The following is a 56,990-nucleotide window of genomic DNA, read 5'->3' on the forward strand; positions in this document are numbered from 1 at the left end:
GCCGAGGCGACGCCCGTCAGGGCGTCCCATCCCGCCCTCTCCGCCATTCAAGTCCCGGGTTCGAAGCCGAGGCCGCCAGGCCGAGGCGACGCCCGCCAGGGCGTCCCATCCCGCCCTCTCGATCGCCTTTCCGGGCGGCGCCAGCCCGAATGCGCTCCCCCGGTACAACTCCAGTTGCTCTAGAATGCCCGGACGGTCCGGTCCGGCTCGCGTGGATCGGAACTTGTGCTTCAGGTGGAAGTGGGGGATGCCAGAACTCGATTCCCGGCCAACAATCTTGGTCGTCGATGACCCGTCGGCGAGCCCTGAGCTATTGGTCGAGATCCTGGGTCAACATGGCTATCGGGTGGCCCATTGCATGAGCGAGGCGGATGCCCTGGCAGCCGTGGAGCGCAACCCGCCCGACTTCATCATGGTCACTCCCGAGCAGGCTCGCCACATGCTGCGGGACTGGCGGCAGCGGCTCGCGCGCAAGGTCGACCAGCGCACCCGCCAGCTGCTGGAAGCCCAGAATATTGCCGGGCTCGGCGCCTGGCAGATCGATATCGAGCGCGACCGGATCGAGTGGATCGGCGAAACTTACCGGATGTTCGGCTTTGCCAGCGGCGAGCCGCTCAGCTTCCGCGAGTCCCTCAGCCATTTGCGTCCGGAGGACCGCCGGCGCGTGCTCGCGGCGTGGGAGGCGGCGCTCGCCGTGCCCGCCGCCCGCTACGATGTCAGTTACCGGGTCAATGTCGACGGCCGGGAACGCTGGCTCAGGGAACTGGCCCAGATCGAGCGCGCTCCCGACGGTCGGGCGCTGCGGGCGCTCGGGACCGTCCAGGACATCACTGCGAGCAAGTCCTACGAAGCCGCGCTGCAAGACCAGCAGCAGCGCCTCGAGACCGCGCTGGAAGCCGCGAACGCCGGGGCGTGGGAATGGAATATCCGGGAAGGGACGGTGCGCGTCAGCGAGTGGTGGGCCCGGATGCTGGGTTATGCCCCCCGCGAGGTCGCGTGCCTGACCCTGGCGGAGCGGCAGGCGCTGGCGCATGCGGACGAGCGGGAACATGTGGGCGCCATCCTGGAGGACTGCCTGGCCGGGCGACTGCCGGCCTTCGAGGCCGAGTACCGGATCCGTCACCAGGATGGACGCTGGATCTGGGTGCGCAGCCTGGGCCGGGTCATCCGCCGGGATGGCGCGGGCAAGCCACTGGCGATCGCCGGCATCGACGTCGACATTACCCAGCAAAAAACGCAGCAGGAGCAGCTGGCGTACATCGACAGCCACGACGTGCTGACCGGCCTGCCCAACCGGAAGGCCTTCGCGCGGCAGCTGGCCGAGCGCATGGAAAACTGCCGCCAGCGGGGCGAGCGCCTGGCCGTCGCCTATGTCGATGTCGACGGCCTGGCCCGGATCAACGAGGAGCGCGGGCGCGAGTTCGGCGATCGCCTGATCATGGAAATTACCGCGCGGCTGGTACGGACCTGCGGCAGCGACGATGTTGCCCGCACGGGCGGGGACGAGTTTGCCTGTATGTTTCATGGTGATGCCGACGACGACGACTTCAGGGCGGCGCTCGAGCGCCTGATGACCCAGGTCTCGGCGCCCGCGGGTGCAGACGGGTTCATCCCCACGGCCAGCATCGGGGTGGCGACCTACCCGCAACATGCCGCCATCGACGCCGAGCAGCTGCTGCGCCAGGCCGACCAGGCCATGTACCAGTCGAAGCTCTCGGGCAAGAATTGCTACACCTTCTTCGATGCCGAACTGGACGAGAGCACGCGGGAGCACCGGGCCCAGCTGGAAGAGATCCGCCGGGCGATCGCCGACGACCAGCTCCTGCTGTACTACCAGCCGAAAGTGAACATGCGCACCGGCGAAGTGCGCGGTTTCGAGGCCCTGGTGCGGTGGCAGCGGCCCGGCGCAGGCCTGGTGCCGCCGGCCCAGTTTGTGCCCCTGCTGGAAGGCCACCCGCTCGCCATCGAGCTGGGCGACCACGTGATCTCCATGGCGCTGGCGCAGTTGCACGCCTGGAAAGCCGAGGGTTTCGAGACCACGGTCAGCGTGAACGTGACCAGCGACCAGCTGCACGACCCCGAGTTCATTCCGCGCCTGGAGCGCGAGTTCCGGGCTCACCGGGGCGTGCGGCGGGAGCAGCTCAGGATCGAGGTCGTAGAGACCGGGGCGATGCGGGACATGCCGCGGGTCGCCGCGATGGTGGCGCGCCTGGACGAGATGGGCGTCCAGGTCGCGCTGGACGACTTCGGCACCGGCTTCTCCTCACTGACGTTTCTCAAGCAGCTGGCCGCCCGCATTATCAAGATCGACCAGAGTTTCGTGCGCGACCTGCTGGACGACCAGGAGCACGCGGTCATCGTGGACAGTATCTGCCGCCTGGCGGAGAGCTTCAGCCGGCGGGTGATCGCCGAAGGCGTCGAAACCGAGGTGCACGGCCGGCTCCTGTTGGAACTGGGCTGCGACTTCGGGCAGGGCTATGCCGTGGCCCGGCCGATGCCGGCGGGCGCGGTCCGGCAGTGGGCCGAAACCTGGCGGCCCCCTGAGAGCTGGGCGGACAGCGACATGCTGGCTCGCGAGCGCGTGCCCGAGCTGCTGGCCGAGCTGGGGCACCGCGCCTGGCGCAATGCCCTGCGCAAGTTTCTCGTGGGAGAGCGCAAGTCGCCGCCGGAACTCGATTTCTGTTGTTGCAGGCTGGGCCTCTGGCTCGAGGATGCCGGCACGGCGGCCGCGCTCGGCGGCCATCCCGACTTCGCGCCCGCGCTGGAGCTGCACCGCGCCAGCCACACGGCTGCGCGAGAGGCCATCGCCGAGATGGCGGCCGAACCGGGGCGGGACGTGGAGGAGGTCCTGGGTGCTTTCCTCGAGATCAGCAACCAGCTGCTGGACCGCCTCAAGTCCCTGCGCAAGCGCCCCTGAGACCCGCCCAGGCAAGGAAAGACCCGGCTAAGTGACACCGGTCACGGAATCGTCCGCCGCTTCCCACTAGTTTGGCCTGGTCAACAAGTCCAGCCGGAGACACCCATGCCGCAGAGGACCAGGAGAGCCGGGGACGCAAAATCCTCTGATCCTGTCTCGCCCGAGTCGCTCGCGATCGCGCGGCTGGCCGTTCGCGGCAGCGAAGTCGAGGACACACGCAAGACCACCCCCTCGAGGGCTGCCGTCGCCCGCGTGCGGGTCGAGCTCTACCGCCCGGATCTCGACGTCGACGACGACGCCATGCATTACCGTCTCAAGATGGCCCTGCTCAAGGGCCTCCGGCGACGCTTTCGCTACTCCCTCATCGATGTCGACGACAGCGAGACGCGCCTGGCCGGTGAGCAGGGCTTCACGGTAGCGATCGAGCCCGACGACGCGGCGGCCGTCGGGGCCGCCGAGGCCGTGGTGAGCCGGGTGTTGCGGTGGGGCCGCTGGCGCAAGGAGCAGGCGGGCAGGGGTACCGCTTGAACCGACTGTAGGTCGGCCGACAGAATGGCTCCATGCTATCCACCATCGTCCAGCTGAGCGCGCTGCTCTCGGGCGTCGCCCTGCTGCTGCTCGGCAGCGGCCTGCTCGGCACGCTGCTCGGCGTCCGCGGCTCGCTCGAGGGTTTCAGCGACCAGGTGCTGGGCCTGGTGATGTCGGGCTACTTTCTCGGCTTTTTCGTCGGCACTTTCCTCGCCCCGCCCGCGATCCGCCGGATGGGTCATATTCGGTCCTTCTCATTCTTCGGCGCCCTGTTCGCCTGCACCGTCCTGTTGCACGCCATCTGGGTGACGCCATGGGGCTGGGGCCTGCTGCGCATCGGCACGGGCATTGCGGTCGTCGGCCTGTACACCGTGATCGAGAGCTGGCTCAACGCCACGGTGGAAGGCACACAGCGCGGGCGGGTGTTCGCCGTGTACATGGCGATCAACCTGGTGGCGCTGGCGCTCGGCCAGCAGCTGCTCCGGCTCGGCTCGCCCGAGTCCTTCGCCCTGTTCTCGATCGTGGCCATGCTGGTCTGCCTGGCCATGTTGCCCGTCACTGCCACGCGGATGGCCCAGCCCGTCCTGCACGAGGCCGGGCGGCTCGGCCTGGGCCGCATGTTCCGCCTGGCCCCGGCGGCCTCGGTCGGGGCGCTCGTTTCCGGCCTGGCGGCGGGGAGCTTCTGGGGCCTCGGCCCGGTTTATGCCGGCCGGGTGGGTCTCGACATCGAAGGGGTGGCGATGTTCATGACCGTCACGATTCTCGGCGGTGCGCTGCTGCAGTGGCCCATCGGCCGCCTGTCCGACAGTGCCGACCGGCGCCGCACGCTGGCGGCGGCATGCCTGGGTGCAGCGGTAGCGGCAGGGATTGCCGTGGCCCTGCCGGCGGCGGCCACGGCCGGGCTCTACGGTGTCTTCTTCCTCTACGGGGGGCTGGCCTTCGCGGTCTACCCGGTGGTGGTCGCGCACCTGCTGGATCACGTCGATCCCGAGGATGTATTGCCGGCCTGCAGCACCGTGCTGCTGCTGCATGGCCTCGGCGCCGCGATCGGCCCTGCGATGACCGGCGTGGCCATGGCCGAGCTGGGGCCGGCCGCCTTCCCCGGGGTGCTCGCGATCCTGCAGCTGGGTCTCGGTCTCTACGTGCTGGCGCGGATGTTCCTGCGCGAGCGCCCGCCGACGCCGGAGAGTCATTTCCATCCCATGGTACGGACGACGCCGACGGCGATGGAACTGCTGCCCGAGGCCGAGCCGGGACTGGAAGCAGCGAGCGAGGAGGCGGCGGCTGCGGCGGCAGCAGCGGACGAGGCGAGCGCCGGCTACGGCGCGGCGCGCCAGGACAAGTAGAGCCCGAAGTCCGGCGTAGTATCCGTCCGCAGGTTCTGCATCATCGCCAGTTCGAGCCATTGGCGCTCGCCGCAGCGCCAGTCGAAACCGGTGCTCAGCTGCACGCTGCCGTTGCCGAGCACGTCGAGTTCCGAGTCGTAAAAGGCCGAATGCACGTCGAGCTGGGCGCGCACGGCCAGTCGTGAACCCAGCGGCCAACGCAACCCCGCCGAGCCGATGACCACCAGGTCCTCGCGCAGAGCATCCAGCACCTCCGAGTCGCCGAGCCACAGCGTGCCGACCGACCAGGCCAGCGAGGCGCCCCAGCGCTCCAGCGTGCGGTGATCGCTGCCGAGCAGCTGCAGCGCGATGTCGGTGCCGCCGCTGCCGAGCAGGCGGCTGCTTGAGCCCGTCGGCAGCTTGAGCCCTGCCCGCAGTGCCAGGCCGCGCCGCTCCGCCCCGGCCGCGCGCAGCTCCCAGTCCCAGTCGAGGCGCACGTCGCCCAGCCCGCGCTGCCGTTCCTGCAGGCTCAGCAGCTCAATGCCATCCCGGGAGTAGCTGAAGTCCAGGCGGTTGTTCTCGAATGCGTTCCGCCGCCGGTTGGACAGCCCCCACAGGTCGTGCCAGTCGATGATGAAGCTGTCGAGCATCCCGGTGCTGTGCGCCACCAGCGGGATGGTGGCCGACAAGGCCATGGCGGGACGCAGCCCGTAACGCAGCACCAGGTGGCTGCGATAGCTTTCGCCGTCCAGGACGATGCGCTCCCCGGCCGCGCTTTCCTCGGCAATGGCATGGTTGCTCAGGCGCGTGTCCGCCCGCCAGGACCATTGGCCCGGCGCGGGCAAGGATTCGAGCCCGGGATTGGGCAGGCTGTAAACCTGGACCAGCGGGTGCTGGTTGCTGAGGTCGAGCAGCGCCGGCTGCGCCGCGGCGTCGGCTGTGCACAACAGGATCGTCGCCAGCAGGTACAATCGCCGGGTCATACGGGGGGGAGCCTGGATGATGAGGTCGACGTTTTGTAGCGCATCGAGGCGCCGAAAGCCATTTTCGCCTGGTTGCCTGGCGGCGCTGCTGCTCGGGCTCACGCTGCTGTCGCCGTCGCCGTCGCACGCCGCCCAGGAGCCGGCGCTGGCGACGAACGGCGAGGTGCTCAGCGCCGGACCGGATCGCCAGGGGCTGCGCCGCGACTCGGCATTCCTGTTGTCCTACCAGGTGGGAACGGTCGCTTTCCTCTACGTGTTGCCCGAGAGCGTGACGAACTGGACGGACGAGGACAGGTCCGAATACGGGCTCGGCAAATGGTGGGACAACATCCGAAACCCGCAGTGGGACAGCGACGACTTCTACCTGAACTATGTGCTCCATCCGTACTGGGGCGCCGCGTATTACGTGCGGGCCCGGGAACGGGGTTTCGACGAGTATGCTTCCTTCTGGTATTCCTTCGCCATGTCCTCGGCCTTCGAGTTCGGCGTCGAGGCGCTGTTCGAAGAGCCTTCCCTGCAGGACATCGTCGTCACGCCGGTCGGCGGCATCATCCTGGGCGAGTATTTCATGGACCTGCGCGACCGTACCGAAGCACTCTACGATCCCGGCGAGGAAATGGCCTGGCGCCACCGGGCAATGCTGGTGCTCACCGATCCGATCGGCGCCCTCAATCGCCAGGTCCAGTCCTGGGTCGGGATGGAAGAAACGGAAGCCTCGCTCCGGCTGTACACCACCGGGCTCCAGCCAGGCTTCACGCCGCGGTTCGCGGGCGATGCCGGCCTGGATGACCGGGTCTACGGCTTGCGGTTCGACTTCCGCTGGTAGGAGCGCCTCCTAATTTAGCGATCACTCAGCTGCTGCCGCTGGCATCGCGCGCGCATCCGTGAGCATAATCGGGCGATGTTGCAACGCATCCAATTCCCGGAGCCACGATGAGCAAGCCCAGGTACGAAACCCTCCAGGTGCATGCCGGCCAGGCGCCTGCTGCCGGCACCCAGTCCCGCGCGGTGCCGATCCACCAGACCACCTCGTTCACCTTCACGGATGCCGACCACGGCGCGCGCCTGTTCGCGCTGCAGGAGTTCGGCAACATCTACACCCGCATCATGAATCCGACGACCGACGTCTTCGAGCAGCGCGTGGCGGCGCTCGAGGGCGGGGTGGCGGCGCTGGCCACGGCCAGCGGCCAGTCGGCGCAGTTCCTGGCGCTCACGACGCTGGCGGAAGCCGGCGACAATATCGTCTCGGGCAGCAGCCTCTACGGCGGCACCTGGAACCAGTTCAAGGTGCAGTTCCCGCGCATCGGCATCGACGTCCGCTTCGTCGGCACGGACGACTTCGACGCGTGGGAGCGGGCCATCGACGAGCGCACGCGCGCACTCTACGTCGAGAGTATCGGCAACCCCGGCTTCGAGGTGCCGGACTTCCGGCGGCTGGCCGAGATCGCCCGGCGCCATGGCCTGCCGCTGGTAGTGGACAACACCTTCGGCTGCGCCGGCTACCTGGTCCGGCCTATCGACCACGGCGCGGACATCGTGGTGCAGTCGGCGACCAAGTGGATCGGCGGCCACGGCACGTCCATCGGCGGGGTGATCGTGGACGCCGGGCGCTTCGACTGGTTCGGCGAGCGCTTCAAGGCCTTCCACACGCCATCCCCCGGCTACCACGGCCTGAACTTCGCCGAGGTTTTCAGCCCCGACGGGCCCTTCGGCAACATCGCCTTCATCATCCGGGCGCGAGTCGAGGGGCTGAGGGACTGGGGCCCGGCGCTGTCGCCCTTCAACTCCTTCCTGTTCCTGCAGGGACTCGAAACCCTGTCGCTGCGGGTCCAGCGCCATTGCGACAACGCGCTCGAGCTCGCGCACTGGCTCGAGGCGCAGCCGCAGGTGGAGCGGGTGAATTACCTCGGGCTGGAGTCCCATCCCTTCCACCAGCGCGCCCGAGAGTATGTCCAGCACGGATTCGGATCCGTGCTGACCTTCGGCATCAAGGGCGGCCTCGAGGCGGGCAAGCAGTTCATCAACGGGGTGAAGCTGGCCAGCCACCTGGCCAACGTCGGCGACGCCAAGACCCTGGTGATCCACCCGGCGAGCACCACCCACCAGCAGCTCACTGACGCCGAGCAGCGCGCCGCCGGCGTCGCCCCGGACCTCGTCCGGGTGGCGGTCGGCATCGAGCATATCGAGGACATCAAGGCCGACTTCGCCCAGGCCTTCGCCCAGGTCGCCGCCGCGAGCTGATGAGCGCGACGGATCTCGTCACCGCGGCGCCGGTGGGCCGCGATACGCAAGTATGGCGGCCCGGCCGGCCCTTTCGGCTCGAGAGCGGGGCGGAGCTGGCCGAGGTGCAGGTGGCTTACCGCAGCTGGGGCCGGCTCGCGCCCGACCGCAGCAATGCCGTGCTGGTCTGCCACGCGCTGACGGGCTCCGCCGACGCGGATGTGTGGTGGGCCGGGCTGTTCGGTCCCGGCAAGGCGCTCGATCCCGCGCGGGACTTCATCGTCTGCAGCAACGTGCTGGCCGGCTGCTACGGCAGCAGCGGGCCGATCCAGCCGCACCCGGGCGACGGCGAGCCCTGGGGCAGCCGGTTCCCCCTGGTCACCATTCGCGACATGGTGCGCCTGCAGGCGCTTCTCCTGGAGCACCTGGGCGTGGAGCGCCTGGCCCTGGTGCTCGGGCCTTCGCTGGGCGGCATGCAGGTGCTGGAGTGGGCCGCCACTTATCCCGAACGCGTGGCGGCGATTGCGCCCATCGGCGTGTCGGGCCGGCATTCCGCCTGGTGCATTGCCATCGGCGAGGCCCAGCGCCGGGCCATCTACCTCGATCCCGAGTGGCGGGACGGCCGCTATCCTGCCGACCGCCCGCCGCGCCACGGCCTGGCCGTCGCGCGCATGATGGCGATGGTCAGCTACCGCAGCTGGGAGAACTTCGAGCAGCGTTTCGGCCGCAAGCTGCAGGACTGGGACGGCCAGTATGCCGCCGCCTCATACCTGAATTACCAGGGCGAGAAGCTGTACCGGCGCTTCGACGCCAACACCTATGTGCGCCTGACCCAGGCCATGGACAGCCATGACCTGGCGCGCGGGCGGGGCAGCTATGCCGAGGTGCTGGGCGGCATCGGCATCCCGGCGCTGGTGGTGTCGGTCGACTCCGATGTGCTGTACCCGCCCCATGAGCAGCACGAGCTGGCGCAGCTGCTGCCGCAGGCGCACTACGAGGTGCTGCACACCCCGGCCGGACACGACGGCTTCCTGATCGAGACCGACACGCTGAGCGACATGCTCCTGGCCTTCCGGCCGCGCTGATTGGCTCCGCGTTGCGTACGCGGTATCTTTCCGTTCTTGTTGCGTTTCCCTGAGGAGAACCCCATGCGTCTGGTACTCGTCCTCCTGCTGGCGCTAGTCGCCGGCGCTGGCACCCCGGCCCATGCAAGCGAGCTGACGCCGCTCGATGCCGAGACTCTCTGGCAGCTCAAGCGCCTGTCCAGCCCCGCGATCTCGCCCGATGGCGAGCACGTCGTCGTCGCCGTCACCCGCTACGAGATGGAGGATGACAAGGGCATCACCAACCTCTGGCTGGTCGCCACCGACGGCAGCGGCGCCCGCCAGTTGACCACGCACGGCGGCAGCGACTCGAGCCCGGCCTGGAGCCCCGATGGCCGCCACATCGCCTTCATTTCCAAGCGCGGCGACGATGAACAGCCGCAGCTGTACGTGATCCCGACCGGCGGCGGCGAGGCGCGGGCCATCACCTCGGTGCCGACGGGCGTGAGCGCGCCCCGGTGGTTCCCGGACTCGGCCGGGCTGGCATTCGTCAGCCAGGTCTACGAGGACACGGCCGACTGGGCCGAGATGGAGCAGCGGCTCAAGGCGGAGAAAGACAGCAAGGTCTCCGCGCAGGCCTGGGACCGCGCGCCGATTCGCTGGTGGGATCGCTGGCATGGCGAGCGCAAGCCGCACCTGTACCGGATCGCGCTCGACGGGGGCGACCCGGCGCCGATCACGCCTGGCTCCGGCGTGCACCTGCTGATCACCGGCGCCGGCACGGGGACCTGGGACATTTCCCCGGACGGCGAACAGGTCGCGGTGGTGGCCGACTCGGACCTGACGGGCACGGCCTCGAACCCGGACGTGTACGTGCTGCCGGCCGCGGGCGGGGAAGCGGTCAACCTGACCGCCTACAACCCGGCGCCCGACTTTGCCCCCGCCTACAGCCCGGACGGGAAGTGGCTGGCCTTTTCACAGCGCCAGATTCCCGGCTTTTACGCCGACCGCGCGCGGCTGGTGTTGCACAACCGCCGGGATGACAGCCAGCGGGTGCTCACCGAGGACTTCGATCGCACCGTCAGCGGCGTCACCTGGGCGCCGGACAGCCGGAAGGTCTACAGCGCCATCGACGATGCCGCCCACAACCGCGTGTACGTCATCGACGTGCGCAGCGGCGAGCCGACGGCGCTGACCCGGGAGCACAGCTTCGGCAGCCTGGAGCTCTCCGACGACGGGCGCACGCTGGTGGCGCTGCGCCAGAGCTTTGTCGAACCGCCCACGCTGGTGCGCATCGACCCGCGCCGCGGCACGGTGACCAAGCTCTCCGACTTCAATGACGAGGTCCTGGCCGGCGTCGACTTCGGGCGCTACGAGAGCGTTACCTACGCCGGCGCCAACGGCGACCCGGTGCAGATGTGGGTGGTCTATCCGCCGGGCTTCGATCCGGAGCAGAAGTACCCGCTTTACCTGCTGCTGCACGGCGGCCCGCACAACGGCATTACCGACAGCTTCCACTTCCGCTGGAACGCCCAGATCTTTTCGGGCTGGGGCTACGTGACGGGCTGGCACAACTTCCACGGCTCCAGCGGCTTCGGCCAGGACTTCACCGACTCGATCAATCCCTACCAGTCCGAACTGCCGTATATCGACACCATCAAGGCGGCGGAATGGTTTGCCGAGAAGCCCTGGATCGACAGCGAGCGGATGGGGGCGGGCGGCGGCAGCTACGGCGGCTACCTGGCCTCGATCCTGCTGGGACGCGAGCATCCCTTCCAGACCCTGGTGGCGCATGCGGCGGTGTTCAACTGGCTGACGCAGTACGCGGCCGATTACGGCGCCTCGCAGCGGCGCCACGGGGAGTTCTGGGAGAAGCCGGGCCACTACGAGAAGTCGTCGCCGCACATGGGTGCGGCCAACTTCGATACGCCGACCCTGGTGATTCACGGGCAACTCGACTATCGCGTGCCGCTGAACCACGGCATCGAGTTGTTCAACATCCTGCAGAACCGCGGGGTGCGCAGCCGGCTGGTGTATTACCCGGACGAGAACCACTGGATTCTCAAGCCGAACAACTCGCTGCGCTGGTACCAGGAGAAGAAGGACTGGCTGGCGGAGTTCCTGCAGCCCGCCGACTGAACAGGCCTTGTCGACGGGACGTCATCGGCGTGCAATGATCAACGCCGATGGCGTCCCGCCCCCCGATGTCCGCTTTCCGCATGCCGCGCGTCGCGGCCGGCCTCCTCGACGCGTGGCGCGCCGGCTACGGCGCGGGCGAGCTTCGCCGCGATGTCCTGGCCGGGCTGACGGTCGGCATCGTGGCGGTGCCGCTGGCCATGGCGCTGGCCATCGCCACCGGCGTGCCGCCCCAGCATGGGCTCTATACGGCCATCATCGCGGGCATCTGCATCGCCCTGACCGGGGGCTCGAGATTCAATGTGTCGGGGCCCACGGCCGCCTTCGTCGTGGTGCTGCTGCCGGTCGTGCAGCTGTACGGTCTCGGCGGGCTGCTCGTCGCCACCATCATGGCAGGCTGCATCCTCGTGGCCATGGGGCTCGGGCGGATGGGAGCGCTGATCCAGTTCGTCCCGTATCCCGTGGTGCTCGGCTTCACGGCCGGCATCGGCGTGGTGATCGCGACGCTGCAAGTCCCGGATTTCATGGGGCTGCCGATGCCTGCCGGCGGCGCGGGGCGCGACTACCTGGCCAGGCTGGCCGAGATCGCCAGGGCGCTGCCTGGCCTGCAGCTGCCCGAGCTGGCGCTGGGCCTGGCAACGCTGGGCGTGCTGCTCGCCTGGCCGCGCCTGAAGCTGCCCATGCCCGCCCCCCTGGTGGCGTTGATGATTGCCACACTGATAGCTTGGATTTTCAATAACCTGGGCTGGGGTATTGAGACGGTTTCTGATCGTTTCAGCTGGCGTGTCGGTGACCTTGACGGTCGCGGCATTCCGCCGTTCCCGCCGTTGCCGGCCTGGCCGTGGGCATTTCCGGGCGCCGACGGGCGCCCGCTGCAACTCGATTTCGGGCTGGTTCGAGCCTTGCTGGGACCGGCCATCACCATCGCGCTGCTGGCGGCAATCGAGTCGCTATTGTGCGCCGTGATGGCGAACGGGCTGACGCGCACCCGGCATGATCCGAACAGCGAGCTGATCGGGCAGGGCATCGGGAACATCGTGGCGCCGTTTTTCGGCGGCATCACGGCCACCGCCGCCATCGCCCGCACCGCGACCGGCATCCGCAGCGGCGCTTTCTCGCCGATCGCCGCGGTCGTGCACAGCTTGGTCGTCCTGCTGGCGGTCGTTGCGCTGGCCGGGCTTCTCGGCCTGGTCCCGATGGCGGCGCTGGCGGCGCTGTTGTTCGTGGTTGCGTGGAACATGAGCGAGCCCCGCCTGTTCCTGCGCACCCTGCGCTCCGCCCCACGCGGCGACGCGGCGATCCTCCTCGTCTGTTTCCTGCTTACCGTGCTGTTCGACATGGTGCTCGCGGTGGGCGTCGGCGTCGGCCTGGCGGCGATGCTGTTCATCCGCCGCATGGCGGGCCTCACCCACAGCAGCCGCGTCCAGGTTCCGCCCGGCCCGGGCGGCGGTGGCCTGCCGCCAGAGGTGGCGGTCTACGACGTCAACGGGCCGCTATTTTTCGCCGCGGCGGAGAAGGCGGTGACGTCGCTGCAGGTCGTCGACCCGGGCGTGCGCGTGATCGTGCTGGACATGACGGATGTGCCCAGCATGGACGCCACGGCCGTGTTCGCGGTGCATGCCCTGGCGGAGGAGATGCGCCGCCAGGGCGTCGGCATCGTGATGGCCGGGCTGCAACCGCGCATGGTCCTGAAGCTGTTGCGCGCGGGCCTGCGGCGCCGCGCCGGCGAGCTCGCCTTCTGCCGCAGCCTGCCGCAGGGCGTGACGCGCGCGACCCGCTGGGCGGCAGGGACAGGGCCGGGCGAGCCGCCGCCCGGCTAGTTGGCCTGGCGCCGCTCGGAGCGGCTGTTCCCCGCCGGCCGCCCGCGCGAACCCTGGGGCTCCGCACGCGACCGGCTGGGTGCGCGCTGCTCTCGCGTCGGGGCTGACTGGCGGGCTGGCGCCGCCTGGCGCGGAGGCGCAGCCTGGCGGGCGGGTGCGGCCTGGCGCGGAGGCGCAGCCTGGCGGGCCGGTGCGGCCTGGCGCGGAGGTTGGGCCTGCCGTGCCGGCGCTGCCTGGCGCGTGTCGATCCGCGCCGGGGCTGTGAAGCGCTGGCGCGATTCGGTCCGCAGCGAACGCTCGACGCGCTGTGCCTGGTCGGCCGGCTGCCGGGTCTCGACCCGTTCTCGCGGCGCGGCCCGCGCCCCGCGCTCGGCGGGCGCGGATTGGGCAAGGCGCTGGGTGCGGCTTGCGGAGGGCGGCGTCGCGGTCCCCAGCTCGTCGGGCGGCTCGGCGCCGCGGACTCGCTGGGTGCTGCGCACGGTGGCGCTGCCGCGGTCGAACTCGCGGTAGTTCCGCGGCTGGGCGCGGTGCTCGACCCGCTGCTCGCTGCGGCCCGCACCCGGCGACCGGTAGTTGTAGCGCTGGCGCAGCTCGGGGTGGCGGTACTTCACGTGGCGGCGGTGCCAGGGGTCGTGGCGCCAGCGTTCGCCGGGGACGTAGTGATAACGGCCCGGGTAGTAGTAGCGCGGATAGTAGTAGCGCGGGGTGTTCACGACCACGACGCTGCGGTGCGGCCAGTAGAAATCGGTGAGGAAGAAGCCGACCGGCACGTAGACGCCCGTGCTCCAGTAGATGCCCGAGGCGGCGTAGCTGTAGTACGCCGGCCGCGGCCAGTAAATGGGCGGGTAGGCCGGGCGCCACCAGGGTCCGTAGACGACGCGGGTGTCGTAATAAGGCACGTAGACCACGCGCTCCCGGGCCGGCTCGATGATGATGGTGCGCTCCTCCCGCACCACGCGCACCTGTTCCGTGTCCGCCAGGGTGCCGGCTTCCTCGGCCTTGGCCCGCAGGAACTGGATCGAGGCCATCACGTCGCTTTCCTGCAGCAGCATCGCCTCGCCGAGGCGTTGCGTCCACTCGAGGTCCGCGTCCATGCGCGCCAGCAGGTCGGGGAACGCCACCAGGGACTTCACGCTCGGGTCCCAGTCACGGTCGGCGACGGCGGCGACTGCGGCCTCGCCCTCGAGTGTGGGATTCGCGCGCGACCAGCGCGCGGCCGCCACCACCTCCAGCGGGTAGGTCGCGGCGACCAATACCTGGGACAACAGGGCGTCCGGATACAGGGCGATGGGCGCCAGCAGCTGGTCGAGCTCGGCTTCAGTGAACGGCTGCTGGACGGCCGCCGCACCGTCGTCGATCGGCTCGACGATATATTCCTGGGCGCCGGCGGGCGACAGCAGGACGGCCGCGCCGCACAGGGCGGCGAGGGCGAGCATCCGGCGGGCTGTCGTAATCATGGCGGACTCCTGGTTCATCCCATGGCTGCAAACTACCACGCCGAACCTGAACGTGCGGCAACGAGAGCGCCTTTCCGGTTACCATAGGCGCCCCCCGGTACCACGCCGGGAACTCGTCAATGGTGGCCCGCGCCGGTCCCCTCGCGACGGCCAGCCGTGAACCCCGCCAGGCCCGGAAGGGAGCAACGGTAGCGGCGACGCCGGGCGCCGGGGTGTGGCTGGTGCGGGCCGCCACCCTCTCCGGCGGAATCCCGCCGGCGGGATGATAAACTCTCGCCCTTCCTGTATCGGAACGGTGCACCGCCCAGTCCATGAGTTACCAAGCGCTTGCCCGCAAGTGGCGTCCCCGCGTATTCGCCGACCTGGTGGGCCAGGAGCATGTACTGCGCGCGCTGGTGCACGCGCTGGACCACGACCGGCTGCACCACGCCTACCTGTTCACCGGCACCCGGGGCGTGGGCAAGACCACCATCGCGCGGATCCTGGCCAAGGCCCTGAACTGCGAGCAGGGCGTGTCGTCCACTCCCTGCGGGCAGTGTTCCGCGTGCCGCGACATCGACGACGGCCGGTTCGTCGACCTGATCGAGGTCGACGCCGCCTCGCGCACCAAGGTCGAGGATACGCGCGACCTGCTGGACAACGTGCAGTACAGCCCGGCCCGCGGCCGCTACAAGGTGTACCTCATCGACGAGGTCCACATGCTGTCCAAGCACTCCTTCAACGCGCTCTTGAAGACCCTGGAGGAACCCCCGCCGCACGTGAAGTTCCTGCTGGCCACGACGGACCCCCAGAACCTGCCGATGACGGTGCTCTCGCGCTGCCTCCAGTTCAACCTCAAGCGCCTGCCGGTCGCCATGATCCGGGAGCGGCTCAAGCTGGTCGCGGAGAACGAGGGGCTGGAGTTCGAACCGCCGGCGCTGGACCTGCTGGCGCGCGCGGCCGACGGCAGCCTGCGGGACGCGCTCAGCCTGCTCGACCAGGCCGCTTCCCACGGCGGCGGCCGGCTGGCGGAGGCAGACGTGGCCGCGATGCTGGGCACGGTCGATCGCGAATGCGCGGTGCGCGTGCTGGAGGCCGTGGTCGCGGGGGACGCGCCGGGGCTGCTGGCCGAGGTGGCCGGGCTCGACGAACGGGTCCCGGACTACTTCGAGCTGCTGGGGACGCTGGCCGCCTTGCTGCAGCGGGCGGCGGTGCTGCAGGCGGTTCCCGATCTCGAGGACGACGAGGACGGGCTGACGCCGCGGGCCCGGCCCATCGCCAACCAGGCGGCGCCCGAGGACCTGCAGCTGTGGTACCAGATCGCCGTATCCGGCCGCCGCGACCTGCCGCTCGCACCGTCGCCGCGGGCCGGCTGCGAAATGGTACTGCTGCGCATGCTGGCCTTCCGCTATGCCGAAGCGGGTACCGCCCCGCCTGCCCGGGCGGCGCCGGCTGCGCCGGAGCAGGCCGCCCCGCCGCAGCCCGACGGCCCCGCCCGAAAGGCGAGCGCGGACGAATCGTGGGAGGAGACGATCGAGCGCATGGGCCTGGCGGGCGCGACCCGCCAGCTCGCGCGGCACTGCAGCCTGGTGGCGCGCGACGGCGCGCTGGTCCGGCTGGAGATCGACCGCGTCCATGAGATCCTCGCGACGCCCGCGCAGCAGGAACGGCTGCGGGAAGCCATGGCCGGCTATTTCGGCACCGAGCTGCGGCTCCAGCTGGAGTTTTCCCGCCCCGGCGAGGAAACGCCGGCCGACCGTGAGCGGCGCCTGGCGGCCGAGCGCCAGCGCCAGGCTGAGCAGGCGATCGCTACCGATCCGCTGCTGAAGGAACTGGAGCAGGTGTTCGATGCCACGGTGGACGGCGGCAGTATCCGGCCGGCGGATTAAAGCAACGAGACCAGAGGAGCCAGATTGATGAAAGGCCAGATGGGACAGCTGATGCGCCAGGCCCAGCAGATGCAGGACAACCTCAAGAAGGCCCAGGCGGAGCTGGAGGCGCTGGAAGTCACGGGTGAAGCCGGCGGCGGCATGGTGAAGGTCACCATGAGCTGCAAGCACGAGGTGCGCGGGATCAAGATCGATCCGGAACTGCTCAGCGATGACCGGGAGATGCTGGAGGACCTCGTGGCGGCGGCGGTCAACGACGCGCTGCGCAAGGTCGAGCGGACGGTGCAGGAGAAATATTCCGGGATGACGGCCGGGCTGGGGCTCCCGCCGGGCATGAAACTCCCGTTCTGACGCCGCGATGCGGTATCCCCCCCGCCTGGCGGACCTGATCGAGACCCTGCGGCGGCTGCCCGGCGTAGGTCCGCGTTCGGCCCAGCGCATGGCTTTCCACCTGCTGGAGAAGGATCGCGCCGGCGCCACCGCGCTGGCCGGCGCCCTGACAGCCGCGGTGGAGCATATCGGGCGCTGCCGGCGCTGCCGCATGTTCACCGAGACGGAGCTGTGTGAAACCTGTCGGTCTCCGTCGCGCGACGGCGCGCTGCTGTGCGTGGTGGAGACGCCGGCAGACGTGGTAGCGGTGGAGACCGGTTCGGGCTTCGGCGGCCGCTACTTCGTGCTGATGGGACACCTTTCGCCGCTCGACGGCATCGGGCCGGCGGAACTCGGCCTGGACGCCCTGGCAGCGATCCTGGATGAGGGCGGAGTGCAAGAAGTGATCCTGGCGACCAATCCGACGGTGGAGGGCGAGGCGACGGCGCACTACATCGCCGAGCTGTGCGCGCGCCGCGGGATCGGGGCCAGCCGCATCGCTCACGGCGTGCCGATGGGCGGCGAGCTGGAGTACGTGGACAGCGGCACCCTGGCGCATGCCTTCGCGGGGCGCCAGAAGCTCTAGCCGCGCTGCTGCAGGTCCTCGGTCAGCCGCAGCAGCCGCCGGTAGCTCTCGTAGCGCCGCGGCGAAATCCGGCCTGTCTCGACCCCGGCCTTCACGGCGCAGCCAGGCTCCTTCATGTGGCGGCAATTGGCAAAGCGGCACTCCTGGGCTGCCGCCACGATCTCGCGGAAGCCGGCCGCTGCAAGGCGCGGATCGTCCAGGGCCGGCGCGAAATCGCGCACCCCGGGGGAATCGAGCAGTTCGCCGCCGCAGGACAGCCGATGCAGGGTGGTCGCAGTCGTGCGGTGCCGGCCTTCGCCCGTGGCGGCGGAGATGCCGGCCGTCGCCGCCTCGATGCCCGGCACCAGGGCGTTGAGCAGCGACGACTTGCCGACACCCGACTGCCCGGCCAGCAGGCTGCGTTGTTCGCGCAGCAGCAGCGCGAGCGCGTCCAGTCCCGTTCCGGTCGCAGCGCTGACACGCAGCACCGGATAGCCCAGCGACTCGTATTCTTCCAGCAGGCCGGCCGGCAGTGCCGCCGCCAGGTCAGTCTTGTTGGCTACGATGGCCGCGTCCGCGCCCATCACTTCGGCAGCGGCCAGGTAGCGGTCGATGATGAACGGGTCAGGGGCGGGGCTGGGCGCGCAGACCACGACCAGCTGCGTGATGTTGGCGGCGAGCACCTCGCCCCGGCCGCGTGAATCCGGCCGGCGCAGCTCCGAGCTGCGTGGCAGTTGCTCCACCACCGCCCGGTCTGCGGTGTCGCCGGCCAGCCAGCGCACGCGGTCGCCGCAGACCACCCTGAGGCCGCGCCGTGCGATGAAAGCGGGGTACCGGCGACCCTCGTCGTCCTCCACCAGCAGGCGCTGCCCGTAGGCGGCCACGACCTGGCCCTCGATGCTGTCCGCTGCCGGGCCGGCGGCGGCGCCTCTGCTAGAATTCCCCGACTGCAAAGAAGCTCCCTGGCGGAACCATGAAAGACGCCGAAAACCTGGTCTGGATCGACCTGGAGATGACCGGACTGGACCCGGGCCGGGACCACGTGATCGAGATTGCCACCGTGGTTACGGACAAGCAACTCAACGTGCTGGCCGAGGGGCCCGTGATCGCCGTGCACCAGGACGACGCCATCCTGGCGGGCATGGACGAGTGGAATACGCGCCAGCACGGGTCCTCCGGCCTGGTGGAGCGCGTGCGCCGCAGCGGCGCCAGCGAGCGTGACGCCGAGCTCGCGACCCTGGCGTTCCTCGCTCGCTACGCCGAGCCCGGCGCCTCGCCGATGTGCGGCAACAGCATCTGCCAGGACCGGCGCTTCCTGGCCCGCTGGATGCCGGAGCTGGAGCGCTTTTTCCATTACCGCAACCTCGATGTCAGCACCCTGAAAGAACTGGCCCGGCGCTGGGCGCCGGCCGTGGCCGACGGCTTCCGCAAGCAGTCCAGCCACCTCGCGCTGCAGGACATCCGTGACTCCATCGAGGAGTTGCGTTACTACCGTGAACAGCTGTTCCGGCTGCCATGAGGGAGCTGCCGTGCTCGCCGGCCTGCGAGCGCAATCGTGAGCCGATTCTCGATGCCCTGCGGCCCCTGCTGGCGGGGCGGGAGCGCGTGGTGGAGATCGGCAGCGGCACCGGCCAGCATGCCGCCTGGTTCGCGCCCCGCCTGCCGCACCTCAGCTGGGTCGCCACCGATGTGCCGGCGAACCACGGCGCCATCGCGGCCTGGCTGGCGGCCAGCGGCGCCGGCAACGTGGAAGGCCCGGTGGAACTCGACGTGACGGGTGCCTGGCCGGACCTGGGCCCGGTGGACGCCGCCTTCAGCGCGAACACGGCCCACATCATGCCGGAAGCCGCGGTGGCGGCGATGTTCGCGGGGCTCGGCGAGCGGCTGCCCGCCGGCGCGCCGTTCTGCCTCTACGGCCCGTTCCTGGAGCAGGGCCGGCATACCAGCGCCAGCAACGCCGCCTTCGACCAGGGCCTGCGCGCGCGCGGCGGCGGCATGGGCGTGCGCGACCTCGGCTGGCTGCTGCAGGTGGCTGCAGTCGCCGGCTTCGAACTCGAGGCCGTGCTGCCGATGCCGGCCAACAACCGGATCCTGGCATGGCGTCGGAGCTGAGCCAGGTCGACGCCGCCGCGGTGCGGGCGGCGGCGGACCGCATCGCCCCGTTCGTCCACCGCACCCCCGTCCACACCTCGCGCCGCTGGGACGACCATCTCGGGGCCCGGCTGTTCTTCAAGTGCGAGAACTTCCAGGTCGGCGGCGCCTTCAAGGCCCGCGGAGCCTTCAACGCCGTCTGGTCGCTCGGCGAGCAAGAGGCGGCCCGCGGCGTGGCCACGCATTCCTCCGGCAACCATGGCGCGGCCCTGGCGCTCGCGGCGGCCCGTCGGGGCATCCCGGCCTGGGTTGTCGTGCCGCGCGACGCCTCCGGCTTCAAGCGGCGCGCCATCGAGCGCTACGGGGCCCGCGTGGTGGCTTGCGAGCCGGGCATCAGCAACCGGGAGGCGCGCCTGGCGGCGCTGGTCGAGGACTGCGGTGCGACGGTCGTGCATCCCTACGACGACGATCGCGTGATCGCGGGGCAGGGGACCACGGCGCTCGAGCTGCTGGCGCAGGCACCGGGGATCGACCTGCTGCTGGCGCCGGTGGGCGGCGGCGGATTGATCGCCGGCTGCGCGGTCATGGCACGCGACCTGCGGCCGGATATCGCCGTGGTGGCGGCGGAACCGGCGGGGGCGGACGACTGCTGGCAGTCGATGCAGCGCGGCGAGCGGGTGCGCCTGGAGCAGGTCGATACCGTGGCCGACGGCCTGCGGGCCTCCATCGGCAGCCGGAACTGGAGCCTGATCTCGCGGCTGGTCGATGAGGTCGTGCGGGTCGAGGAAGAGGAGATCATCGCCGCGACCCGGCTGGCCTGGGAAGTGCTGAAGGTCGTCATCGAGCCCTCCTCGGCGGTGCCGCTGGCGGCACTGCTCAGCGGCCGGCTCCCGGTCCGGGGCCGGCGGGTCGGAGTCGTCCTGTCCGGCGGCAATGTCGAGGTCGAGGGCCTGGCCGGCCGCCTCTCGACGTGCGGGCTGGAGTTTCGGTTATGATTCGGCTCCGCCCCTCGCCGAGCCGCTCCGCGCCATGATTTCGCGACTTTTCGTCTTCCTGCTGCTGGTGTCCGCCGGCCATCTCGCCCTGGCGGAAACCGCCTACGTTTCCGATCGCCTCGAGGTCACGCTGCGTACCGGGACATCCACCCAGCACTCGATCGTGCGCATGCTGCCCAGCGGCGTGCGCCTCGAAGTGCTCGAGACGGACGCCGCCAGCGGCTACAGCCGGGTCCGGACCGCGGACGGCACCGAGGGCTGGGTGCTCTCGCGCTACCTGATGGAGCGGCCGGCCGCGCGGGACCAGCTCGGGACGGCTACCGAGCGGGCCGCCAACATGGAGCTGCGGGCCACCGACCTCGCCGCCCAGGTGGAGGCACTGACCGGGGAGCGGAACGAGCTGCAGGCCCAGCGGGACGGGCTGGAGGCGGAAGTGGCGGAGTTGCGCGCCGAGCTCGACAACGTGCGCCGGGTTTCGGCGTCGGCGCTCGAACTTGACCAGGCCAACCGGGAGTTGCGCACGCGCGTGGCCGCGACGGACCAGGAGAATGCCCGGCTGCGGGGGGAAATCGTGGAGCTCGAGCGCAACACCCAGCGCAACTGGTTCCTGGCCGGTGCCGGCGTGCTGCTGCTCGGCCTGGTGCTGGGCCTGGTGCTGCCGCGGATTCGCTGGCGGCGGCGCTCGGGCTGGGGCGACCTCTAGGCGCGCGGGCCGGGTCGCTCAGCCGACCTTCTCGCCGGCCAGGAACATCCAGGTCTCGACCACGGTGTCGGGATTGAGCGAGATGCTCTCGATGCCCTCGTCCAGCAGCCACTGGGCGAAATCGGCGTGGTCCGAGGGCCCCTGGCCGCAGATGCCGATGTACTTGCCGCGCTCGCGGCAGGCCGAGATCGCCATGTGCAGCAGGGCCTTCACGGCGCCGTCGCGCTCGTCGAACAGATCCGCGATGATGCTGGAGTCCCGGTCGAGCCCGAGCGTCAGCTGGGTCATGTCGTTGGAGCCGATCGACATGCCGTCGAAATACTCCAGGAACTCGCCGGCCAGCAGGGCGTTGGACGGGATTTCGCACATCATGATGAGTTTCAGGCCGTGCTTGCCGCGCTCCAGGCCGTTGGCGGCGAGCAGTTCGACTACCTTGCGCGCCTCGGCCACGGTGCGCACGAAAGGCACCATGACCTGCACGTTCTCGAGCCCCATCTCTTCGCGCACGCGCCGCAGCGCCCGGCATTCCAGCTCAAAGCACGGCCGGAAGCTCTCGGCCACGTAGCGCGAGGCGCCACGGAAGCCCAGCATCGGGTTTTCCTCGTGGGGCTCGTATTCGCGGCCGCCGATGAGATTGGCGTATTCGTTGGACTTGAAGTCGGACAGCCGCACGATGACCGGGTGCGGCGCGAAGGCCGCGCCGATGGTGCTGATGCCCTCGGCCAGCTTCTCGACGAAGAACTCCACCGGGTCGTCGTAGCCCGCCATCTGCTGCGAGATGGTGTGCTTGAGGTCGTCGGAGAGCGAGTCGAACTCGAGCAGGGCGCGCGGATGCACGCCGATCATGCGGTTGATGATGAACTCGAGGCGCGCCAGGCCGACGCCCCGATGCGGGATGCCGGCAAAGGCGAAGGCCCGGTCGGGATTGCCGACGTTCATCATGATCTTGACCGGGATCTCGGGCATCCGGTCCAGCTCGATGGTCTGCTCTTCGTAGTCGAGCCGGCCGTCGAAGATATAACCCGCGTCGCCCTCGGCGCAGGACACGGTGACGGGCTTGCCGTCCGTGATTCTGTCAGTGGCGTCGCCGCAGCCGACCACCGCCGGAATGCCGAGCTCACGGGCGATGATCGCCGCGTGGCAGGTGCGACCGCCGCGGTTGGTGACGATCGCCGCGGCCCGCTTCATCACCGGCTCCCAGTCCGGATCGGTCATGTCGGCCACCAGCACGTCGCCCGGCTGCACGCGATTCATTTCCTTGACGTTGCTGATGATGCGCGCCGTGCCGGCGCCGATGCGCTGGCCGATGCTGCGGCCCGTGGCGATCACCTCGGAGCGGTCTTTCAGCTTGAAGCGCAGGATGGAGCGGCCCTGGCGGCTCTGCACCGTCTCGGGCCGCGCCTGCAGGATGTAGAGCTTGCCGTCGCTGCCGTCCTTGCCCCACTCGATGTCCATCGGCGCGCCGTAGTGCTGCTCGATGGCGACGGCATGGCGGGCGAGCGTCTGGATGTCCTCGTCATCGAGGCAGAAACGCGTGCGCTCGGCGGCCGGGACGTCGACGATGCGCGTGCCGTGGCCGTCATCGCCGTGGACCATCTTGATGGCCTTGCTGCCCAGCGTCTTGCGCAGCACGGCGCGCTTGCCGGCCCCCAGGGCCGGCTTGTAGACGTAGAACTCGTCGGGGTTGACGGCCCCCTGGACGACCATCTCGCCCAGGCCCCAGGAGGCGGTGATGAATACCACGTCGCGGAAGCCGGACTCGGTGTCGAGGGTGAACATCACGCCGCTGGCGCCGGTGTCGCTGCGGACCATGTGCTGGATACCGGCGGACAGGGCCACCTGGGAATGGTCGAAGCCGTGGTGGACCCGGTAGGCGATGGCACGGTCGTTGAACAGCGAGGCGAAAACGTCGTGGATCCTCTCGATCACCTGGCCGATGCCGCGCACGTTGAGGTAGGTCTCCTGCTGGCCCGCGAAGCTGGCCTCGGGGAGGTCTTCGGCGGTGGCGGAGGAGCGCACGGCGACGGCGATGTCACGCCCGCCCGCCATCTCGTCCCAGGCCTTGCGAATCTCCTCGTTCAGCCGCGGCTGGAGCGGCGTCTCCTTGATCCAGCCGCGTATCGCGGCGCCGGTCTCGACCAGCTTGTCGACGTCGTCCACGTCGAGGTCCTGCAGGACCTCGCGGATCCTGTCGGCGAGGCCTTGCTGGGTCATGAAGTCGCGGTAGGCGGCCGCGGTGGTGGCGAAGCCGTCCGGCACCGTCACGCCCAGGCCTTCGAGATTGGCGAGCATCTCGCCGAGGGAAGCGTTCTTGCCGCCGACACGCTCGACGTCGCCCATGCCGAGCTCGTCGAGCTTGAGAATGTACTGTTCCAACTTCGCCCCCTTGAGTTTCCCGTCGCTGGGAAAGGACAATGCGCGTTGCCCCGCCGAAGGGATCAACTGATGAATCATCGCACCGTTTTCTTCGTCTCGGACCAGACCGGCGTCACATCCGAGACTCTTGGCCACAGCCTGCTGACGCAGTTCGACGGGCTCAAATTTCGCGGCGTGACTGTGCCATTTATCAATACCCCTGACAAGGCGAAGGAATGCGTACGGCGCATCAATCTCACCGCCGAAGTGGAGGGCAGCAAGCCGATCGTCTTCGCCACCATGGTGCAGGATGATCTTCGAGAAATAATAGAAGAAAGTCAGGGGCTTGTGCTTGACTTCTTTGGTGCTTTCATAGGTCCGATGGAGCGGGAGCTGGGCCGCGTTTCGAGTCATGCCACCGGCAAGGCGCACGGTGTTGCGGACCAGCGTTCCTACACCCGCCGGATCGACGCCATGAACTATGCGCTGGAGCATGACGACGGCTCGACGACTCGCGACTACTCCAAGGCCGACATCATCCTGGTCGGCGTGTCCCGCTCGGGCAAGACGCCGACCTGCCTGTACATGGCGCTGCGTTACGGGGTCTATGCGGCGAACTATCCGCTGACCGAGGAGGAGTTCGAGCAGGGCAAGCTGCCGCCGGCACTGGCGCGGTACCAGGACCGCCTGTTCGGGCTCACCATCACCTCCCGGCGGTTGCAGCAGATCCGGCAGGAGCGGCGGCCGGAGAGCCGCTATGCCTCGGCGCGCCAGGTGAGTTTCGAGCTGCGCTCGGCGGAGGCCCTGTTCGCCCGCTACGGCATCCCGTACTTCGACACCACGGAAAGCTCGGTGGAGGAGATCGCCAGCACCGTGCTGGACCGCACCGGTCTCCTGAACCGGCTGCAGGAAGGCGGCGGCTAGATGACGCCGGCCGGCTCGTGCACGCCCGCCAGCTCCCCGATCCTGGCGAGCTCGGCCGCGGCGTGGCCGAGACTGGCCGTCAGGGCCGGGCCGTCGCCGGCGTGGGAGGCGTCCGGCGCGAGGTAGCGCTCGAGGTAGATTCGCAGCGTGGCGCCCTCCGTCCCGGTGCCCGAGAGCCGGTAGACGAGCCGCGCCCCGTCCTCGAGAAAAACCCTGATCCCCTGGCCCGCAGAGGCGCTGCCGTCCACCGGGTCCAGGTAGGTGAAGCTGTCGGCTGTCGTCACGCGCGTGCCGGCGATTTCCTGTCCGGCCAGGGTGGCCAGGCGCTCTTCGAGCCCGGCCATCACCCGCGCGGCCGCCTCGCCGTCCGGGATGAACCAGTCGTGGCGGCAGAAGGCGTGGCGGCCGAAGCGCCGCCAGTGATCCTCGACCAGCCGGGTGACCGGGCGTCCCGTCGCGGCCACGAGGTTCAGCCAGAACAGCACTGCCCAGAGCCCGTCCTTCTCGCGGGCATGGCTCGAGCTCGTGCCGAAGCTTTCCTCGCCGCAGAGGTCGATCAGGCCGGCGTCCAGCAGGTTGCAAAAGTAGCGCCAGCCGGTGGGCGTCTCGTAGCAGGGAATGCCCAGGTCCGCTGCCACCCGGTCGACCGCCCGCGTGGTCGGCATGGAGCGCGCGACGCCGGCCAGCCCGGCGGCATAGCCGGGCACCTTCCCGGCGTGCTCGGCCAGCACCGCGAGACTGTCGCCGGGACTGACGACCATGCCGCGGCCCACGATCATGTTGCGGTCGCCGTCGCCGTCGGAGGCCGCCGCCAGGTCCCCCGCGTCGGGGCCGTTCATCCAGTCGACCAGGTGTGCGGCATCCACCGGGTTGGGGTCCGGGTGCAGGCCGCCGAAATCAGGCAGCGGCACCGCGTTGACGACGCTGCCGGGGGGGGCACCCAGGCGCCGCTCGAGGATCTCCACCGCATAGGGGCCGGTGACCGCATTGAGGGCGTCGAAGCGCAGCCGGAAGCCGGGGCTGGCAAGCAGGCTGCGGATGCGGTCGAAGTCGAACAGGCGCTCCATCAGGGCCGCGTAATCCGCGACCGGGTCCACGATCTCCACCTCCATCGGCCCGGCCTGCTGGACGCCGGGCCGGTCGAGGTCGAGCCGGCCGACCTCCGCCACGCGGTATTCGCGCAGTTCGAGCGTGCGTCGCCAGACGGCGTCCGTCAGCGACTCGGGCGCCTGGCCGCCGTTCGCGGTGTCGAACTTGACGCCGAAGTCGCCGTCCGGGCCGCCCGGGTTGTGGCTGGCCGTCAGCAGGAAACCACCGGCGGCCCCCCGCGTGCGGATCAGGTGCGAGGCAGCCGGCGTCGACAGCATCCCGCCGCGGCCGACGATCATGCGACGCACGCCGTTGCCGGCGGCGACCCGGAACAGCACGGCCAGCGCCTCGGCATTCCAGAACCGCCCGTCGCCGCCGGCCACCAGGACCTGGCCGCGAAAATCGCCGGCCGCGTCGAAGACGGCCTGCAGGAAGTTCTCGAGGTAGTGCGGCTGCCGGAAGCGGCGCACCTTCCGGCGTAACCCGGCGGTGCCGGGACGCTGGTCGTCGAAGGGCTCGGTAGGGATGCGGCGCACGTCCATTTTTCCTGTCCCCGGGGGCTGCAAGGGGCACGAATTCCCTGTGCTATATTGCCGCGCATGATAGCAGACGGCACCATCGCGCTGCCCCGTCTCACGGAGCCCGGAAGCTTCACGGCGCTCATGCATCTGTACGAGAGCAATTACCTCCGGCTGCAATGGCTGCTGCTCGACCGGCTCGAGGCGCTGCCGCCGCGCCAGTGCTCCCGGGCGGCGCGCGACCTGCCGCTGTACCTGGAGGTCCTCGAGCGAAGCCCGTACACGACCACGCTGCGGCTCACCTACTACTTCGCGGAGGACGGCACCCAGGTCGCGGATCCGGACCTCACGATCCGCGTCTATCACGACGCCGGCGTGGCTGAGGCGATGGCCTGCCGGTGGCAGCACCTGCACCATGCCCTGCGGCAGTTCGACACCGCGCCGGGCGACGAGCTGAACCGGCGCTGGGCGCGCAACAACATGCTGAACAAGTGGCTCGAGTATTGCTACGATCACGGCCATCGTTTCAGGGCGGCGCAGGGCCTTGCCGCCGCCTGCTGACATGGCGGCGACCGTCCCGGGGAGGAGCGGGTGAGCGAGGACGGCGAAAGTCTGGCCAAGCGTGCGCTGAAACGCGCGGCTGGCGAGGAGGAGAGCGACGACGAGCGCCTGCTCAACCTGTTCCGCAACCGGGCGGAGCTGAAGAAGGCTTTCGGTGACCTGCAGAAGGCGCTGCGGCTGGCCGAGGAACGGCTGGCCAGCCAGGAAGCGGCCACGCGCCGGGCGGAGGAGCGCTTCCAGGCGATCGAGCAGCTGCTCTCGCGGCCCGACACCGGCTATACGGCCCTGGTCTATTTCCAGCTGCGCGCCCTCTGGCGCGCCTGTCACGAGCGTCTCCAGACGATCTCCGCCGAGCTGCGCGGGCGCCATGAGGAGCGGCAGCGGCGCGAAGAGCTGATGCGCTTCAACCAGCAGAAGCAGCGGCAGCTGGCGAGCCTGGACCAGCAGCTGGCGCAGGCCCAGGACGAGCTCGAGGACCGCCGGCAGCGCCGCAATGCCGCCCGCAAGGAGCTGGCAGAAGCGAGCCAGTTCTGGGCCTATTTCCGGCGGCGGCAGCTGCAGCAGGTCCTGGCGCAACGCGAGGGAGAGCTCGAGGCGGCGCGGCTTCGCCTGGCCGAGCTGCAAGACCGCCGGGCCGCGGTCAACGCCGAGCCGTGGCCTGAATTCCAGGGCCTGAACGTCGCCGGGAAGCGGGAGATCAACCTGCACCTGGTAGCGGCCGCACAGGAACTTTACCTGTATTTCTCCGCCGACGACCTGGCCCGCAAGGCCCGCGACGCCAACGTCAACACCGTGCAGGAAATGCGCTACGGCTCGGAGCAGGACTGCAAGACGCTGATCGCGAAGGTGCGCCACGCCCTGGCCGGCCTCGGCCCGGCGCTGCCCTCGCCGGAAGCGCTGGCGGCGCGCGTGCCGCTGGTTGCGGCGGATGCCGAGTATCGCAGCGAACGGGAGACGGTGCCGATGGCCGCCTCGGTGGCGCGCATCCAGTTACCCGCGCTCAACCCCGGCAGCGGGCAGCGCCGGCGCATGCCGCTAGAGGTGAACGTGCTGGCCGAGGAGTACTGGGGAATCTACGACGCGCTCATTCCCTGAGGGCGGGACTTGCGCGGGGTCCCCGCGGCCCGCCCCAGCTGGCGCAGCCAACGCCCGGCGTCGTCGATCAGGGCATACGTCCAGGGGACCAGGAGCAGCGAAGTCAGGGTCGAGAAGCCCAGCCCGCCGATGATCGCCCGCGCCATCGGGAAGTAGGAGGGCGCGCCGATCTCGTCGCCGCCGACCTTGGTGGCGCTCAGCGCCAGCGGCAGCAGGCCGAGAATCGTGGTGGCGACCGTCATCAGAATCGGCCGCAGGCGGTCACGGCCGGCCTGGACCAGCGCCGCGTCGCGCGCCAGGCCGTCGCGCCGCAGGTTGTTGACATGGTCCACCAGCACGATGCCGTTGTTCACGACCACGCCGACCAGGATCATGATGCCGATCGTCGCCATGAAGGTGAAGGTCGTCCCCGTCAGCAGGAAGAACCAGAACACCCCGATCACCGAGAAGCCGATCGAGGTGATGATCGCCAGGGGATAGGCGGTGGACTCGAACAGCGCGGCCATCACCAGGAAGATCAGGGCGATCGCGAGCAGGATGTTCTGCATCATGATCTGCTGGGTCTGGTCGGCCTGCTGGAAACCGCGGCCGAACTTCCAGCTGTAGCCCGGGGGCAGCTGGTAGGCATCCATCAGGGACTCGATCTGCGGTCGCAGTTCGTCCAGTGACGTGTCCTCGAGATTCGCGGTGATCACGACGGCCGTGACCCGATCGATGCGGCGGATCTGCTCGTAGCCGCGCGCGATATCGAAGTCCGCCACCGTGCCCAGGGCCACCCGCCGCCCGTCGGGCGTGTACAGCGGCAGGTTGGCGAGCTGTTCGATGCTCTGGCGATCGTCCTCGCGGAAGGCGATGCGCACCTTGATCTCGCCATCCCGCCCGCGGAAGTCGCGCAGCTGCTGGCCGCGCAGGGCCACCGCCACGGACGAGGCTACGGTCTGCGGGCTGAGGCCCAGCTGCACCGCCTTCTCACGGTCGACGCGGATCTGTACCTCCCGGTCGCCGCTGCCGAGGTCGGCCCGTACGTCTACGAGTCCCGCCACGCTCTCGAGCAGGCGGACGACGTCGGGGCTCAGGCGCGCCAGCACTTCGGTGGATTCGCCGGCGAGCTGCAGGCTGAAGCTTTCGTCGCCGCCCTGGGCCTCGAACTCGAAGGAGGGGCGACCGATGATGATTTCCGGCAGCTCGGCCATCACGCGCTCGATCACCTCGCCGGTCGCCAGTGTCGCCTCGTCGCCGTCATGCAGCAGCAGCGTGCTCTGGGCCCGGCCCTCGTCGTAGTAGCTGTAGACGGAGCGGATGTCGAAGGCTTCCTGGTTGGCGTAGAGATACTCCTCGATGGTGTCGACCGCGACCTTGACCTGCTCCAGCGGGTACTTGTCCTTGACGTGGTACTGCAGCAGCAGGGTGCGTCCGGCTTCCTGGGGGAACGTGTCGAACTTCACTTTCTGCAGCGGGATGTACACGCTGGCCACCACCAGCACCACGATCAGCGCCGTCCACCAGCGGTGCCGCAGGGTCCACTGCAGGGCGCGGGCGTAGCGCGCGGTCAGGCGCGCCATCCAAGAACTGGTGGCGGGGGCGGGCGGCGGCGGGATGCGCGCCGCGAGCATCGGCACCACTGTCTGGGCCATCAGCAGCGAGGCCACCATCGCCACCACGATACTCACCGCGACATGGGTGAGGAACACCGTGATGTTGGTCTTGACGCCGAACAGGATCGGCACGAAGACGATAATCGAGGTCAGCGTGCCGGCCGTCACCGCCAGCCACACTTCCCTGACGCCCTTGAGCGTCGCCTCCCGGGGCTTGTCGGGTTGCAGCTGGCGCTGGCGGAAAATGCTTTCCGTGACCACTACGGCGTTGTCGACCAGCATGCCGATGGCCAGCATCAGCCCCATCATCGAGAGGATGTTCAGGCTGATGCCCAGGAAGTACATCACCCCGAGCGTGATGAGAATGGAGAAGGGTACGCAGATGATCACGATCAGCGTCGTCGCCGCCTGGCGCAGGAAAAGGTACAGCACGGCGAAGGCGAACAACGCGCCCAGCGCACCCGCGCTCAGCAGGTCCGAGAGCGAGGAGGTCACGCCGTCGGCCTGGTCGCCCAGCGCGAACACCTGGATGCCGCGCATCTGCGGGTTTTCCGCCACCGCCTCGATCTCCGCCTTGACTCGCCGGGAGACGTCCACGAGGTTGGCACCCGGCTGCTTGTACACGTCGAGGCCGATGGAATAGCGCCGGTCGAGGTGGCGTGCGTTGAAGCGCTCGGGGCTGCGCAGCTCGATGTCGGCGATGTCGCCCAGGCGCAGGTTGTCGCGTACCAGGAGATCGCGCAGCTGGGACACCGAGGACAGCTCCCCTACGGGTCGCACGCTGAAGCGCTGGTCGCCGGCGGTCAGCTGCCCGGCGCTGACGGAGAAGTTGGCCCGCTGCAGCAGCCGCTGCAACTCGTTCAGGTCGACCCCGTGGGCCGCGACCCGGTCCGCGTTGAGCAGGATGCGGATTTCGCGCTGGTCGACGCCGTAAAGCGTCACCCGCGAGACGCCCTCGAGCCGCTCGATGCGGCGCTTCAGCTGTCGGTCCAGCATGGTGTAAGCGTCGGAGAGGTCGCGCTCGCTGCTGATGCGCAGGTTCAGGATCGGCTGGTCGCCGAAGGAGCCGGTGTAGATCAGGACGCGCCGCACGTCGTCCGGCAGCTGGTGGCGGATGGCGTCTACCTTGGCGCGCGCCTCGATGCCCTTGGCCGCCATGTCCTGGTCCCAGTCGAACTGGAGGAAAATCTGCGCGCCGTCCTGGCGGGAGGTCGACTGCATCCGTTCCACGCTGCTGAGGGTCGCGAGGGCTTCTTCCACCGGCCGGGTAATCAGGCGCTCGACCTCCTCGGGCGTGGAGCCCTCGTAGGGCACGTTGATGAAGATGCCCGGGAACTCGATGTCCGGGAACTTCTCGAGCGGCAGCAGGCGCGACGAGATCGCGCCGATCAGGGCGAAGGCGACGAAGATCATCACCGTGGTGACCGGGCGGTTGATGGCGGTGCGGGTCAGGATCATGCCGCGCCCTCCGCCGGCGCCGACATGGCCGGTACCTCGACGCGGACGCCGCGGTCGAGCAGGGAATAGACCACCGGGATCACCACCAGCGTCAGCAGCGTCGAGACGATCAGGCCGCCGATGACGGTGATCGCCATGGGCGCGCGCACCTCGGCGCCCTCGCCGAGTCCCAGCGCCATGGGCAGCAGGCCGAGCGCCGTGGTGGAGGTGGTCATCAGGATCGGGCGCAGGCGCGCCTGGCCGGCCTCCAGGATGGCAGCGGTCGCCTCGCGGCCGCTGCGCCGCAACTGGTTGATGAGATCGACCAGCACGATGGCGTTATTGACCACGATGCCTGCCAGCATGATCAGGCCGATGAACGCGACCACGCTCACCGTGGTGCCGGTGAGCCAGAGCGCCCAGACCGCGCCCACCAGGGCCAGGGGGATGGTGAACAGGATGACGAAGGGGTGGACCAGCGATTCGAACTGCGACGCCATGACCAGGTAGACCAGGAACACGGCCATGGCCAGCGTGAACAGCATGGAATTGAAGGATTCCTGCATTTCCGCGCTCTGGCCGGCGACCTGGGCGGCGATGCCCGGCGTGAAATTGATGTTCGCGAGAATCGCCCGGATCTCCTCCGTGGCTGCAGCCAGGTCGCCGTAGGCCGCGTCGGCGGAAACGATCGCCACCCGGGCCTGGTCGGCGCGCCTGATCTCGGCCGGGCCGACGGCCAGCCGGATGTCGGCCACCGCTTCCAGCGGCACTGGCCGCGCGCTGCCGGGGTTGACGATCAGGTTGCGGATCTCCGCCACCGAGGCGTCGCGTGTGTCCACGCTGCGCACCAGCACGTCGATCTTCTTGTCCCGCCAGGTATAGCGCGTCGCCACTTCGCCCCGGACCTTGGCCACCACCGTGTCGGCGATATCGCGCACCACCAGGCCGAGCCTTGCAGCACGCTCCTGGTCGAACACGATCTGGATCTCCGGGTTGCCCTGCTCGACGCTGCTGCGCACGTCGGCGAAGCGCGGGGACTGGTCGAGCGCCCGCTGTAACTGGCCGGCGAAGTCCTGCAGCTGGTCGAGATCGTAGCCTGCCAGCTCGATCTCCAGCGGCGTGCTCAGGGTGAACAGGGCGGGGCGGCCGAACTCGTAGCTGACGCCGGCCGTCCCGGCCAGCGAGCCGCGCAGGGCGGCGATTGCGGCGTTCTCGGACGCGCGCCCGCCGCCGGGCTCGAGCTGGACGCTCAGCCGGCCGGTGTGCTCGCCGGCATCGACGGGGCTGGCGTCGAGCCGGTTGCCCGTGCCGGCGACCGAATAGCTGAGGGCGAGGCCGGGCAATTCCGCGGCCTGCGCATGCAGCCGCTGGATGGCCGCGTCGGTTTCCTGGAGCGGCGCGCCGGCCGGCAAGCGCACGTCCACGAAGAACTCGCCCTGCGACAGCTGGGGCAGCAGCTCGTAGCCGAGCCGCGGCAGCAGGGCCAGGGCGGAAGCAAAGGCACCCGTGGCAATCACCAGGACCAGCCAGCGCCGACGCAGGGAACCGGCCAGCAGGGGCGCATAGAGCCGCGCCATGGCGCGATAGAAGCCCTGGAAGAGCCACACCAGGGGCCGCATGGCCAGGCCGGTCAGCCCGGCCAGGCCGCGGCCCAGCCCGATGGCCAGCCGCAACGGCCAGGCCAGGATGCGGGTGATACGTCCCGGCGGCTCGGTCTCGCCCTCCGGGACGTAGCGCGGCGCGCCGCCGCGCGCCGCCAGCATCGGGATCAGGGTCACTGCGACCAGCAGCGAAAACAGCAGGGCGAAGGTGACGGTCAGGGCCTGGTCCCGGAACAGCTGGCCGGCGATGCCGGTCACGAAGACCATGGGAAAGAACACCGCTACCGTGGTCAACGTGGCGGCGATCACGGCGCCGGCCACCTCGCCGGCCCCGGCGCGCGCCGCGGTGACGATGTCTGCGCCGGCCTCTTTCTTGCGCACGATGTTTTCGAGCACCACGATGCTGTTGTCGACCAGCATGCCGATGGCCAGCGCGATGCCGCCCAGCGACATGATGTTCAGGCTGATGTTGGCGCTGTACATCAGCAGGAAAGTGCCGATCACCGACACCGGGATCGCGGCGCCGATGATGAACGTGGCGCGGGCATCGCGCAGGAAGGCATACAGCACCAGCACTGCCAGCAGCCCGCCGAGCAGTGCTGCGTCGCGCACTTCGTTGATGGCGTCGCTGATGAAATCGGACTGGTCGTAGACCATGCGGAGCTCGGCACCTGCCGGCAGCCGGTCCTCCAGCTCCCCCAGGCGCTGCTGCACGCGGCGCGCCACCTGGACGGTGTTGGCATCGCCTTCCTTGTAGATGGCCAGTTCGACGCTTTCGCGGCCGTCGACGCGGGTGATGGCCTCGCGTTCCTTGTACCCGCGGGTGACGACAGCCACGTCGCGCAGGTAGACCGGCCGGCCGCCCGGCGTGGCGATCACGGCGTCGGCGATCTCCGCCACCGTCGTGAACTCGTTCAGGGTCCGCACCAGGAAGCGCTCCGAGCCCTGTTCCAGGCGCCCGCCCGAAAGGTTGATGTTCTCGGCGCGCAGGCGGTTGGCGACGGCCTGGATGGAGATATCGAGCTGGGCCAGCTTCTGCTGGTCGACCAGCACCTGGATCTCGTCCTCGAGCCCGCCGCTGACCTTCACGGCGGCGACGCCCTCCACCGACTCGAAGTCGTTCTTCAGCTGGTCCTCGGCAAAGCGCCGGAGGGCCTGGAGGCGCAGGGTCTCGTCGCGGCCCGGCGCGGCCTCGCTGGTCAAAAAGGCGATGCGTTGGATCGGCTCGTTGGACGGGTCGAACCGCAGCAGCAGGGGCCGGCTGGCCTCCAGCGGCAGCTCGAGGATGTCCAGCTTTTCGCGCACCTCGACCCCGGCCACGTCCATGTCCGTGCCCCAGAGGAACTCTAGCACCACGTCCGACTGGCCCGGACGGGACACGGAGCGCACCTGGCGGATGTTCTTGATGGTGCCGACCGATTCCTCGATCGGGCGTGTCAGGAGATTTTCCACCTCGAGCGGAGCGCTGCCGTCCAGCTCGGTCCGCACCGTGAGCGTGGGGTAGGAGAGATCAGGCAGCAGGTTGACCGTCAGGCGGGAAAGCGAGACGAAGCCGAACAGCACGATGGCGAGCGTGAACATCGCGATCGTGACCCGCCGCTCGGTGGCGATGTCGATGAGACGCATGGCCCGGGCGCTCCGCGGCGGCTCAGCGGGCGTCGCCGGCGAGCCGCGAGCCCGACCGCCGCACGACCTCGACCGGGCTGCCGTCGCGCAGCCCGGACTGGCCCACGACCACGATGTCTTCGTCGCCTTCGAGGCCCTCCACCACCTCGACCTGCTCGCCGCGGGCATAGCCGGTCAGGATCGGGCGCCGCTCCACCTTGCCGTTGATGATCACGAAGACCGCCTCGGATACGTCGTCGTCGACAATGGCGACGCGGGGCACCAGCAGCACGTCGCGGCGCGAGTCCCAGACGATATTGAACCGGCCGAACATGCCGGGCTTGAGGCGGCCGTCTGGATCCGGCACCTCGAGCGTGACCTTGAAGGTCCCCGTCGCCGGGTCCACCACCGGGCTGATGCGCTGGACCCGGGCCGCGAACTGCTCCGCCGGGATGGCGTCGACCGCGAGCTGGGCCGTCTGGCCGGGCTCGAGCCGGCGAAACTCCCGCTCCGGGATGTGCAGGTAGGCGATGAGCGGGTCGAGCGCCGTGACCCGGAAGGCCGGGGTGTTGGCGGTGATGGTGTTGCCGAGCTTGATTTCGCGCTGTGCCACCACCCCGGCGATCGGCGCCCGGATTCGGGTGTAGTCGTACTCCAGCTGGGCCAGCCGGTACGAGGCGCGCAGGGCGTCGAGCTCGAACTTCACGTCTTCGAAGGCGCCGGAGCTGACCAGGCCCTTCTCGAACAACTGGATGTTGCGCTGGTATTCCTGCTCCAGCTTGCGCAGGTTGGCCTCGGCCCGCTGCATCTCGAAGCGGAGCCGGTCCCCGTCCAGGCGGGCCAGCACCTGGCCCTCCTCGACGCGGTCGCCTTCCTCCACCAGGATTTCCACGACCTCCCCGCCGACCTTGGCCACCACCACGGCGTCGGCATCGGTCTCCAGCGATGCCGTGCCGGTGTAGACCGCCGCTACGTCCCCGCGCTCGAGGCCGCTGACCTCGACCGGGATCGCGGTCGCTTCCTCCTTTTCTTCTGCTGCGGGCGGGGTTTCGCTCTTGAAGCATCCCTGCAGCAGCAGGGCGGCGCCCAGCCCGAGCAGGAGCAGGGCGGGCGGGCGCGGAAACTGCGACGCGGGCCGGTCGGTCATGTGAGGCTCCGGATGATGGTTCACTACAATAGTGTTGTAGTGAAGTATAACACCGTTATTCCGGCGTGCAAGCCTCTTGTCAGCCACCGCTCCCGCTGGCCCGTCCCGCGACCACGGCCGGCGGCAGCTCTGCCAAGTCGAGCACCACGCGCGCTGCCTCGTCCAGCTGCACGTCGGGGGCATCGTCGTCCTCGAGGTCCGCCAGCGCCTCCAGGGGCGCCAGCCCGAGGGCGGCCCGGCGCTGGTTCTCGCGCGCCAGCTCCTCGGCCTCGGCGGTCTCGTTCTCGGCGCGTCGCGCCTCGATGTTGAGCGAGACGGACTTGCGGGCGCGGCGGGCCTCGATCGCCTCGATATCACCCAGCAGGTGCCGGTAATTGGGGTCGCCAGCGCGGCGCTCGGTGTGCTCGCCGGTCACGATTTCGATGGCCGGGCCCAGGTTGCCCTGGCGCGGAAACGGCGTGGGCTTGATCTGGTCCCAGGGGAGGGCCGTGTCACGCGTGCTCTCGCCGACCATGTGGGTGTCGATGGCCGACGGAATCACGATGTCTGGGATGACGCCGCGGTGCTGCGTGCTCTCGCCCGTGACCCGGTAGTACTTGCCCACCGTGAGCGTCAGCTGGCCGAAGCGCGGCTCGGCACCCGGCGCATAGCGATCGAGCGGGTAGAGGTTCTGCACCGTGCCCTTGCCGTAGGTCTGCTGGCCGATAACGATACCGCGCCCGTAGTCCTGGATGGCCCCGGCAAAGATCTCCGAGGCGGAGGCGCTGAACCGGTTCACGAGCACCGCCAGCGGGCCGTCGTATACGGGCCCCGCTGAGCGCTCCTCGAGGACTTCGACCCGGCCGCTGGTGTCGCGCAGCTGGACGATTGGCCCGGACGGCACGAACAGCCCGGTCATCGCAGTGGCCTCCGACAGGTGGCCGCCGCCGTTGTTCCGCAGGTCGAGCAACAGGGCGTCGATGCCTTCCGCCACCAGCTCCTCGGTCAGCCGGCGCACGTCCGCGGTGGTGCTGGTGTAGTCCTTGGCGCCGGCCACCCGGGCGTTGTAGTCCTGGTAGAAGGAGGGCACCGTAATCACGCCCACGCGCCGGGGCTGGCCCTCGTACTCGAACTCGAGCAGCTCCTTGCGGGCCGCCTGCGCCTCCAGCTTCACCTTGTCGCGCACCAGCGGGACGACCACCGGCGTGCTGCCCGGCGCCGCCCCACCCGGCAACACCTGCAAGCGCACGGTGGAGCCGCTGGGGCCGCGGATCAGGTCGACCACCTCGTCGAGCCGCCAGCCGACCACGTCCTGGATTTCCCCGTCTTCACCCTGGCCCACGCCGACAATGCGGTCCTTGGGCTTGAGGGTGCCGTCGAGCGCGGCGGGGCCGCCCTCGATCACGTTGATGACCGCGACGTACTCGTCCTGCAGCTGCAGGGTCGCCCCGATGCCGTCGTAGTTGAGGCTCATCTGGATGCGGTATTCCTCGGAATTCCGCGGCGAGTAATAGCTCGTGTGCGGGTCCATGGTGTTGGCGAAGGCGTTCATGAAGGTCTCGAACACGTCGTCGCTCTTCACCTGGTCGAAGCGCTTCAGCACCTGGCGGTAACGGCTGTCCAGGATCTCGCGCGTCTCCTCCCAGTCCTTGCCGGTGAGCATCAGGCCGATGGCGTCGTTCTTGACCCGCTTGCGCCAGATGTCGTCGAGCTCGGCGCGGCTGGCCGGCCAGCCTACCTCGCTGCGGTCGAACAGGAACTCCTCGTCGAGGGTGAAGTCGTGCTCCACCTCGAGCTGGGCGAGGGCATACTCCAGCCGTTCCTCCGTGCGCTCGAGGTAACGCTGGTAGATCTCGAAGACCGGCTCCAGCTGGCCGCGCTTGACCGCGTCGTCGAGGCCCGTGCGCCAGGTTTCGAATTCCTCGATGTCGCTGGCCAGGAAATACTGGTGGTTGCCGTCGAGCGCCTCGAGGTAGGCGTCCAGCATGCGGGACGAAGCCACGTCGTCCACCGGCATCCGGCGATAATGCGAGCGCTCGAACAGCGTCGTCACCAGGCGGCTGACCTTGCCGTGCCGGTCGCTGGGCGCGAGTTCGGGGGCCGCGTCGACCGTGGCGAAGGCGGGTCCTGCCAGGAGCAGGGCTCCCAGGCTCGCGGCTATGCTGATCCAGGTTGCTGTCTTTACAATACGCATCTTGACTCCGAGCTCGGCGGCTCACCGAAAAGTTCGGCAAATCCGCTGCTTAGGCTAGAGGCCCGGGCGGCTCCAATCAAGCACCCCGGAACCCTGGGAAAACTGCATGCATCCACTCACTGTCGTCACCGGAATCCTGCTCGGCTCCGCGGCCTCGATCGCGGCCGGGCTGGCAGTGGTCATGTTCATGTTCTTCCTGCTGGCCGACGATCACCCGCAGTTGACCGAGGAGATCGGTCCGCTGGTGACGAACGCCGGGCTGTTCCTCGGTATGACAGCCATTTGCGCCGCCAGTTTCATCGGTCTGGTGAAAGAGCGCCGCTGGTGGTGGCTGCCCCAGCTGGGCATGTGGGGCGGCCTGGTGCTGCTCGTGCTCTACTACCTGCCGTCATGAAACCTTCTTCGCCACGCGAGTTCGAGAAGATGCACGAGACAGCCCCGGTGGCGGCGCGCTGGCGCCGGCGCCTGCGCTGGCTGCTGGCGCGGGGCTGGCTCGAGCCCACCCTGGCACCGGTCGGCGGCATCCACGGACGGCGCATGTCCCCGGCGCGCATGGAAGTCGAGCCGGCGGCGCCGGCCAGGTCGTGGGCAGACTGGGAAATCAGCCGCAGCGGTCGCCCTGGGGCCTGAGGCTCAGAACAGCGAGAAGGGCGAGCGACGGCTGCTGGTCCCGCGGCGGCGCTCACGCTCGCGCCGGCGCCGGTTCCGCATCCGCGACTGCAGGGCCTGGCGCCGCGCGCTGATCCACTCCTGGCGGTCCGCCGGCGTGGCGCCGGAACGCTCGTGGTCCAGCCGGTAGTTGCAGAAGTCCTCGTAGGCCTCGATCTCGTGGCGCAGCTCGCGCACGACGAGCTCGACCATGATGGCGTCGTCGAGGAGGCCCAGGCCGGGGACCTCGTCGGGAATGAGGTCTTCGGGATCGCAGAAATAGGCCAGCGCGTTCAACACCCGGCCGCGCTCGGCATCCGGCAGCTGCCACTCCTCGTCCTGCAGCATGTCCACCAGCACCTTGATGCGCTGCAGGCGATCGCGAATGAACTCCGGCGCCGCATCGGTCTCGACCTTCGCGAGCAGGGCCTGGCTGGCGGCAATGACCTCGTCCTGGCCACGCTCCTTGGCCACGTCCCGCGCCGAGCGCATTTCGCGCCGGAAGTGATCGAGATCGGTTTTGGACAGCTCGATGGTTAACTTGAGGGACATGGTTTGCGCTCCACGGGCAAGGCCAGCGGGAGAGTACGACGCGGCTGGTAAAGCGTCAAATATCGCTGGCTTCGGGGCTGGCCTCGTTCCCGGGCGAGGCCGGGACCGAGCGCCGCAGCAGGGCGCGGAACGGCAGCCAGAGCAGGCGCAGCCACTGGATGCCGAGCCAGGGGCCGAGCACCAGCAGCCAGGCCCAGAGAGCCGGTGCGGCCAGCTCGGCGTAGAGGTCCGCGTAGAAGCTGCCGACGGTTGCGCCGGGGCGGTATTCGCCCAGCAGGAACACGCCCACGGCATAGACGAGGGCGGGCAGGACCAGCAGGCCGAAGCCCGCCAGGCAGCCAAAGAGGAGCAGTTCGCGTCGCGGGGTCGTCAAGTCTGCGGCTTCCACCATCCGGGCATCGGGCCGGATTGTCGCACAGACGCCCGCGGCCTGGCGGGACCGAACCGGCCGCGAGCGGCAACTGTTATCCTATGGGCCGGGTTTCGAGGGTCCATCGATGGAAACGGTCCTTGGTTGGCTGCGCCGGCAGCTGGCTAATCCCCAGGTCGTCGGCCTTGCGCTAATCGTTCTGTTGCTCGGCGCGTCGGTCTGGCTGTTCGGCCAGACCCTGGCGCCCGTGCTCGCCGCCCTGGTCATCGCCTACCTGCTGGACAGCCTGGCGGACGAGTTGCGCGCCCGGCGGGTGCCCCACACCGCGGCCGTGCTCATCGTGTTCACGCTGTTTCTCGCCGTGTTGTGGGCCTGCTTCTTCTGGCTGGTGCCGTTGCTCACGCGCCAGATGGCCCAGCTGTTCCAGCAGATCCCGCTGATGGTGGCCCAGGTCCAGGCGTCGCTGCTGAAGCTCCCGCAGGAATACCCCAACTTCGTTTCCGAATCCCAGATCCGCGACATGTTCAGCGGCCTGACCAGCGAACTCATCCGCTACGGGCAGCAGCTGCTGAGCTTCTCCCTCGCCTCGCTGATGACCGTGATCACGATCCTCGTGTACCTGGTGCTGGTGCCGATCCTGGTGTTCTTCCTGCTCAAGGACAAGCAGATGCTGGCCGGCTGGATCGCGGGTTTCCTGCCGCGCGACCGGCGCCTGAGCCAGGAGGTATGGCTCGACGTCGACCGGCAGATCGGCAACTACGTCCGCGGCAAGCTGTTCGAAATCCTGATCGTCGGCACCGCGGCGTGGATCGCTTTCCGCTTCCTGGACCTGCAGTACGCCCTGCTGCTCGCGGCGGTGACGGGCATCTCCGTGCTCATCCCGTACGTGGGCGCGACCGTGGTGACGCTGCCGGTGGCGCTGGTGGCGTATTTCCAGTTCGGCCTCGGGGCGCAGTTCTACTGGGTACTGCTGGCCTACGGCGTGATCCAGTTTCTCGACGGCAACGTGCTGGTCCCGTTGCTCTTCAGCGAAGTCGTCAACCTCCACCCGGTAGCGATCATCGTCGCGATCCTGTTCTTCGGCGGGTTGTGGGGTTTCTGGGGCATTTTCTTCGCCATTCCGCTGGCCACCGTGATCCAGGCCATACTCCGGGCCTGGCCGCGGGATGAACCAGCCCCCGCTGAACCCGGAGCGGTGACATGAAATACCTGCACACCATGGTGCGCGTCAGCGACCTCGAGGTCTCGCTGGACTTCTATTCCAACAAGCTCGGGCTGGTGGAGTTGCGGCGGCACGAAAACGAGACCGGCCGCTACACGCTGGTGTTCCTGGCCGCGCCAGGGGACGAGTCGGCGCAGGTCGAGCTTACCTGGAACTGGGATCCGGAAGACTACGGCACGGCCCGGAACTTCGGCCACCTTGCCTACCAGGTGGATGACATCTACGCTGCCTGTGAGCGGCTGAGGGATGGTGGCGTGGTGATCAACCGGCCGCCACGCGACGGCCGCATGGCCTTTGTGCGCTCGCCGGACCTCATTGCCATCGAGTTGCTGCAGAAAGGCGAGGCCTTGCCGCCCAGGGAGCCCTGGGCGAGCATGCCGAATACGGGGGAGTGGTAGCACAGCCGTTGCCGGCCGGCAGCGGCAGCGACGAGGGCACCGGGAGACACGTGACAGGTCCAGACGCATACCGTCATTTCGGCATGAGCCGGAACCCGTTCGTGGACAAGCGCCCGGAGCAGGACTTCTACACGGGTCCACAGCACCGTGACGCCCTGTCCTTCCTCGATCATGCGCTGCATTCCAACGACCTGCTGCTCGCGCTGACCGGCGAACCCGGGGCGGGCAAGCGCACCGCGGTCGAAGTGGCGCTGGCGCGCGGGCTGCCGGATGCCGTGGTGGCGCATGTCGCCGGGCTGCCCGGCGAGCCCGAGGAATTCCTGTCCGCGGTGCTCAGCGGGTTCGGCTTCGGCGGCGTGAGCGCCAGTCGCGACGAGATGCGCGGCCTGCTGACGGTGTTTCTCAGTCACCAGCGCCAGAAGAAGGTCACCACGGTCATCGTGGCGGCGGGCCTGGAGGCGGTGCCCGGCAGCCTGATGGAGGAACTCGGCTGGCTGTCGCTGCTCGAGCCGGTCCGGGTCGGGCGCCTCAAGCTGGCGCTGCTCGGCGACGAGCGGCTCGAGCGCCAGATGTACGCACCCCGGATGCAGGCCCTGCGGCAGATGGTCCGGTGGCAGCACCGGCTGGAGCCCCTCGGCGTCGACGAGACCCGGGACTATCTCGAGTTCCACGCCGAAGGCGCGGGCTGTCCCGAACCGGGGGCGCTGTTCCTGCCGGATGCGGTGGGACACATTCACGCGTACGCCTCGGGCCTGCCCGGCCGGATCGACGAACTCGCCCAGCAGGCTGTCGAGGCCGCGGCGGCGGCCGGCGACACCATGGTCCGGCGGCTGCACGTACAGCGCCAGGGCGGCACCGAGGGCGCGGCTGCGGCGCCGCGCCGCCGCAGCGTCGCTTCGATGGACATCCTGCTCGAGCACGAACCCAAGGCCCGTATCCGGCTCAATGCGCCGCGCCTGCTGCTGGGCCGGCACCCCTGGAACGACGTCCAGCTCGACCACGACTCGGTCAGCCGCTACCACGCCATGCTGGTGCGCGAGGGCGGCTACTGGACGGTCGTGGACCTCAACAGCACCAACGGTATCCGCGTGAACGAAAGCGAGGTGCGGCAGCAGCGCCTGCACCACGGCGACGTGGTCCATATCGGGCGCTTCCGCCTGGTGCTGAACGAGGGGGCCGGGCCGAGCCGCACGTTGCCGGCGGTCGGCGACGTGTCCGATACCGTCATCCTCGGCTAGCCGGGCTCAGGAGGCCGGCTCGACCCTGGCTTCCAGGTCGCTGTCCGTGTCCTCGGCTTCGGGCTCGGCGGCTTCCAGCTGTTCCATCAATGCGATGGCGACCCCGAGGAAGTCCGAATCGGTGATGATGCCGCTCAGCTGGCCGTCACGCAGTACCGGCAGGCAGCTGCGCTTGCGGCGGAACATCAGCATCGCCGCATGCCGCAGGTTGCTGCGCTCGTCGATCGTGTCGACTTCGCGCACCATGATCTCCGCCAGGGGCCGGGCGGCACCGTCACCGGCGACCAGCAGGTCGGTCTGGGACACCAGTCCCAGCAGCCGGCCGTCGCCGTCCGTGATCGGCAGGTGCCGGATCGCATGGGCGGCCATGGTGCGGCGCGCTTCCGCGACGGTGGCGTCCGGCCCGATGATGACCAGGCTGTGGCGCGGCGTCATGATTTCGCTGACATCGATCATGGCTGTGACGAGTACTCCCCTGGTTCCATCTTGGCGTCGTGGCGCCGCGGCGCATTGACCTGGGTCAACGCCGCGGCGTCCTGGCGCGCTACTCGACCTCTGCCGGCCGGGTGGCGCTGACGAGATCCTGCTGTACCTTCGCCGGGACCGGTTCATAGCGGTCCAGCTGCATCGACCAGGCCCCGGAGCCGCCGGTGATCGACTTGAGCTGGTTGGCGTAGTCCTGCAGTTCAGCCAGCGGTGCCTCCGCGTTGATCTGGATCCGCTGCCCGGACAGCGAGGTGGAGCCGAGCATGCGGCCGCGGCGCTGGGAGAGATGCCCGGTCACCGTCCCGAGCGCGTCGATCGGCACCGTCACCTGCAACTGGACGATGGGTTCCAGCACGATCGGTCCGGCGTCCCGGATCGCCTCGAGGAAGGCCCTGCGGCCGGCGCTGATGAAGGCGACCTCCTTGGAATCGACCGGGTGGGTCTTGCCGTCGTAAACGGCCACCCGGATGTCCTGCAGCGGGAAGCCCGCAATGGCGCCGCTCTCGAGGGCCTGGCGCACCCCTTTTTCGACTGCGGGGATGAATTGCTGCGGAATGGTGCCGCCGACGACCTCGCTGGCGAACTCGAATCCGCTGCCCCGGGGCAGCGGGGCAATGCGCAGGTAGACCTCGCCGAACTGGCCGGCGCCGCCGGTCTGCTTCTTGTGCCGGTGATGGCCTTCCGCCGGCCTGGTGATGGTCTCGCGGTAGGGGATCGTCGGCAGGTGGGTCTGGACGTCGACGTTGAACCGTTCCTTCATCGCGTCCAGCACCAGCCTGAGGTGCAGTTCGCCGCTGCACAGCACCACCGTCTCGTTGGTCGAGGGCCGATGCTCCACCCGCAGCGCGGGATCCTCCGCCCGGAGCTTATGCAGGGCATCCGACAGCTTCTGCTCGTTGCCGCGCTGCGCCGGCTCGATGGCCACGCCCATCATCGGCGGCGCCATCTCGGGCAAGCGAACGTGGAAGTGGTCCTCGTCGTGGGAGTCGTGCAACACGTCGTTGAAGTCGAGGCTGTCGATGCGAGTCACCGCCACGATGTCGCCGGGGCCGGCGCTGTCGACCTCGAGGTTCTGCTTGCCCTGCAGCTTGAACAGGTGGTTCAGCTTGATCGGCTTGCGTGCGTCGCCGACGAACAGCTGGCTACCGGCACGGATCGTCCCCTGGTGGAGTCGCAGCACGGCGGTGCGCCCGACGTAGGGATCCACGACCACCTTGAAGACGTGGGCCACCACGTGGCTGTCCGGTTCCGAGGTGACGACCACGGGCTCGGCGGCCTCGCCCTCGCCACGCATGAACGGCGGCGGGTTGGCCTCGCGCGGGCTCGGCATCAGCTTGACGATATAGTCCAGCAGCTCGTTCACGCCGGCGCCGGTCTCCGCCGAGACGAAGAACACGGGTATCAGGTGGCGCTCCCGCAGCGCCTTCTCGAAGGCGTCGTGCAGCTGTTGCGGGTCCAGGTTCTGGCCCGACTCGAGGTAGGCTTCCATCAGCGCCTCATCGACCTCGACGACCTGGTCGATGATGTGCGTATGCGCCTCCGCGGTGCTGGAGAAATCAGCGTCCTGGCCGTCGTCGCGGAAGAAGCAGTCGAGCACTTTCCGGCCGTGGTCGCTGGGCAGGTTCACCGGCAGGCAGCGCTTGCCGAAGGCCTCCTGGATCTGCTCCAGCAGGATCCCGAGCTGGTCGGGCTCGGTATCCATCTTGTTGACGATGATGATCCGGCTCAGCGCCGCGTCGCCGGCAGCCTTCATCATCCGGCGTGCGCCGGTCTCCAGGCCGCCCGCGGCCGACAGCACCAGCGCCGCGCACTCGACGGCCGGCAACACCGCCACCGCACGCGGCAGGAAGTCGGTAAATCCGGGCGTGTCGATGAGGTTGATATGGGTGTCTTTCCAGTCCAGGTGGCAGACGGCGGTGTCGAGGGAGTGGGCCATCGCCACTTCGTGCGCGTCGAAGTCGCACACGGTATCCCCGCGCTCGATGCGGCCGCGCTGCTTGATCGCCCCGGCGGCGTGCAACAGGGCTTCGGCCAGCGAGGTCTTGCCGGTGCCGGCGGGGCCGATGAGGGCGAGGTTGCGGATGGCGTCTGTTCTGTCGTTCTGCATGGCTCAACCTTTCCGAAAGTACGGCAATGAATCGAGTTTACCCTTCTGTGTGGCCGCCGCAGTTACGGATAACCACGGTGGCGCCCGGGCCGGCGCCGAGAGCATCCAGCGCGCTGCCGTCACGCACTGCGATCTCGACCAGCCCGAAGGCGTTCACTACGGCGACCGGCTGGCCCGGGTCAGCGGCCCCGTAGGTTGGCGCCAGGAGCAGGTCGTGCGCCCCGAGCGCAACCCCGGGACTGTCGAGGCCCCGCAGCAGGCCGGCGTCGATGTTGCTGATCAGGTTGCCGAAACGATCGGCGACGAGGATCTCGCCCTGCACCTGGTCGTCGGTCCGGCATGGGCGGGGCAGGGGCCGTGGATCGACTGCGCTGGCCCTCGGGCCGAAGTCGGCGGGTTCCAGCTCGCCGGCGGCCAGCAGCGCGGCCAGCGGCGCGAACAGGTCCCGGCCGTGAAAAGTACGCGACAGCCGGCCCAGCCCGAGCCGGTCGGGCAGTCCGGGATCGAGCGTGCGCCAGGCCACGCCCGCGGAGCCGCGCAGCGCTTCGGGCAGCAGCCCGTTGTCCGGCGCCAGGAGCAGCTGGCGCCCGCATTCGGCCAGGGTGACGCCGCGGGCCGTGCCGACGCCGGGGTCGACCACGGCAAGGTGCAGCGTCCCGGCGGGAAAATCGCGCCAGGCCTGGCCCAGCCAGAAACCGGCGAGGTCCGAGCGCCCGGCGGGCAGGCCGTGGCTGAGGTCGACGATGCGCGCACTCGGCAGGCGACCGAGGATGCGGCCTTTCATGATGCCGACGAAGGGCTCGGCAAGGCCGAAATCAGTCGTCAGCGTAACCAGCCCGGTGGGGGCGAATACCATGCATGCAGCGCCGTTCAGCAGATCCTTGGCAGGGGATCGTCTTCCAGTTCTTCCAGCATCCGGCGGCCCCCGAGTTCGGTCTCGATGACTACCGGGCGGCCCTCCGCCTCGACCTCGCCGATCAGGGCGGCGTCGGCGCCGCCCGGCAGGGCGCGCCAGGCCGCCAGCGCGGCATCGGCTTCGTCCGGGGCCACAACGGCTACGACCCGCCCCTCGCAGGCGAGGTAATAGGGATCGTAGCCCAGCATCTCGCACACGCTGCGCACGGCGTCGCGTACCGGGATGGCCGGTTCCGACAGCCGCACCGAGCAGCCGGTGGCGCGGGCGATCTCGTGCGCCACGGTGGCGAGGCCGCCGCGGGTCGGATCGCGCATGAAACGCAGGCCCTCCAGCGCCAGCAGGGCCCGGGTGTAGGGCAGGACGCTGGCCGCGTCAGAGGCCAGGTCGCCACGCAGGCCGAACTGCTCGCGAGCCAGCATCACGGCGATGCCATGGTCGCCGACGGAGCCGCTGACCAGCAGCCGGTCCCCCGGCCGGATGCAGTCCATGCTCAGGCGGGTGTTCGGTGGCCGCACGCCGATGCCGGTGGTCGCCAGGTACAGGCCGCCCCCTTCGCCGCGCCGCAGCACCTTGGTGTCGCCGGCGGCGACCTGCACGCCGGTGTCCCGGGCCGCGCGCGCCAGGCTGGCGATGACCCGGTCCAGCAGCTCGACCTCGAGCCCTTCCTCGATGAACACGTTGAGCGACAGGTAGAGGGGTGTGGCGCCGGCGACGGCCAGGTCGTTGGTCGTGCCGTGGACAGCCAGGGAGCCGATGTCGCCGCCCGGGAACTCCAGCGGCTGCACGGTGAAGCCGTCCGTGGTGAAGACTACTTCGCCCTCCGGCAAGGCCGGCAGGGGGCAGGCGTCGAGATCGGTATCGAGGACGCCGCCGCCGAGATGGCGGGCAAAGACTTCCTTGATCAGCTCGCGCATGAAGCGACCGCCGTTCCCATGGGCCAGGCCGATGCGTGCCTCTTCAAGCGCCATGCAGTGTCTCCTCGGGCTGGTGGGATGCTCCCGCTGGCATTCTACTCCTCCGCGGGCGTCCTTGCGGCGACCTCGACCAGCTGGCCGAAGGCGATGACTGCATCGTTGGCCGGCAGCCGCTGCGGCAGGGCGAGCGGGACGCCGTCAGCCTGGAAATGCGTGTGCATGCGCTCGGCCAGCAGGCGGTTCTGCAGCACGCCGCCGGTGGCGCCGACAGCGCCGACTTCGTGGCTGGCGCTGACTGCGCGATAGATGGCGACAGCCGTCTGCGCCAGCGCCTCGTGGAAGCCGGCGGCGCGCCGGGCCACTGGTTGGGACCCGTCCAGGAGGGGAGGGAGGAGGGGCGCCCAGTCCGCCCGCAGCAGGCCCGCCTCGTCCGGTGCCAACGGCAGGGCCCTGGCGGCGCCCGGCGCCATGGAGCCTGCCGCGGCCTCGAAGCGCATCGGTCCCTCGCCCTCGTAGCTGCCGCGCAGGCAGACCCCGCTCAGCGCGGCGGCGGCGTCGAACAGCCGTCCCGCCGCGGTGCTGGCAGGGGTGTTGAGACCACGGTCCCAGGCTGTGCGGGCCAAGCCATCGGGATCCGGGCAGCCGGGCCACTCGACCCCCGCCTCCCAGCACAGCGCGGCCCCGCTGCGCCAGGGTTCGCGGCCGGCCAGCTCGCCCCCGGGCAGGCGGAAGGGGCGGAAGCTGGCTACCCGGCGCCAGTCTCCCGGTCGCCCGAGAAAGGCCTCGCCCCCCCAGAGCGTGCCGTCGCCGCCGTAACCGACGCCGTCCCAGGTGAATACCAGCAACGGACCGTCGCATTCGATTTCGGCCGCCAGCGCCGCCGCATGGGCGTGGTGATGCAGCACCGTCGTCAGCGGCAGGTCCTGGCGGCGGGCCCAGCGCGCGGTGGCGTAGCCCGGATGGGCGTCGCAGGCCAGCGCCTCGGCGCGGACGCCGTAGAGCGCCTGGAGGTCGGCGGCGACCTGCTCGAACACCTCCATGCTGCGTTCGGAGCCCATGTCCCCGATATGCGGCGAGACCACGCAGCGGTCTTCCCAGGCCAGCGCAATGGTGTTCTTCATGTGCGCGCCCACGGCCAGGGTCGGCCGCGGCATCGGCCGGGCCAGCTCGATCTCGGCCGGCGCGCAGCCCCGGCCGATCCGGAGGGGCCGCAGGCTGCCGGCACTGCGCCGCCAGACCGGGTCGTCGGCCGGTCGCACGATCGGCCGGTCATGGTGCAGGCAGCCTTCGACGAGGTGGGCGAGCCGCGACTCGACCTCGGCCCCGTCGGTCAGCACCGGCTCGCCGCTGAGGTTGGCCGAGGTGGCGACCACCGGCCGGCCCAGCGCGCCCAGCAGCAGGGCGTGCAGGGGGCTGTAGGGCAGCATCACGCCGAGTTCGGCCAGCCCCGGCGCCAGCGCCTCCGGCAGCGCCCCGGGGCGGCGGGCGACCAGCACGATAGGCCGCTGCGGCGAGCGCAGCAGGGCCGCTTCCGCTGCGGTCGGGACGGCGGCCGCTCGCACCTGGTCGAGGCCGTCGGCGCCCGCCAGCGGGAACATCACCGCCAGCGGCTTGGAGGGGCGCGGCTTGAGCCGTCGCAGGCGGGCGATGGCCGGGTCGCTGGCCGCATCACACACCAGGTGGTAGCCGCCGATACCCTTGACGGCGACCAGGCGGCCCGCATCCAGGGCCGCAATGCAGGCCGCCAGCGCCTCGTCGCCGCCCCGCGGCGGGCTCCCGTCCAGCCCGGACCAGGCCAGTTGCGGGCCGCACTTCGGGCAGGCCACGGGCTCGGCATGGAAGCGCCGGTCGGCGGGGTCGTCGTACTCGGCGCGGCAGGCGGCGCAGAGCGGGAACCCGGCCATCGATGTGTTGGGGCGGTCGTAGGGCAGGTCCCGGATGATGGTGTAGCGGGGACCACACTGGGTGCAGTTGATGAAGGGATAGCCGTAACGCCGGTCAGCAGGGTCCGCCAGCTCCGCCAGGCAGTCGTCGCAGGTGAAATAGTCCGGCGGCACAAAAATCCTGGGATCGGCCCCGGCTGCGCTCGGCAGGATGGTGAAGCCTGCCGGCGGCGTGCCGGACCAGGGCTCGCTGCGGCGAATGCGCGGCGCCGCGATCGCCGGCGCGCGACTCGACACCTCCCGGGTGAAGCCTTCCACGGCTGCAGGCGGGCCGCAGACCAGCACCTCGACCTCGCCGACGGTATTGCGAGCCCAGCCGCTCAACTGGTGGCGGGCGGCGAGACGGTAGAGGAACGGGCGAAAGCCGACGCCCTGGACCTGGCCGGTGATCCAGAGCCGGCGGCCGGCGCTCAGGCCACCTCCCGGGTCCGGATGCCGTTCGACCACCAGATCCGGCACGCGCCCTCGTCCGAGACCATGCACGGCCCGACGGGAGTGCGCGGCGTGCAGGCCGAGCCGTAAATGCGGCACTGGTTGGGGTAGATCTTGCCCAGCACCACGCGGGCGCAGTCGCAGCCCTTGGGCATCAGGCCCGCGCGCTTGCGGTCGTGGGCGCCATAGTCCGGGAAGTGGCGCCGGGCGTCGCGCGCCGCCAGGTGTTCCCGGAGCCCGTAGCCGGAAGCCGGGATGGTGCCGATGCCGCGCCAGCCGGCGTCGATCACGTCCATGGTCTCGTCCAGGAAACGGCGGGCCGTGGCGTTGCCGCCCGGGCGGGCGACCTCCGGGTAGCAGTTGTCGAGGAAGCACTTGCCCTCGACCAGCTGCCGCAACACGGAGTAGGTGGCGGCGAGCAGGCTCTCCGGGTGGAAGCCGGCCACCGCCGCCGGCAGGCGGTGCTGCTCGACCACGAAGTCCCATTCTTCCGGGCCCATCACCGTGGCGACGTGCCCGGGGGCAATCAGGGCGTCGAAGCTGCGGTCCTCGGACTCCAGCAGCATTGCCACGGCCGGCCAGGTGCGCCGGCCGGCCAGCAGGACGAGGAGATTCTCCGGCGGGTCGCCGGCCAGCATCGCCGCGACCGGTGCCGTGGTGGTCTCGAACCCGGCGGCGAAGAACACCACGCGGCGCCCGGGGTTGGCGCGGGCGATCTCGACGGCTTCCGTGGGGGAGGCCACGGGCCGGACGTCGCCGCCGGCGGCCTTGGCCTGCTCCAGGCTGCGGGTTTCCTTCAGCGGCAGGTTCACCGGCACCCGCAGCATGTCGCCGAAACTGACCACGATCACCTCGGGGTCCTGCAGGGCGATCTGCATGGCGTGGTAGACGTCTTCCTCGGGGCAGACGCAGACCGGGCAACCCGGGCCGGGGATCAGCTCGACCTGGGGCGGCAGGGTGCCGCGCAGGCCGGCCATGCTGATCGAGCGTTCGTGCCCGCCGCAGACGTTCATGATCCGCACCCGGTCGGGCAGCGGCAGGGCGCGGATGCGCTCCAGCCATTGCCGCGCCGTGGCGCTCATGACCGCGCGCCCCCGGTCCGTTCGTGGCGGTGTTCGTGGGCGTGCTCGTGCTCGTGATGATGCTCATGGGCATGGCCGTGCGCATGGCCGTGCCCGCCGCCCGCCGGTTCCGCCGCATGCAGCCGGGCGCCCTCGGCCTGGATCGCCGGGCGGCGGGTCTGGCCGGCGGCGATGCGGGCACGCTGCGCTGCGAGTTCGCTGTCGAGCCAGTCCAGCCAGGCCTCGAGCCCAAGTCCCTTGCGGGGCGACAGCCGGATCACGGGTGCCTGGGAGCCCACCAGGCGCAGGGCGCGTTCCGCCTTGCCGGGGTCGAAATCGTCCAGCACGGCCAGCAGGTCGGTCTTGGTGAGCAGCATCAGGTCGGCCGCGCGGAACATGACGGGGTACTTGGCCGGCTTGTCGTCGCCCTCGGTGACCGAGAGGAGGGTGATGTTCAGGTGCTGGCCGAGATCGAAGCTGGCCGGGCAGACGAGGTTGCCGACATTCTCGATGAAGACGAGATCCACGCCGTCGAGGTCAAGCCGGTGCAGGGCGTCGTGGACCATGTGGGCGTCGAGGTGGCAGGCGCTGCCGGTGGCGATCTGCACCGCCTCCACGCCCTTGGCCCGGATGCGCGCGGCGTCGTTCTCGGTCTCCAGGTCGCCCTCGATCACCACGATGCGGTGGCGCCCGCCCAGCGCGTCGATGGTCGCCTCCAGCAGGGCCGTCTTGCCGGCGCCGGGGGACGACATCAGGTTGACGGCGAGAATCCCGCGCGCGTCGAAGTGGGCGCGGTTGTGCGCCGCCTGGTGGTCATTCTCGCTCAGCAGGCTCTGCAGCACGGTGACGGCGGCCCGGCCGTCCTCGGTCTGCGCCAGGCGGCCGCCCGGGGTCACGAGATGACGGTTGCCGTCGGTGATGTTGCAGCCGCAGGTGTCACACATGGGGCACTCCGGTAATGAAACGGAAGCGAAACGAGACTCTATAACATTTCGGCGGCCGGGGCCGAGAGTTCGACGGACTCGAGCAGCATCTCCGTGCCGGAGACCGTGCGAACCCGGAAGCCCCCGCAAGCCGGGCAGAGCATGCGGTTGGGTGCGGCCTCGCCGCTGGCGCCGCAGGCCTGGCACTGCACGACGACGGGTGCGGCGTCGATCTGGAGTTCCGCGCCTTCGGCCACGGAGCCGGCGGCGGCGAGGGGGAAAGCCTGCCGCAGCAGCGCGGCCTCAACCCCGGAGAGGGGCCCGATCCGCAGCTTCACCAGTTCCACGCGGCCGCCGCCGTGCTGCGCGGCAACCGCCTCCAGCTGGCTGACCAGGGCCTGGCAGACCGAGAGCTCGTGCACGGCTCAGGCCTCCGCCACGTCACCCAGCATTTCGTCGTAGATCTCCCAGGCCGAGCGGGCTTCCTGCTCGGTCATCTTCTGGATCGCGTAGCCGACATGGACCATCACGTACTCGCCGACCGCGACCGGCTCGTCCTGCATCATGAACAGGCTGACGTCGCGCTCGACGCCCTTGGCCTCACAACGGGCCATGAAGCCGTCGACCGCCACCACTTGCATAGGTATGCCGAGGCACATTGGGACTCTCCTCCCGATTCTGTCTCTTCAGAGTCGCACGCTGCCATCCGCGGCGCCGCCGCGCAAGCTGGTAAATATCCTGATGCGTCTGATTCTCATCCCAGTATGCTCCGTCCGGGGCCCGCTCCTGCGCCCCCCGGGAGGAACGCAGATGTCAGACCAGGATCATCCCAAGAGCGGCACGCTGGTGCTCGGTGTCGGCAACACCATCCTGACGGACGAGGGCGTCGGTCCCTGGGTCGTCAACGGCCTGTATGAACTTAACCCCGAGGTCCCCGGCATCACGTGGATGGACGGCGGCACCCTCAGTTTCTCCATCGCCGCCTTCGTCGAGGACGCGGAGCAGCTGATCGTGGTGGACGCGACCAACCTGAAGGCCGAACCGGGGACGGTGCAGGTGTTCGAGGATGCGGACATGGACCGGATTCTCGGCCAGCACGGTCGCAGCGTCCATGAAGTCGGCCTGATGGACCTCATGAACATGGCCCGGTTCGCCGACCTCATGCCGCGCCGCCGCGCCCTGGTGGGGATTCAGCCGGAAATCGTCGACTGGGGCACGGCCCCGAGCCCGCGGGTGGCCCTGGCCATGCCGGAGGCCGCGCGGGCCGTGGCGGCGCTGATCAAGGCCTGGACCGGCCAGCACATCCGCGTGTCCTGACCGCATTCATTAGGGCTGCGTGAATTGCGTATTGTTGGCGCCGGTCTGCAGGCATAGATTGCCGGGTAAGGTATTGAACTCACAGTCAAGACCGGCGCACCCGGGGCGAGCGGGGAAAGCACCCCGGGGAACAGTCGGCGGAGAAAACATGAGCGGCCTATCCGGGATCGGGGTCAAGGTCGAGTCGGGTGCAGCAGCGCCCGACGAGATTTACGCCAATACGCTGCCCCTGCTGCATGAAATTCGCCACGCGCTGGCGCGCCTGGTCGAGTCGGGCGAACCCACCGTAATCGACATCCAGAGCATCCCCATGGGGCCCGGTGACATGAACCGCCTCATGGACGCCCTCGGCGAGGGTGAAGTCCGGGCCGAGTTCGAGGCCCTGGGCAAGACCGTCATTCGCGAATCCCGGTACGGCGGGGTCTGGATCATCGAGCACTTGAACGGGTCCGGCGGGGTCGCCGGCCGGTTCATTGAGATCACCTGGGTACCTTCCCTGCTGCAAGCGCAGCGGGAGGACGTCGAGGCCGGTCTCGAGGCACTTGCCGACGCCCTGGCGGCGGCGGGTAATTGAAGCCAACCGAAGGGCCCTGCGCGCCTCGCGCCAGGGCAGTGCGGAGGAGCACAGCATGGCAGCAAGCAAAACCGTAGGCGACGTTCTCCGAGCGCACGGAGTCAGCCGTCGCGGATTCATGAAATTCTGCGCGGCCACTGCGTCCATGATGGCGTTACCGCCCAGCATGGTCAGCACCGTGGCGGCGGCAATCGAGAACGCGAGGCGGCCGTCGGTCATCTGGCTCCCGTTCCAGGAATGCACCGGGTGCACCGAGGCGATTACGCGCTCGCACACGCCGACCCTCGAGGGCCTGATCTTCGACTCGATCTCCCTCGACTATCACCATACGCTGATGGCGGCGTCCGGCCAGCGGGCCGAGGATGCCATGATGCAGGCGATGGAAGAGAACTACGGCAACTACCTGTTGCTGGTGGACGGCTCCATTCCGACGGAGGAGTTCGAGTCGCATTCCTGCACCAATGGCCACACCCACCTGTCGATGCTGAAAGATGCGGCGACTGGCGCGGCCGCCATCGTCAGCGTCGGGACCTGCGCGGCTTATGGCGGCATCCCGAAGGCGAATCCGAACCCGACCAAGGCACGGTCGGTACAGGACCTGATCACCGACAAGCCGATCATCAACGTGCCCGGCTGCCCGCCGGTTCCCACCGTGTTGACCGGCGTGCTGGCGCACTACCTGGTCTTCGGCACCATTCCGGAGCTCGATCCCTACGGGCGCCCGATGGCCTTCTTCGGCCAGAACATCCATGACCGGTGCTATCGCCGGCCGTTCTACGAGCGCGGCCAGTTCGCCGAGACCTTCGACGACGAAGGAGCGAAAAAGGGCTATTGCCTGTACAAGCTGGGCTGCAAGGGCCCGATCACCTACAACGCCTGCGCCACCGTCCGTTGGAACGAGGGCACCAGCTGGCCGGTCCAGTCCGGTCACGGCTGCCTCGGCTGCTCGGAGCCGGATTTCTGGGACAAGGGCAGCTTCTACCGGCCGCTCTCCGCCGCCTACTGGGGCGACGCCAGGACGGTCGGCATCGGTGCTGCGGCAGGCGCCGCGGCAGGCCTGGCCGCCGCCGCTCTCGCGCGCGGCAAGCAAAAGAAGGCGCAGCAGGAGGAAAAGGCATGAACGAAGGACTGTATTGGGAGGGCATGTCGCTGCTCGACTTTGCCCGGGGTCCCGCGCTCCGCTGGGCCGTGATCATCTTTGTCATCGGAATCGTGTGGCGCCTCACCGCGCTGCTGCTGGCCTCGCGCAAGCAGCTGGAGCCCGCCAAGGGCTCGGCGACGTCGGGCGGCATGAAGACGCTGCTGACGCGCTCGGCGCCGGCGCATGAGCTGGAGAAGAACATCGTCTTCCAGCATTACTCGGGCTATGCCTGGCACATCGGCATGTTCGTGGTGCTGCTCTTCTTCGCCCCGCACATGCTGTTCTTCAAGGACATCCTCGGCTTCGGCTGGCCGACGCTGCCTAACTTGTTCATCACGTTCTTCACCGTGGTGACCATGGGTATCCTGCTGGTGCTGCTGGCACGCCGTCTGATGAACCCGGTGCTGCGTCAACTCACGACCTGGGACGACTACATCAGCTGGCTGATTGCTTTCCTGCCGTTCCTGACCGGCATCATGGCATTCACGCACATCACCTTCGGGATGCGCTACGAGACGGTACTGGCCCTGCATTTCCTGAGCGTCAGTGCGCTGCTGATCTGGTTCCCGTTCGGCAAGCTGATGCATGCCATCTTTATCTGGCCGTCCCGCTACAAGGTCGGGGCCGCCTTCGCACGGAGAGGGGTACGGGCATGAGCGCGACGACTATTCCTGACTACGGCACCCTGGGCGAGCGCGCCGCTGCCGGCCTGAAGCCCAAGGGTCTGTCCGACGAGCAGAAGATCGCCAAGGCCAAGGAAGCTTTCCTGGCCGGCATGACGGCCGACATGGCGACCTACCTCGAGTCGTGCATCCACTGCGGCATGTGCGCGGAGGCCTGTCATTTCTACATCTCGACTGGCGACGCCAAGTACACGCCGATCTACAAGACGGAACCACTGAAGAAGGTCTACCGGCGCGAGCTGTCGTCGATGCGCCTGTTCAACCGGATCACCACCCGTGACATCACGGTGCAGGACCTCGAAGACTGGAAGGAGCTGGCTTACGACTCCTGCACCCAGTGCGGGCGCTGCAGCCTGCTGTGCCCGATGGGCATTCACATCCAGAGCATGATCCAGGTCGTCCGCAACGGCCTCGCGGCCGCCGGCCTGGCGCCGGCCGAACTGCAGGCGGTGTCGGACGAGCAGAAGGACAAGGGCAGCATCCTCGGCGCGGGCAGCGACAAGCTGCGCGAGGTCGTGGAGCGGGTTCGCGCCAAGGGCGTGGACGTGCCGCTGGACAAGGAAAAGGCCGACGTGCTGGTCCTGTCGTCGGCGCTCGACTTCCTCAACGACGAGAGCGTCCTCGAGGCAACTGCGAAGGTGATGAACAAGCTGGGCGTCAACTGGACCATCCGCAGCGACGGTTTCGAGTCCGCCAACTTTGGCGCGCTCTCCGGCGACCGCGTGGCCCAGAAGCGGATCAGCAAGCGCATCATCGACGCCGCCCTCGCCAGTGGGGCCAAGAAGGTGATCGTGGCCGAGTGCGGGCATGCCTACCCGGTCCTGCGCTGGGAAGCTGCGACGAACTACGGCAAGGAGCTCCCCTTCGAGATCCTGTCGGTGGCCGAGTATTTCGGGCAGGAGCTGAAGGCCGGACGCCTGAAGCTGAAGAAGGCCGGCAACGGTGCCAGCCATGTCACTTTCCACGACCCCTGCAAGCTGGGCCGGATGGGTGGCTCTTTCAGCGAGGCGCGCGACATCCTGAACGCACTGGGCGTAAAGCTCACCGAGATGGAGTCGCACGGCCGCACCAACCTCTGCTGCGGCGGCGGTGGCGGCGTGTCCATGCTGAAGAGCGCGCTGCCGCTGCGCCAGAAGGCCTTCGAGCTGAAGCGCCAGGAGGTCGAGCGGACCGGCGCGCCGACGGTGGTGACCGCCTGCAACACCTGCTTCCAGACACTGGAGGCGGGCAAGGCCTGGCTGAACTGGGACAAGGACATCGTGAACCTTGTGCAGCTCGTCAGCGATAACCTCGCTTGAGCCCGGCACGCCGGTAGCGAACGACTTACAAGGATCGGGGTAACAAACTATGAGCAACAGAGTCGTCGTCGACCCGATCACCCGCATCGAAGGGCATCTCCGTATCGAGGTGCAGATGCAGGGCGATCGAATCCAGCAGGCGTACTCCTCGGGCACCATGGTGCGCGGCATCGAGATCATCATGCGCGGGCGTGACCCCCGCGATGCCTGGGCCTTCGTCCAGCGTATCTGCGGCGTCTGCACGCTGGTGCATGCCATGGCCTCCATCCGCGCCGTCGAGGACGCGCTGAACTACGACATTCCGCCGAACGCGCAGCTGATCCGGAACCTGATGATCGGCCAGCAGTATGTCCACGACCATGTCATGCACTTCTATCACCTGCATGCCCTGGACTGGGTGGACGTGGTTTCGGCGCTGAGCGCGGACCCGGCGGAGACCGCGGCCCTGGCGAAGGCGGTCTCGCCGAGCTGGCCGAAGTCCTCCGAGGGCTACTTCCGCGACGTGAAGAAGAAGCTGCAGACCTTCGTCGAAGGCGGCCAGCTGGGCATCTTCGCCAACGCCTACTGGGGCCATCCTGCCTACAAGCTGCCGCCCGCAGCCAACCTGATGGCGGTGGCGCACTATCTCGAGGCCCTGGCCTGGCAGCGCGACGTGGTCAAGCTGCACGCGGTCTTCGGCGGCCGCAACCCGCACCCCAACTTCGTCGTGGGCGGCGTGCCGTGCCCGATCGACCTGGATTCGGATTCGGCCATCAACGCCGAGCGTCTGCAGATCGTGCAGGAATCCATCAACCAGATGAAGACCTTCGTCGACCAGGTATACCTGCCGGACACGCTCGCCATCGCCGGCTTCTACAAGGACTGGGGCGGTCGTGGCGAAGGCCTCGGCAATTTCATGTCCTTCGGCGACTTCCCTTCGAAGACCATGAATGACGTGGACAGCTTCCTGTTCCCGCGCGGCGCGATCCTCAATCGCAACATCAACGCGATCGAGGAGATCGACTTCTCGGATCCGAACGGCGTGCAGGAGTTCACCTCGCATTCTTGGTACGACTACTCCGGCGGCAAGGACCAGGGACTGCATCCCTGGGAGGGCGAGACCAAGTTCGACTACGAGGGCCGTGGCGGTCCTACGCCGCCCTACAAGCAGCTCAACGTGGACGACGGTTACAGCTGGCTGAAGTCGCCGCGCTGGAAGGGTCACTCCATGGAAGTGGGCCCGCTGGCCCGCGTCCTGTTGATGTACGCCACCGGCCACGACCAGACCCGCGAGCTGGTCGACTACACCCTCCGCACCCTCGACGTGCCGGTGGACGCCCTGTTCTCGACCCTGGGCCGCACCGCGGCCCGCACGCTCGAGTCCAAGGTCGTCGCCGACGCCATGCAGGGCTGGATGGACCAGCTGCTCACCAACATCCGTGCTGGCGACACCAAGACCTTCAACGAGATCAAGTGGGACCCGTCCACCTGGCCGTCAGAGGCCAAGGGCGTGGGCGCGCACGAGGCGCCGCGCGGCGGCCTGTCGCACTGGATCGTCATCAAGGACCGCCTGATCGACAACTACCAGTGTGTGGTGCCCAGCACCTGGAACGCCGGCCCGCGCGACTCCAAGGGCGTCCCCGGCGCCTACGAGGCGGCGTTGCAGGA

General features: G+C 69.2%; 49 protein-coding genes and 1 other RNA gene (1 of these 50 only partly in view). 30 read left to right on the plus strand and 20 right to left on the minus strand.

Annotated elements, in window-relative coordinates; genetic code table 11:
- The first annotated feature begins 358 nt into the window (after positions 1-358).
- The 3 genes from G6N75_RS12580 to G6N75_RS12590 all read left to right on the plus strand — a co-directional run bounded on the left by G6N75_RS12580 (position 359) and on the right by G6N75_RS12590 (position 4,791).
- Positions 359-2,917, plus strand: coding sequence for an EAL domain-containing protein (locus G6N75_RS12580; protein WP_165348719.1), 2,559 nt, complete (start codon positions 359-361; stop codon positions 2,915-2,917).
- Between the two features lie 105 nt (positions 2,918-3,022).
- Entirely contained in the window at positions 3,023-3,445 is a 423-nt protein-coding gene (locus G6N75_RS12585) for a hypothetical protein (protein ID WP_165348720.1), read from the plus strand.
- A gap of 32 nt (positions 3,446-3,477) precedes the next feature.
- On the plus strand, positions 3,478-4,791 hold the full coding sequence (locus tag G6N75_RS12590) for an MFS transporter (RefSeq protein ID WP_206203116.1): 1,314 nt from the start codon (positions 3,478-3,480) through the stop codon (positions 4,789-4,791).
- Here the strand turns inward: G6N75_RS12590 and G6N75_RS12595 are convergent.
- Positions 4,764-5,753, minus strand: coding sequence for a DUF3187 family protein (locus G6N75_RS12595; RefSeq protein WP_165348721.1), 990 nt, complete (start codon positions 5,751-5,753; stop codon positions 4,764-4,766). The two genes, G6N75_RS12590 and G6N75_RS12595, sit on opposite strands and share 28 nt — an antisense overlap.
- Positions 5,754-5,769: 16 nt before the next feature.
- Here G6N75_RS12595 and G6N75_RS12600 point away from each other — a divergent pair, with 16 nt between their 5' ends.
- From G6N75_RS12600 to dauA, 5 genes are all read left to right on the plus strand, one after another.
- A complete protein-coding gene (locus G6N75_RS12600) occupies positions 5,770-6,579 on the plus strand; it encodes a DUF3943 domain-containing protein (protein ID WP_165348722.1) in 810 nt (269 codons plus the stop codon).
- A gap of 107 nt (positions 6,580-6,686) precedes the next feature.
- A complete protein-coding gene (locus G6N75_RS12605; protein WP_165348723.1) occupies positions 6,687-7,994 on the plus strand; it encodes an O-acetylhomoserine aminocarboxypropyltransferase/cysteine synthase in 1,308 nt (435 codons plus the stop codon).
- Positions 7,994-9,058 (plus strand): homoserine O-acetyltransferase, encoded by a 1,065-nt coding sequence (metX, locus tag G6N75_RS12610; RefSeq protein ID WP_165348724.1) that lies wholly within the window; start codon positions 7,994-7,996, stop codon positions 9,056-9,058. The genes G6N75_RS12605 and metX overlap by 1 nt, the downstream gene beginning before the upstream one ends.
- A 63-nt stretch (positions 9,059-9,121) precedes the next feature.
- Positions 9,122-11,155 carry a S9 family peptidase gene (locus G6N75_RS12615; RefSeq protein ID WP_165348725.1) on the plus strand — a complete coding sequence of 678 codons (2,034 nt, stop codon included), beginning with the start codon at positions 9,122-9,124 and terminating at the stop codon, positions 11,153-11,155.
- A gap of 47 nt (positions 11,156-11,202) precedes the next feature.
- Entirely contained in the window at positions 11,203-12,972 is a 1,770-nt protein-coding gene (dauA, locus tag G6N75_RS12620) for a C4-dicarboxylic acid transporter DauA (protein ID WP_240901130.1), read from the plus strand.
- Here the strand turns inward: dauA and G6N75_RS12625 are convergent.
- Positions 12,969-14,429: a DUF3300 domain-containing protein gene (locus tag G6N75_RS12625; protein WP_165348726.1), complete on the minus strand. Its 1,461-nt coding sequence runs from the start codon at positions 14,427-14,429 to the stop codon at positions 12,969-12,971. The two genes, dauA and G6N75_RS12625, sit on opposite strands and share 4 nt — an antisense overlap.
- A 130-nt stretch (positions 14,430-14,559) precedes the next feature.
- Between G6N75_RS12625 and ffs the strand changes: the two genes are divergently transcribed.
- From ffs to recR, 4 genes are all read left to right on the plus strand, one after another.
- An RNA gene (gene ffs / locus G6N75_RS12630) (signal recognition particle sRNA small type) lies at positions 14,560-14,656 on the plus strand.
- An 84-nt stretch (positions 14,657-14,740) separates the two neighbouring features.
- Entirely contained in the window at positions 14,741-16,297 is a 1,557-nt protein-coding gene (gene dnaX, locus G6N75_RS12635; protein ID WP_165348727.1) for a DNA polymerase III subunit gamma/tau, read from the plus strand.
- Between the two features lie 24 nt (positions 16,298-16,321).
- Positions 16,322-16,648 carry a YbaB/EbfC family nucleoid-associated protein gene (locus tag G6N75_RS12640; protein WP_165348728.1) on the plus strand — a complete coding sequence of 109 codons (327 nt, stop codon included), beginning with the start codon at positions 16,322-16,324 and terminating at the stop codon, positions 16,646-16,648.
- A 7-nt stretch (positions 16,649-16,655) separates the two neighbouring features.
- On the plus strand, positions 16,656-17,252 hold the full coding sequence (recR, locus tag G6N75_RS12645; protein ID WP_165348729.1) for a recombination mediator RecR: 597 nt from the start codon (positions 16,656-16,658) through the stop codon (positions 17,250-17,252).
- On the opposite strand, the gene rsgA is transcribed toward recR, so the two are convergent.
- Complete coding sequence (gene rsgA / locus G6N75_RS12650; RefSeq protein ID WP_206203117.1) at positions 17,249-18,184, minus strand: ribosome small subunit-dependent GTPase A; 936 nt, start codon at positions 18,182-18,184, stop codon at positions 17,249-17,251. The genes recR and rsgA overlap by 4 nt on opposite strands.
- Before the next feature lie 20 nt (positions 18,185-18,204).
- On the opposite strand from rsgA, the gene orn reads away from it, so the two are divergent.
- From orn to G6N75_RS12670, 4 genes are read left to right on the plus strand one after another with little or no spacing between them, the layout of a single operon-like run.
- Positions 18,205-18,750 carry an oligoribonuclease gene (orn, locus tag G6N75_RS12655; RefSeq protein WP_165348730.1) on the plus strand — a complete coding sequence of 182 codons (546 nt, stop codon included), beginning with the start codon at positions 18,205-18,207 and terminating at the stop codon, positions 18,748-18,750.
- The gene (locus G6N75_RS12660) at positions 18,747-19,343 is read left to right on the plus strand and encodes a DUF938 domain-containing protein (RefSeq protein ID WP_165348731.1); all 597 of its coding nucleotides are present in this window, start codon (positions 18,747-18,749) and stop codon (positions 19,341-19,343) included. Before orn ends, G6N75_RS12660 begins: the two co-directional genes overlap by 4 nt.
- On the plus strand, positions 19,328-20,317 hold the full coding sequence (locus G6N75_RS12665; RefSeq protein ID WP_165348732.1) for a pyridoxal-phosphate dependent enzyme: 990 nt from the start codon (positions 19,328-19,330) through the stop codon (positions 20,315-20,317). The genes G6N75_RS12660 and G6N75_RS12665 overlap by 16 nt, the downstream gene beginning before the upstream one ends.
- 34 nt (positions 20,318-20,351) lie before the next feature.
- Complete coding sequence (locus tag G6N75_RS12670) at positions 20,352-21,020, plus strand: TIGR04211 family SH3 domain-containing protein (protein WP_165348733.1); 669 nt, start codon at positions 20,352-20,354, stop codon at positions 21,018-21,020.
- Positions 21,021-21,038: 18 nt separating this feature from the next.
- Here G6N75_RS12670 and ppsA read toward each other — a convergent pair whose 3' ends face one another.
- Entirely contained in the window at positions 21,039-23,396 is a 2,358-nt protein-coding gene (gene ppsA / locus G6N75_RS12675; RefSeq protein WP_165348734.1) for a phosphoenolpyruvate synthase, read from the minus strand.
- A gap of 69 nt (positions 23,397-23,465) precedes the next feature.
- Between ppsA and G6N75_RS12680 the strand changes: the two genes are divergently transcribed.
- Positions 23,466-24,299, plus strand: coding sequence for a pyruvate, water dikinase regulatory protein (locus tag G6N75_RS12680; protein ID WP_165348735.1), 834 nt, complete (start codon positions 23,466-23,468; stop codon positions 24,297-24,299).
- On the opposite strand, the gene G6N75_RS12685 is transcribed toward G6N75_RS12680, so the two are convergent.
- Positions 24,296-25,930 carry an alpha-D-glucose phosphate-specific phosphoglucomutase gene (locus G6N75_RS12685; RefSeq protein ID WP_165348736.1) on the minus strand — a complete coding sequence of 545 codons (1,635 nt, stop codon included), beginning with the start codon at positions 25,928-25,930 and terminating at the stop codon, positions 24,296-24,298. The genes G6N75_RS12680 and G6N75_RS12685 overlap by 4 nt on opposite strands.
- Positions 25,931-25,987: 57 nt before the next feature.
- Here G6N75_RS12685 and G6N75_RS12690 point away from each other — a divergent pair, with 57 nt between their 5' ends.
- Both G6N75_RS12690 and G6N75_RS12695 read left to right on the plus strand, forming a co-directional pair.
- Positions 25,988-26,467 carry a DUF1249 domain-containing protein gene (locus tag G6N75_RS12690; protein ID WP_165348737.1) on the plus strand — a complete coding sequence of 160 codons (480 nt, stop codon included), beginning with the start codon at positions 25,988-25,990 and terminating at the stop codon, positions 26,465-26,467.
- A 30-nt stretch (positions 26,468-26,497) separates the two neighbouring features.
- Positions 26,498-27,562, plus strand: a complete 1,065-nt coding sequence (locus tag G6N75_RS12695; protein ID WP_165348738.1) for a hypothetical protein — start codon at positions 26,498-26,500, stop codon at positions 27,560-27,562.
- Here the strand turns inward: G6N75_RS12695 and G6N75_RS12700 are convergent.
- The 4 genes from G6N75_RS12700 to G6N75_RS12715 form a co-directional block, all read right to left on the minus strand.
- On the minus strand, positions 27,541-30,615 hold the full coding sequence (locus tag G6N75_RS12700) for an efflux RND transporter permease subunit (RefSeq protein WP_165348739.1): 3,075 nt from the start codon (positions 30,613-30,615) through the stop codon (positions 27,541-27,543). The two genes, G6N75_RS12695 and G6N75_RS12700, sit on opposite strands and share 22 nt — an antisense overlap.
- Complete coding sequence (locus G6N75_RS12705; protein WP_165348740.1) at positions 30,612-33,821, minus strand: efflux RND transporter permease subunit; 3,210 nt, start codon at positions 33,819-33,821, stop codon at positions 30,612-30,614. Before G6N75_RS12705 ends, G6N75_RS12700 begins: the two co-directional genes overlap by 4 nt.
- Positions 33,822-33,843: 22 nt before the next feature.
- Positions 33,844-34,947, minus strand: coding sequence for an efflux RND transporter periplasmic adaptor subunit (locus G6N75_RS12710; protein WP_165348741.1), 1,104 nt, complete (start codon positions 34,945-34,947; stop codon positions 33,844-33,846).
- 79 nt (positions 34,948-35,026) lie between these two features.
- A complete protein-coding gene (locus G6N75_RS12715) occupies positions 35,027-37,120 on the minus strand; it encodes a carboxy terminal-processing peptidase (protein WP_165348742.1) in 2,094 nt (697 codons plus the stop codon).
- Positions 37,121-37,226: 106 nt separating this feature from the next.
- Here G6N75_RS12715 and G6N75_RS12720 point away from each other — a divergent pair, with 106 nt between their 5' ends.
- Complete coding sequence (locus G6N75_RS12720) at positions 37,227-37,514, plus strand: hypothetical protein (RefSeq protein WP_165348743.1); 288 nt, start codon at positions 37,227-37,229, stop codon at positions 37,512-37,514.
- 29 nt (positions 37,515-37,543) lie between these two features.
- Positions 37,544-37,750 (plus strand): hypothetical protein, encoded by a 207-nt coding sequence (locus tag G6N75_RS12725; protein WP_165348744.1) that lies wholly within the window; start codon positions 37,544-37,546, stop codon positions 37,748-37,750.
- A gap of 3 nt (positions 37,751-37,753) precedes the next feature.
- Here G6N75_RS12725 and G6N75_RS12730 read toward each other — a convergent pair whose 3' ends face one another.
- Both G6N75_RS12730 and G6N75_RS12735 read right to left on the minus strand, forming a co-directional pair.
- On the minus strand, positions 37,754-38,320 hold the full coding sequence (locus G6N75_RS12730) for a YkvA family protein (RefSeq protein WP_165348745.1): 567 nt from the start codon (positions 38,318-38,320) through the stop codon (positions 37,754-37,756).
- Between the two features lie 55 nt (positions 38,321-38,375).
- Positions 38,376-38,693: a hypothetical protein gene (locus G6N75_RS12735; RefSeq protein ID WP_165348746.1), complete on the minus strand. Its 318-nt coding sequence runs from the start codon at positions 38,691-38,693 to the stop codon at positions 38,376-38,378.
- A 124-nt stretch (positions 38,694-38,817) separates the two neighbouring features.
- Between G6N75_RS12735 and G6N75_RS12740 the strand changes: the two genes are divergently transcribed.
- The 3 genes from G6N75_RS12740 (at position 38,818) to G6N75_RS15580 (ending at position 41,548) form a co-directional block, all read left to right on the plus strand.
- Complete coding sequence (locus G6N75_RS12740; protein WP_165348747.1) at positions 38,818-39,894, plus strand: AI-2E family transporter; 1,077 nt, start codon at positions 38,818-38,820, stop codon at positions 39,892-39,894.
- Positions 39,891-40,310 (plus strand): VOC family protein, encoded by a 420-nt coding sequence (locus tag G6N75_RS12745; protein WP_165348748.1) that lies wholly within the window; start codon positions 39,891-39,893, stop codon positions 40,308-40,310. The genes G6N75_RS12740 and G6N75_RS12745 overlap by 4 nt, the downstream gene beginning before the upstream one ends.
- 101 nt (positions 40,311-40,411) lie before the next feature.
- On the plus strand, positions 40,412-41,548 hold the full coding sequence (locus tag G6N75_RS15580; protein WP_206203118.1) for an FHA domain-containing protein: 1,137 nt from the start codon (positions 40,412-40,414) through the stop codon (positions 41,546-41,548).
- Between the two features lie 6 nt (positions 41,549-41,554).
- On the opposite strand, the gene G6N75_RS12755 is transcribed toward G6N75_RS15580, so the two are convergent.
- The 9 genes from G6N75_RS12755 to G6N75_RS12795 form a co-directional block, all read right to left on the minus strand.
- Positions 41,555-42,004 (minus strand): CBS domain-containing protein, encoded by a 450-nt coding sequence (locus G6N75_RS12755; RefSeq protein ID WP_165348750.1) that lies wholly within the window; start codon positions 42,002-42,004, stop codon positions 41,555-41,557.
- Positions 42,005-42,092: 88 nt separating this feature from the next.
- Positions 42,093-44,141 carry an elongation factor G gene (fusA, locus tag G6N75_RS12760; protein ID WP_165348751.1) on the minus strand — a complete coding sequence of 683 codons (2,049 nt, stop codon included), beginning with the start codon at positions 44,139-44,141 and terminating at the stop codon, positions 42,093-42,095.
- 37 nt (positions 44,142-44,178) lie between these two features.
- A complete protein-coding gene (locus G6N75_RS12765) occupies positions 44,179-44,997 on the minus strand; it encodes an SAM-dependent chlorinase/fluorinase (protein ID WP_165348752.1) in 819 nt (272 codons plus the stop codon).
- 14 nt (positions 44,998-45,011) lie between these two features.
- Complete coding sequence (gene hypE / locus G6N75_RS12770) at positions 45,012-46,025, minus strand: hydrogenase expression/formation protein HypE (RefSeq protein WP_165348753.1); 1,014 nt, start codon at positions 46,023-46,025, stop codon at positions 45,012-45,014.
- Positions 46,026-46,066: 41 nt separating this feature from the next.
- Positions 46,067-48,373, minus strand: coding sequence for a carbamoyltransferase HypF (gene hypF, locus G6N75_RS12775; RefSeq protein WP_346765533.1), 2,307 nt, complete (start codon positions 48,371-48,373; stop codon positions 46,067-46,069).
- Positions 48,325-49,428, minus strand: a complete 1,104-nt coding sequence (gene hypD / locus G6N75_RS12780) for a hydrogenase formation protein HypD (RefSeq protein ID WP_165348754.1) — start codon at positions 49,426-49,428, stop codon at positions 48,325-48,327. Before hypD ends, hypF begins: the two co-directional genes overlap by 49 nt.
- Entirely contained in the window at positions 49,425-50,351 is a 927-nt protein-coding gene (gene hypB / locus G6N75_RS12785) for a hydrogenase nickel incorporation protein HypB (protein ID WP_165348755.1), read from the minus strand. Before hypB ends, hypD begins: the two co-directional genes overlap by 4 nt.
- A 38-nt stretch (positions 50,352-50,389) precedes the next feature.
- The gene (gene hypA, locus G6N75_RS12790; RefSeq protein ID WP_165348756.1) at positions 50,390-50,752 is read right to left on the minus strand and encodes a hydrogenase maturation nickel metallochaperone HypA; all 363 of its coding nucleotides are present in this window, start codon (positions 50,750-50,752) and stop codon (positions 50,390-50,392) included.
- A gap of 3 nt (positions 50,753-50,755) precedes the next feature.
- On the minus strand, positions 50,756-50,989 hold the full coding sequence (locus G6N75_RS12795) for a HypC/HybG/HupF family hydrogenase formation chaperone (RefSeq protein ID WP_165348757.1): 234 nt from the start codon (positions 50,987-50,989) through the stop codon (positions 50,756-50,758).
- A gap of 151 nt (positions 50,990-51,140) precedes the next feature.
- On the opposite strand from G6N75_RS12795, the gene G6N75_RS12800 reads away from it, so the two are divergent.
- The 6 genes from G6N75_RS12800 to G6N75_RS12825 all read left to right on the plus strand — a co-directional run.
- Complete coding sequence (locus G6N75_RS12800) at positions 51,141-51,647, plus strand: HyaD/HybD family hydrogenase maturation endopeptidase (protein WP_165348758.1); 507 nt, start codon at positions 51,141-51,143, stop codon at positions 51,645-51,647.
- Between the two features lie 148 nt (positions 51,648-51,795).
- Positions 51,796-52,221 (plus strand): hydrogenase expression/formation protein, encoded by a 426-nt coding sequence (locus G6N75_RS12805; protein ID WP_165348759.1) that lies wholly within the window; start codon positions 51,796-51,798, stop codon positions 52,219-52,221.
- 55 nt (positions 52,222-52,276) lie between these two features.
- Complete coding sequence (locus tag G6N75_RS12810; RefSeq protein ID WP_165348760.1) at positions 52,277-53,341, plus strand: hydrogenase small subunit; 1,065 nt, start codon at positions 52,277-52,279, stop codon at positions 53,339-53,341.
- Entirely contained in the window at positions 53,338-54,018 is a 681-nt protein-coding gene (locus tag G6N75_RS12815; RefSeq protein ID WP_165348761.1) for a nitrate reductase, read from the plus strand. Before G6N75_RS12810 ends, G6N75_RS12815 begins: the two co-directional genes overlap by 4 nt.
- The gene (locus tag G6N75_RS12820; protein ID WP_165348762.1) at positions 54,015-55,343 is read left to right on the plus strand and encodes a (Fe-S)-binding protein; all 1,329 of its coding nucleotides are present in this window, start codon (positions 54,015-54,017) and stop codon (positions 55,341-55,343) included. Before G6N75_RS12815 ends, G6N75_RS12820 begins: the two co-directional genes overlap by 4 nt.
- A gap of 49 nt (positions 55,344-55,392) precedes the next feature.
- Positions 55,393-56,990, plus strand: the 5' portion of a protein-coding gene (locus G6N75_RS12825) for a nickel-dependent hydrogenase large subunit (protein WP_165348763.1). Its footprint extends 136 nt past the window's final position; the window shows 1,598 of its 1,734 coding nt (coding positions 1-1,598); it begins with the start codon at positions 55,393-55,395; its stop codon lies off the right edge, out of view.

Source organism: Thioalkalivibrio sp. XN8 (genome assembly GCF_011058255.1).
Taxonomy (GTDB): domain Bacteria; phylum Pseudomonadota; class Gammaproteobacteria; order Steroidobacterales; family XN24; genus XN24.

Coding starts and splice junctions, on each gene's coding strand:
- G6N75_RS12580 (WP_165348719.1), top strand. CDS start 359: ATGAGCGAGGCGGATGCCCTGGCAGCCGTGGAGCGCAACCCGCCCGAC.
- G6N75_RS12585 (WP_165348720.1), top strand. CDS start 3,023: ATGCCGCAGAGGACCAGGAGAGCCGGGGACGCAAAATCCTCTGATCCT.
- G6N75_RS12590 (WP_206203116.1), top strand. CDS start 3,478: ATGCTATCCACCATCGTCCAGCTGAGCGCGCTGCTCTCGGGCGTCGCC.
- G6N75_RS12595 (WP_165348721.1), bottom strand. CDS start 5,753: ATGACCCGGCGATTGTACCTGCTGGCGACGATCCTGTTGTGCACAGCC.
- G6N75_RS12600 (WP_165348722.1), top strand. CDS start 5,770: ATGATGAGGTCGACGTTTTGTAGCGCATCGAGGCGCCGAAAGCCATTT.
- G6N75_RS12605 (WP_165348723.1), top strand. CDS start 6,687: ATGAGCAAGCCCAGGTACGAAACCCTCCAGGTGCATGCCGGCCAGGCG.
- metX (WP_165348724.1), top strand. CDS start 7,994: ATGAGCGCGACGGATCTCGTCACCGCGGCGCCGGTGGGCCGCGATACG.
- G6N75_RS12615 (WP_165348725.1), top strand. CDS start 9,122: ATGCGTCTGGTACTCGTCCTCCTGCTGGCGCTAGTCGCCGGCGCTGGC.
- dauA (WP_240901130.1), top strand. CDS start 11,203: ATGGCGTCCCGCCCCCCGATGTCCGCTTTCCGCATGCCGCGCGTCGCG.
- G6N75_RS12625 (WP_165348726.1), bottom strand. CDS start 14,429: ATGATTACGACAGCCCGCCGGATGCTCGCCCTCGCCGCCCTGTGCGGC.
- dnaX (WP_165348727.1), top strand. CDS start 14,741: ATGAGTTACCAAGCGCTTGCCCGCAAGTGGCGTCCCCGCGTATTCGCC.
- recR (WP_165348729.1), top strand. CDS start 16,656: ATGCGGTATCCCCCCCGCCTGGCGGACCTGATCGAGACCCTGCGGCGG.
- orn (WP_165348730.1), top strand. CDS start 18,205: ATGAAAGACGCCGAAAACCTGGTCTGGATCGACCTGGAGATGACCGGA.
- G6N75_RS12660 (WP_165348731.1), top strand. CDS start 18,747: ATGAGGGAGCTGCCGTGCTCGCCGGCCTGCGAGCGCAATCGTGAGCCG.
- G6N75_RS12665 (WP_165348732.1), top strand. CDS start 19,328: ATGGCGTCGGAGCTGAGCCAGGTCGACGCCGCCGCGGTGCGGGCGGCG.
- G6N75_RS12670 (WP_165348733.1), top strand. CDS start 20,352: ATGATTTCGCGACTTTTCGTCTTCCTGCTGCTGGTGTCCGCCGGCCAT.
- G6N75_RS12680 (WP_165348735.1), top strand. CDS start 23,466: ATGAATCATCGCACCGTTTTCTTCGTCTCGGACCAGACCGGCGTCACA.
- G6N75_RS12685 (WP_165348736.1), bottom strand. CDS start 25,930: ATGGACGTGCGCCGCATCCCTACCGAGCCCTTCGACGACCAGCGTCCC.
- G6N75_RS12690 (WP_165348737.1), top strand. CDS start 25,988: ATGATAGCAGACGGCACCATCGCGCTGCCCCGTCTCACGGAGCCCGGA.
- G6N75_RS12700 (WP_165348739.1), bottom strand. CDS start 30,615: ATGATCCTGACCCGCACCGCCATCAACCGCCCGGTCACCACGGTGATG.
- G6N75_RS12705 (WP_165348740.1), bottom strand. CDS start 33,821: ATGCGTCTCATCGACATCGCCACCGAGCGGCGGGTCACGATCGCGATG.
- G6N75_RS12710 (WP_165348741.1), bottom strand. CDS start 34,947: ATGACCGACCGGCCCGCGTCGCAGTTTCCGCGCCCGCCCGCCCTGCTC.
- G6N75_RS12715 (WP_165348742.1), bottom strand. CDS start 37,120: ATGCGTATTGTAAAGACAGCAACCTGGATCAGCATAGCCGCGAGCCTG.
- G6N75_RS12720 (WP_165348743.1), top strand. CDS start 37,227: ATGCATCCACTCACTGTCGTCACCGGAATCCTGCTCGGCTCCGCGGCC.
- G6N75_RS12725 (WP_165348744.1), top strand. CDS start 37,544: ATGCACGAGACAGCCCCGGTGGCGGCGCGCTGGCGCCGGCGCCTGCGC.
- G6N75_RS12730 (WP_165348745.1), bottom strand. CDS start 38,320: ATGTCCCTCAAGTTAACCATCGAGCTGTCCAAAACCGATCTCGATCAC.
- G6N75_RS12740 (WP_165348747.1), top strand. CDS start 38,818: ATGGAAACGGTCCTTGGTTGGCTGCGCCGGCAGCTGGCTAATCCCCAG.
- G6N75_RS12745 (WP_165348748.1), top strand. CDS start 39,891: ATGAAATACCTGCACACCATGGTGCGCGTCAGCGACCTCGAGGTCTCG.
- G6N75_RS12755 (WP_165348750.1), bottom strand. CDS start 42,004: ATGATCGATGTCAGCGAAATCATGACGCCGCGCCACAGCCTGGTCATC.
- fusA (WP_165348751.1), bottom strand. CDS start 44,141: ATGCAGAACGACAGAACAGACGCCATCCGCAACCTCGCCCTCATCGGC.
- G6N75_RS12765 (WP_165348752.1), bottom strand. CDS start 44,997: ATGGTATTCGCCCCCACCGGGCTGGTTACGCTGACGACTGATTTCGGC.
- hypE (WP_165348753.1), bottom strand. CDS start 46,025: ATGGCGCTTGAAGAGGCACGCATCGGCCTGGCCCATGGGAACGGCGGT.
- hypD (WP_165348754.1), bottom strand. CDS start 49,428: ATGAGCGCCACGGCGCGGCAATGGCTGGAGCGCATCCGCGCCCTGCCG.
- hypB (WP_165348755.1), bottom strand. CDS start 50,351: ATGTGTGACACCTGCGGCTGCAACATCACCGACGGCAACCGTCATCTC.
- G6N75_RS12795 (WP_165348757.1), bottom strand. CDS start 50,989: ATGTGCCTCGGCATACCTATGCAAGTGGTGGCGGTCGACGGCTTCATG.
- G6N75_RS12800 (WP_165348758.1), top strand. CDS start 51,141: ATGTCAGACCAGGATCATCCCAAGAGCGGCACGCTGGTGCTCGGTGTC.
- G6N75_RS12805 (WP_165348759.1), top strand. CDS start 51,796: ATGAGCGGCCTATCCGGGATCGGGGTCAAGGTCGAGTCGGGTGCAGCA.
- G6N75_RS12810 (WP_165348760.1), top strand. CDS start 52,277: ATGGCAGCAAGCAAAACCGTAGGCGACGTTCTCCGAGCGCACGGAGTC.
- G6N75_RS12815 (WP_165348761.1), top strand. CDS start 53,338: ATGAACGAAGGACTGTATTGGGAGGGCATGTCGCTGCTCGACTTTGCC.
- G6N75_RS12820 (WP_165348762.1), top strand. CDS start 54,015: ATGAGCGCGACGACTATTCCTGACTACGGCACCCTGGGCGAGCGCGCC.